The organism is Streptomyces sp. NPDC046759 (genome assembly GCF_040645475.1).
Classification (GTDB): Bacteria; Actinomycetota; Actinomycetes; order Streptomycetales; family Streptomycetaceae; genus Streptomyces.
Genome location: NZ_JBEYYJ010000007.1, coordinates 114,858 through 171,580 on the forward strand (window position 1 = coordinate 114,858; position 56,723 = coordinate 171,580).

Consider the following 56,723-nt stretch of genomic DNA (forward strand, 5'->3'; position numbering starts at 1 on the left):
TCACGCGGCCATAGTCCACCGGCATCTCACGCAGCGGCTGGCCGGCTCCGGCATCTCGCGCAGCGGTCGGCCGGCTCCGGCATCTCACGGAGCGGCCGGCCGGCCCGCAGTCCCCGGAGCTCCGTCGCGCCCCCGTGGATCGCGCTCCCCGGGATCGGCCGTCCCGCCCCTGGAAGGAGTCTGCCGCGGCGTTGAGGCGGACTCCTTCCGGGAGCGGGGTCTCCCGTGCTCTCAGCCCGAGCGGCGCAGGGCCTCCGACAGGCGGGCCGCCGCGTCGATGACCGCCTGGGCGTGCATGCGGCCCGGGTGGCGCGTCAGGCGCTCGATGGGGCCGGAGACCGACACGGCGGCCACCACGCGGTTGGAGGGGCCGCGCACCGGCGCGGAGACGGACGCGACGCCCGGCTCGCGCTCGCCGATGGACTGGGCCCAGCCGCGCCGCCGTACGCCCGACAGGGCCGTCGCCGTGAAGCGGGCGCCCTGCAGGCCGCGGTGCAAGCGCTCGGGCTCCTCCCAGGCGAGCAGGATCTGCGCCGAGGAACCGGCCTTCATCGTGAGGGTGGAACCGACGGGGACGGTGTCCCGAAGGCCGGACAGCCGTTCCGCCGCCGCCACGCAGATCCGCATGTCACCCTGGCGCCGGTAGAGCTGCGCACTCTCACCGGTGACGTCCCGGAGGTGGGTCAGCACCGGGCCGGCCGTCGCCAGCAGGCGGTCCTCGCCCGCGGCCGCGGCCAGCTCCGCGAGGCGCGGGCCGAGGATGAAACGGCCCTGCATGTCGCGTGCCACCATGCGGTGGTGTTCCAAGGCCACGGCCAGGCGGTGAGCCGTGGGTCGTGCCAGTCCGGTCGCGCCGACCAGACCCGCGAGGGTGGCCGGACCGGACTCCAGAGCGCTCAGGACGAGGGCCGCCTTGTCCAGAACGCCGACGCCGCTACTGTTGTCCATGCAACGATACTCGCGTCTCACTCTGTGAAACGCAAGTTCAATTTTCCGTGGAACGCGCCACCCTGGAATCACACAGCGGCCCGCAGACCAAGGGGCCCGGTGGTGGACGCCCGGAATCACGACACCTGGGGCGCGGGCGTCTCCTCCTCAAGATCTCTAGTTGGGTCGGTGCACGCTTGCCGGCCGGAGGGAAAGCGATGGGTAGGACACTCGCGGAGAAGGTCTGGGACGACCACGTCGTCCGGCGCGCCGAGGGCGAGCCCGACCTCCTCTACATCGATCTGCACCTGCTGCACGAGGTGACCAGCCCGCAGGCCTTCGACGGGCTGCGCAAGAACGGCCGGACGGTGCGCCGCCTCGACCTCACCATCGCGACCGAGGACCACAACACCCCGACCCTCGACATCGACAAGCCCATCGCCGACCCGGTCTCCCGCGCCCAGCTGGAGACGCTGCGCAAGAACTGCGCCGAGTTCGGGGTGCGGCTGCACCCGCTGGGCGACGTCGAGCAGGGCGTCGTGCACGTCGTCGGCCCGCAGCTGGGCCTGACCCAGCCCGGTACGACCGTGGTCTGCGGTGACTCCCACACCTCCACGCACGGTGCCTTCGGTGCGCTGGCGTTCGGCATCGGCACCTCCCAGGTGGAGCACGTGCTGGCCACCCAGACGCTGCCGCTGGCCCGCCCGAAGACCATGGCGATCACGGTCGACGGCGAACTGCCCGAGGGCGTCACGGCCAAGGACCTGATCCTGGCGATCATCGCCAGGATCGGTACGGGCGGCGGCCAGGGCTACATCCTGGAGTACCGCGGCTCCGCCATCGAGAAGCTCTCGATGGAGGCCCGGATGACCATCTGCAACATGTCGATCGAGGCCGGCGCCCGGGCCGGCATGATCGCCCCCGACGAGACCACCTTCGCGTACCTCGAGGGCCGCCCGCACGCCCCCGAGGGCGCCGACTGGGACGCGGCCGTCGAGTACTGGAAGACGCTGCGCACCGACGACGACGCCGAGTTCGACGCCGAGGTCGTGATCAACGCCGCCGAACTGTCGCCGTTCGTCACGTGGGGCACCAACCCCGGCCAGGGCGCGCCGCTTTCGGCCGCCGTCCCCGACCCGGCTTCGTACGAAGACGCTTCGGAGCGCCTCGCCGCCGAAAAGGCCCTGGAGTACATGGGGTTGGAGGCCGGCCAGCCGCTGCGCTCCATCAACGTGGACACCGTCTTCGTAGGCTCCTGCACCAACGGCCGCATCGAGGACCTGCGGGCCGCGGCGGACATCCTGCGGGACCGCAAAGTCGCCGACGGCGTACGGATGCTGGTCGTCCCGGGCTCGGCGCGCGTGGGCCTGCAGGCCGTCTCCGAGGGCCTGGACGTGGTCTTCAAGGAGGCCGGCGCCGAATGGCGGCACGCGGGCTGCTCGATGTGCCTCGGCATGAACCCCGACCAGCTGGCGCCGGGCGAGCGCTCCGCCTCCACCTCCAACCGCAACTTCGAGGGCCGGCAGGGCAAGGGCGGCCGGACGCACCTGGTGTCGCCGCAGGTCGCGGCGGCCACCGCGGTCCTGGGCCACCTGGCCTCGCCCGCCGACCTGTCCGACGCCGCAACCCGCACGCCCGCTGGAGTCTGATCAGTCATGGAAGCATTCACCACGCACACCGGCCGGGCCGTCCCGCTGCGCCGCTCCAACGTGGACACCGACCAGATCATCCCTGCTCACTGGCTCAAGAAGGTGACCCGGGACGGCTTCGAGGACGGGCTGTTCGAGGCCTGGCGCAAGGACCCGGAGTTCGTGCTCAACCGCCCGGAGCGCCAGGGCGCGACCGTCCTGGTCGCCGGCCCCGACTTCGGCACCGGCTCCTCCCGCGAGCACGCCGTCTGGGCGCTGCAGAACTACGGCTTCAAGGCCGTGATCTCCTCCCGCTTCGCCGACATCTTCCGGGGCAACTCGCTGAAGAACGGCCTGCTCACGGTCGTCCTGGACCAGAAGATCGTGGACGCGCTGTGGGACCTCACCGAACAGGACCCCACTGCTGAGGTCACTGTGGACCTTGAGGCTCGTGAGGTGCGTGCGGCGGGCATCACCGCCTCCTTCGAGCTGGACGAGAACTCCCGCTGGCGGCTGCTGAACGGCCTGGACGACATCTCCATCACGCTGCAGAACGAGGCCGACGTCGCCGCGTACGAGGCCAAGCGGCCGTCCTACAAGCCGCGGACCCTCCAGAGCTGACCCGGACCCCCTGAACGGGGCGGGTTTCGGCCACGCCAACATCCCCTCTGTACCCCCGATCGCCACGATCGGGGGTACAGCCGTGTCTGCACCCGAACGGCCCCGTGAGCTCGCCACTCCCGCCTCAACTTCCCACGTTACGCAGGCTGTTGCCGGGGTACGTGAGTGCTGGGATCGCGTCCTCCGCAAGTGCCTGGAAGGCCATTTGAGGCGGCAGTTGCCCCCTGCGCAGGCGACAACTCGCCCTAGATGGCACAATCTGTGCATGGAACACGACGGCCAACTCCAGCTCTATGCGGCGGTCGCGAACCAGCTCAAGGAAGCGCACGCAAGGGTGCGCGCACTGCAAGTCCCGGAGGGCGTACGGATGGCGCTGACCCGGAAGCTGCTGGTCATTACGGCCGCGGCCAAGCACGATCTCGCCGCTGCGGCAAGGCGGCTCGAGCGGTTCAACGCGGACCTCGACGAGGGCCGGATCCCCGGCGAGGACCACTGAACAGCCCGAGACCACCGAATCCGTTGCGGCACAAGGGTGATAAGCCCGTTTCGTGTTTGATTTGCGGTATATATCTGCCTAACGTGCGAAAAAGCTTGAACACTTTCGTTCTGGCGATGTCTCCGAAGGGGAAGACGTGAACAAGGCGCAGCTCGTAGAAGCGATTGCCGACAAGTTGGGTGGCCGCCAGCAGGCCGCCGACGCTGTCGATCATGTCCTGGACGCCATCGTCCGCGCGGTCGTCGCGGGCGAGCGGGTCTCGGTCACGGGCTTCGGGTCCTTCGAGAAGGTGGACCGCCCCGCCCGCTACGCCCGCAACCCCCAGACGGGCGAGCGGGTTCGGGTCAAGAAGACCTCCGTGCCGCGCTTCCGCGCCGGTCAGGGCTTCAAGGACCTGGTGAGCGGCTCGAAGAAGCTGCCGCGCGGCGGCGAGGTCTCGGTCAAGAAGGCGCCGAAGGGCAGCCTGTCCGGCCCGCCGCCCACGATCGCCAAGGCCGCCGGCAAGAAGGCCGCCGCCAAGAAGGCGGCGGGCGCGGCGAAGACCACCGCGAAGAAGACGACGGCCAAGAAGACCACGGCCGCCGCCAAGAAGACCACGGCGAAGAAGGCGCCCGCCAAGAAGACCACGGCGACCGCCAAGACCACCGCGGCGAAGAAGACCACCGCCAAGAAGGCGACGGCCAAGAAGGCCCCGGCGAAGAAGGTCACCGCGAAGAAGGCCCCGGCCAAGAAGTCGACGGCTCGCAAGACCACCGCCAAGAAGGCCACCGCTCGCAAGGCGACGTCGTAAGGACGCCGAGGCTCCCACGCGCCGGGCCGGACTCCCCCAGGGAGCCCGGCCCGCGGCGTGTGTAAGGGCAGTTACAGGGTTTGAAGGGTTACGAGCGTGATGCGCAGGGCGTCTCCCTGCCCCTCGGTCTCGATCCGCACGCGCTGACCCGGCCGCAGCAGCCGGAGGCCTCCGGCGGTGAAGGCGGCGTCGTCGAAGGGGACCGGGGTGCCGTCGTCGAGGAGCACCTGCCCACTGCGCGTTTCCGGGTCGTAGGTGTATGCCGTGGCCTGCATGACGGTCAGCCTAATGTCCGCTGTCACGGAGCGCGCCGCGGGGCCGGAGGCCGGCTGCGGGCTGGGGACCCGGGGGTGGCCGGTCGCGCGGTTCCCCTCGCCCCTTCAAGGGGTTTGCGCAGCCGCACCCTCCGGCGGGCGACGCCCCGGCCCCGCCCGGCCCCCCGCACCGGGCCCCCTGCGCACCGGGCCCCTCACGGCTCCGGGATCAGCAACCCGGCCGACACCGCAGCCGTGTACGGGCCCACGCCCAGCGCCAGCGCCGCCCGCAGATCGTCGCCGGTGTCGACGTCCTGCCGTACCGAATCGACGTCCGTCAGCAGGAGTTCCGCCGCCCCCGAGGAGCGATGCCGGCAGCGGGAATCCACTCCGAACTCCGGCCGCAATTCCGTGCCCGGTCCCGCGGCCAGCAACGTCGTGCCCAGTTCGGCCGCGTCCGCGAGAAACGCCCGCGAAAACTCCCCGGCCGCACCCAGGACGACGGCCAGCTCCGCGGGCCGCAACGCCGGGAGATCGGCGTTCAGAGCCGCGACCGGGGTGTGCGGGCGCATGTCCCGTACGACGTCCGTCCCGTGCGCCAGAGCGGCGTTCAGGCCCTTCGCCGGGGCGTCCGGGACGATCCGGGCGCCCAGTGCCGCCAGCTCACGCGCCGCCAGCCCGTCGTCCGTGACGACCGCCACATCCGACACGGCGGGACACGCCAGCGCGGCGGACACCGTGTCCTGCGCGAACGCCAGGGCCAGCCCGGGCCGCACGCCGTCCGCTGCGGTGCCCGAGAGCCTGCTCTTGGCCCGGGACAGGGGCTTCAGGGGGATGACCAAGGTCCACTGCACCGGCGTACCGTCCCTCTCTCGTCACGAGCATTGTCCCCGCGCCACCCGGCACCGACGGTGGCGGGGCGTACCGTGTTCTCGACAGACCGGCGGCTCGGAGCGACACTTGTGCGGCCCCCGCCAGGTGACAGCCCTAGAGGAAGGTGTCCTCGTGCCCCGCCGCAGAATCGGCTTCTGGTACCGCTTCGCCGCGGTGATCTGCAAACCGCCGCTGGTGATTCTGATCAAGCGGGACTGGCGCGGAATGGAGCACATTCCGGCCGAGGACGGATTTATCACCGTGGTGAACCACAATTCCCACGTGGACCCCTTCGCCTACGCGCACTATCAGTACAACACCGGCCGGGTTCCGCGATTCCTGGCGAAGAGCGGACTTTTCAAGAAGGGATTCGTCGGCGCCGCCATGCGCGGCACCGGGCAGATCCCCGTCTACCGGGAGTCCACGGACGCGCTCAGCGCCTTCCGCGCCGCGATCGACGCCGTGGAGCGCGGCGAGTGCGTCGCCTTCTACCCCGAGGGCACCCTCACCCGCGACCCGGACGGCTGGCCCATGACCGGCAAGACCGGCGCCGCCCGCGTCGCCCTGCAGACCCGGTGCCCGGTCATCCCGATCGCCCAGTGGGGCGCCAACGAACTGCTGCCGCCGTACGCCAGGAAGCCGGACCTCTTCCCGCGCAAGACCCATCACGTGCTCGCCGGCCCGCCCGTGGACCTGTCGCGCTTCTACGGCAAGGAGATGACCCCGGAGCTGCTCAAGGAGGCCACCGAGGTCATCATGGCGGCGATCACCCGCCAGCTCGAGGAGATCCGCGGCGAGAAGGCGCCCGAGACGCCCTACGACCCGCGCCGTGAGCGGATCGAACAGCGGCGCCGGACCCAGGCGCAGAGCAAGGGCAAGGAACCGGAGGGGCAGAGCAAGTGAGCAAGTCGGTCAAGGCGGCGGTCATGGGCACCGGCTCGTGGGGCACCGCCTTCGGCATGGTGCTCGCCGACGCGGGCTGCGAAGTGACCCTGTGGGCCCGCCGCCCCGAGCTGGCCGAGGCCGTCAACTCCACCCGCACCAACCCCGACTACCTGCCGGGAGTCGAACTCCCGGAGAACCTCGCGGCCACTTCGGACCCGGCCGAGGCCCTGCGGGACGCGGACTTCACCGTCCTCGCCGTCCCCTCCCAGACCCTGCGCGCCAACCTCGCCGAGTGGATTCCGCTGCTCGCCCGGCACACCGTGCTCGTCTCCCTGATGAAGGGCGTCGAACTCGGCTCCGCCATGCGGATGAGCGAGGTCATCGAGGACGTCGCCAAGGTCGGCCCGGACCGCATCGCCGTCGTCACCGGGCCCAACCTGGCCCGCGAGATCGCCGCCCGCATGCCCGCCGCGGCCGTCGTCGCCTGCACCGACGAGGCCGTCGCCCAGCGCCTGCAGGCCGCCTGCCACACGCCCTACTTCCGGCCGTACACCAACACCGACGTCGTCGGCTGCGAACTGGGCGGCGCGGTCAAGAACGTCATCGGCCTCGCGGTCGGCATCGCCGACGGCATGGGCCTGGGCGACAACGCCAAGGGCTCGCTGATCACCCGGGGGCTCGCCGAGACCACCCGGCTCGGCATGGCGCTCGGCGCCGACCCGCTGACCTTCTCCGGACTCGCGGGCCTCGGCGACCTGGTGGCCACCTGCTCCTCGCCGCTGTCGCGCAACCACACCTTCGGCACCAACCTGGGCAAGGGCATGACGCTTCAGGAGACCATCGCGGTCACCCGGCAGACCGCCGAGGGCGTCAAGTCCTGTGAGTCGGTTGCGGATCTGGCCCGCCGGCACGGGGTGGAGATGCCCATCGCCGAGACGGTCGTGGACATCGTGCACGAGGGCAAGCCGCCGGTGGTCGCCCTCAAGGAGCTGATGTCCCGCAGCGCCAAGCCCGAGCGGCGCTGAACGCTCCTGCCGCGCGACGCTGCGCGACCGTTGGAGGGACGCTGAGTCACGGCGTCCGGACGGGCGCTGACTCGGGCAATACCAGCGGGTACTCTCAACGCGATATGAGCACCGAGAACCTTCCCCAGAGCCCCGAGTCGCCCTCGCGCAAGCCGCGCGTGGCCATCGTGTTCGGCGGACGCAGCTCCGAACACGGGATCTCCATGGTCACCGCGGGCGCGGTCCTGAGCGCCATCGACCGGACCAAGTACGACGTGCTGCCGATCGGCATCACGCGGGAGGGCCGTTGGGTGCTCACCGCCGACGAGCCGGAGCGGATGGCCATCACCGACCGGCGCACCCCCGAGGTCGAGGACCTCGCGGAGTCGCACGAGGGCGGCGTGGTGCTCCCCGTCGACCCCGCCAACCGCGAGGTCGTCTACAGCGAGCCCGGCTCGGTGCCCAAGGCGCTCGGCGAGGTCGACGTGGTCTTCCCGGTGCTCCACGGCCCGTACGGCGAGGACGGCACCCTCCAGGGCCTCCTGGAGCTGTCCGGGGTGCCGTACGTGGGCGCCGGCGTGCTCGCCTCGGCCGTCGGCCAGGACAAGGAGTACATGAAGCGGATCTTCACCTCCTTCGGGCTGAAGGTCGGCCCGTACGTGGTGATCCGGCCGCGCGAGTGGGCGCAGGACGAGTCCGCCGCCCGCAAGAAGATCGTCGACTTCGCGGGCGAGCACGGCTGGCCGCTGTTCGTGAAGCCCGCGCGTGCGGGTTCGTCGATCGGCATCACCAAGGTCGACGACCTGTCCGGCCTGGACGAGGCGATCGCCACCGCCCAGGCGCACGACCCGAAGATCCTGGTCGAGGCCGCCGTCCGGGGCCGTGAGATCGAGTGCGGGGTGCTGGAGTTCGAGGACGGGCCGCGCGCCTCCGTGCCGGCCGAGATCCCGCCGCCGGACGCACACGCGTACTACGACTTCGAGGCCAAGTACATCGACTCCACGCCCGGTGTCGTCCCGGCGCCGCTCACCGAGGAGCAGACCGCCGAGGTCCAGCGGCTCGCGGTGCAGGCGTTCGAGGCGGTCTCCTGCGAGGGCCTGGTCCGCGCGGACTTCTTCCTCACCGAGGAGGGCGAGTTCGTGATCAACGAGGTCAACACCCTGCCCGGCTTCACGCCGATCTCGATGTACCCGCAGATGTGGCAGGCCGGCGGCGTCAGCTACCCCGAGCTGATCGACCGCCTGGTGCAGGCCGCACTGCGCCGTTCGACCGGGCTCCGCTGAGCCGCGCGCCCGTCTCCCGGGCGCCCCTCTCCCGCACTTTCATCGCATGGAGGCGATCCCCTCGGGGATCGCCTTCTTGACGGAGGGCGCGAGATCCGTGAGCACCGCCGTGCCCTCCTCCTGCGCGGACATTCCCTTGGGCAGGCCGATCTGCACATAGGCCACGCGCCCGGCGGTGGTGAACCGCCAGGTGCCGTCGCCCTGCTTCTCCATCAGCCAGTCGACGCCGTTGACCCCGCCCGCGACGGCGTCCGGGTCGTCGCCCCTGGCCACCTTGGGGTCGATCATCTTCGGCGGCCGTACGACACCGCAGCGCAGTATGATCGCCGGGTTTCCCCAGCCCGCCGTGTAGGCGGACCGGGGCTCGGGGTCGTTGCGGCCACGCCCGTCGAGCTTCCGCGGCAGCGCCCGGTGCAGATCCCGGCACACCTTCGCCGATCTCGCGTCGGGGCTGGGAACCGCCACCGTGGCGCTGTCGTCTGCCGAGGAGCAGCCCGCGACCGCGATCAGCAGGGCGGGCGCGAGCAGGCCGAGGGGCCGGTGACGGAAGATGTTCACCGGGCAAGGGTAGACGGGGGCTACAGATGCACGACCGGACAGGTCAGGGTGCGCGTGATGCCGTCCACTTGCTGGACCTTGGCGACCACCATGCGGCCGAGGTCGTCGACCGTGTCGGCCTGGGCGCGCACGATGACGTCGTACGGTCCCGTCACGTCCTCGGCCTGGATCACTCCAGGGATCTTGGTGATCGTCTCGGCGACGGTCGACGCTTTGCCGACCTCCGTCTGGATCAGGATGTACGCCTGTACCACGGAACCTCCAGGGCGGCCACGAGGATCATGTGGGGAAAAGGAACGCCACGGTATCGCGTCGCCGCTCCCCGCGGGGAGACCTGCGGGAACCGGGCTTGCGCGCCAGGGTGCAGGCACGACGGAAGTTGACGGTCGCGTCGACCGTCCCGACGGTCACCCGGACCGTATCGACAGTCACCTAGACGGTATCGGGGACACTGATGACGCGCGACTGGGCACGACTAGGGAGAGAAGGGGAGCAAGGGAAATGAAGGGCACTGTTGGTGAGCTCGGGGAGTTCGGGCTCATCAGGGAGCTCACCTCCCGTCTCACCACCACTCCGGCGGTCCGGATCGGCCCCGGCGACGACGCCGCGGTGGTCGCCGCGCCCGACCGGCGGGTGGTGGCGAGCACCGACATCCTGCTGGAGGGGCGGCACTTCCGCCGCGACTGGTCCACGGCGTACGACGTCGGCCGCAAGGCCGCCGCGCAGAACCTCGCGGACATCGCCGCGATGGGCGCCGTGCCGACCGCTCTGCTGCTCGGTCTGGTCGTCCCCGCGGAACTCCCGGTGACCTGGCCGAGCGAGCTCATGGACGGGCTGCGCGACGAGTGCCAGGTCGCGGGCGCCTCCGTGGTCGGCGGGGACGTCGTGCGCGGTGACACCATCATGGTGTCGATCACCGCGCTCGGCGATCTGCGCAACCAGGAGCCCGTCACGCGCGCCGGTGCCCAGCCCGGTGACCTGGTGGCCGTCACGGGCTGGCTGGGCTGGTCCGCGGCCGGTTACGCGGTCCTGTCACGCGGCTTCCGCTCCCCGCGCGCCTTCGTGGAGGCCCACCGGCGCCCCGAGCCGCCGTACCACGCGGGTCCGGCCGCCGCCGCCCTGGGCGCGACCGCGATGTGCGACGTGAGCGACGGTCTGATCGCCGACCTCGGGCACATCGCCGAGGCGAGCAAGGTCCGCATCGACGTCCGTTCCGGCGCGATCGACATCCCCTCGCAGATGAACGACATCGGTCAGGCCGTCGGCGTCGACCCGCTGCAGTGGGTGCTGACCGGGGGAGAGGACCACGCGATCGTCGCGACCTTCCCGCCGGACACCAAGCTCCCGGCCCGCTGGAAGGTCATCGGCGAGGTCCTCAACCCCTCCGCGCTGCCCCAGGTGACCGTCGACGGGGCGCCCTGGACCAGCAAGGGCGGCTGGGACCACTTCGGGGACATCGAGTCATGAGCCTGCCCAGGGTGCTGACGGTGGCCGGCTCGGACTCCGGCGGCGGCGCCGGCGTCCAGGCCGACCTGAAGACCATGCTCGCGCTCGGCGTGCACGGGATGAGCGTGATCACGGCGGTGACCGCGCAGAACTCGCTGGGCGTCCAGGGCGCCTGGGAACTGCCCGTGGAGGCGGTCCGGGCCCAGTACCGCAGCGTCGTCGACGACATCGGTGTCCAGGCCGTGAAGACGGGCATGCTGGCCTCCGCGGAACTGGTCGGGACGGTCGCCGAGTTGATCTCCGGCACGGACGCGCCGGCCGTGGTGGACCCCGTGGGCGTCTCCAAGCACGGCGACCCGCTGCTGGCCGCCTCGGCACTGGACTCCGTACGGACGAAGCTGCTGCCGGTGGCCGCCGTGGCCACCCCGAATCTCGACGAGGTGGCCCAACTCACGGGGGTGCGGGTCCACTCCGAGGAGGATCTGCGCCGGGCCGCGGACGCCGTGCTGGAGTTCGGGCCGCGGTGGGTGCTGATCAAGGGCGGCCATCTGGCCGGGGCCGCGGACGCCGTGGACCTGCTGACCGACGGCTCGGCGGAGCACTGGCTGCGGGCCCCGCGTCACGACAACCGGCACACCCACGGCACGGGCTGCACGCTGGCCTCCGCGATCGCGTCGGGGCTGGCGAAGGGGCTGGGCGTGCCGGAGGCGGTCCAGGAGGCCAAGGCGTACGTCACGGGCGCGATCGCCGCCGGTTTCGTGCTGGGCGCGGGCATCGGCCCCGTGGATCACGGGTGGCGCTTCCGCGCCTGATGCGCCTCGGGGTCTCGGGTTCTGGGGTACGGCAAAAAGCCGGCCCACCCTGAGGTGGACCGGCTCAGTGCAGCGAACCAGCAGTGGCCGCGCGCTCAGCTGTTGGCGTCAGCGCGAGACCTTGCCGGCCTTGATGCACGAGGTGCAAGCGTTCACGCGCTTCGGCGTCCCGCCGACCACGGTACGCACACGCTGGATGTTCGGGTTCCAGCGGCGGGACGTACGGCGGTGCGAAAACGAGATGTTGTTGCCGAAGCCCGGCCCCTTGCCGCAGACGTCGCAGTTGGCAGCCACGGGTCACTCCAAAGACTTCAGATGCACTTACGGTTGATCCCGGCAGGCCGGGATCGAGGTCCTAAGACCTGAGATCTTGAGTGGCGTTGCCAGGGGGAATGGCCCGATCAGGATCGGGCAACCGGAGCAGCATACAACGGCTGCGCCCGTTCAACGAAATTACCATGGCAGCTCAGGGCCCCGCTCCGGCCCTCTTCCGGCGGACACCGCCACGGGGTCTACGCTGCGTCCCACGTACGGCCGGCTCAGGGAGGCGCAGGTGGCGCAGGTGCCGCAGACATTCTTCGATGCTCTCGCGGTGCGCACCTGGTGCGGTCTGGCGCTCGGAGCGCTGGGACGCGCACGGGAGGAGATCGACGCGATCAACGTCTATCCCGTGGCCGACGGCGACACCGGTACGAACCTCTACCTCACCCTGGAATCGGCGGCGACGGCCGTGGAGGCGGTGTTCGCCGGGTACGAGACGGGCGCGGAGAAGCCCTCTCTGGCGGACGCGGTGCACGCGATGGCCCACGGGGCCCTCATCGGCGCCCGCGGCAACTCCGGGACGATCCTGGCGCAGCTGGTGCGGGGCATGTCGCAGGTGCTGGCCGGCACCGGCGGTGAGACGCCCCACACGGACGGCGCGGGGCTGCGGCTGGCGCTGCGGCGGGCCGCCGACTCCGCCCGGCAGGCCGTCGCCCACCCGGTCGAGGGCACGGTGCTGACGGTCGCCTCGGCCGCCGCCGAGGCCGCCGAGGAGACCGAGGGCGACTGCGGGACGGTCGCGCGGGCCGCCTACGAGGGCGCGCGGACGGCCCTGGCGGCCACTCCGGGCCAGCTGCCCGCGCTCGGCAGGGCCGGGGTCGTCGACGCCGGCGGACGGGGCCTGGTGACGGTGCTGGGGGCGCTGGTGGAGGTGTTCACCGGGGAGGCGGTGCGGGAGACGCCCGCGGCACGGGAGGCTCCGGCGCCGCGGGAGGCCTCACAGGCCGCTCCCGGCGTCCACGCGCGCGTGGAGGACATGTGGGGCGCCGACCTCTGCGCCGACCCGGCCGACACCGGCGGGCCCGCCTACGAGGTGATCTACCTCCTGGAGGCCGGCGACGCGGCCGTGGCCCGGCTCCGGGAACGTCTCGACGCCCTCGGCGACTCCCTGGTCGTGGTCGGCGGCGACGGGCTGTGGAACGTCCACGTGCACGTCGACGACGCGGGCGCCGCCGTGGAGGCGGGCGTGGAGGCAGGGCGGCCGTACCGGATCCGGATCACCCACTTCGGGCTCGGGGACGTGCACACCGGCGGCGAGCGGCCCCCGCGCGAGCGCGCCCAGCGCGCCGTCGTCGCCGTCGTACCGGGCGAGGGCCTGGCCGGGCTGTACACCGAGGCGGGCGCCACGACCGTCCTCGCGCGCCCCGGGGAGCCGCCCGCCAGCGGCGAGCTGGTGCAGGCCGTACGGCGGGCCCACGCGCGCGAGGTCGTGCTGCTCCCCAACGACGCCGAGCTGCGTCACCCGGCCGCCGCGGCCGCCGAGCAGGCCCGCACCCAGGGCATCCGGGTGGCCCTGATCCCGACCCGCTCGGCGGTCCAGGGCATCGCCGCGCTGGCCGTGCACGAGCCGCAGCGCCGGTTCGACGAGGACGTGGTCCAGATGACCGCGGCGGCGGGCGCCACCCGGTACGCCGAGGTCGTCGTCGCCGAACGGCAGTCCTGGACGACGGCCGGCATCTGCCAGGCCGGGGACGTGCTCGGGCTGATCGACGGCGACGTGGCGGTGATCGGCAGCGATGTCACCGCCACCGCCGCGACCGTTCTGGACCGCATGCTCCAGGCCGGCGGCGAGCTGGTCACCCTCGTCGTCGGCGACGACGCCCCGCAGGCCGTCGCCGAGCACCTGGAGGCCCGTGTGCGGGAGTCCTACCTCGCCGTGGACACGGTGGTGTACCGCGGCGGCCGGCAGGGGACCCTGCTGCTCATCGGCGTGGAGTGACGAGCCGGCCGGGGGAGCGAGCGGCGGCGCCCGGGCGGCGGTGAGCGGGCCGGCCCGGGCTCAGGACCGCGGCTCGTCGAGCAGCTCGGCCGCCTCCGCCCGCCGGGCCCGTGCGGTCCCGTCCTCGTCGCCGGCATCCGCGTAGGCCGCGAGGACGGCACGCGCGCGTGCCGCCGCCCGAGCGGGCCGGCCCAGGCCGGCCTCCAGCCGGCCCGCGGCCAGTTCGGCGCCGGTGCGGTCGTGCAGCCCGTCCGCGCCCAGCGAGCCGAACAGCGCGGCCGCCCGGTCCATCTGGACCAGCGCCGCCTCGAACGCCGCCCGGAACGCGCCGTCCCCGTCCTCCCCGGCTTCCCCGGCTTCCCCGTCCTCCCCGGCTTCTTCAGCCTCCCCGGCTTCTTCAGCCTCCCCGGCTTCTTCGGCCGCCGATCGTGCCAGCAGGTCCCCGAACTGGCGGTGCGTGTGTGCGAGTTCCTCCCCGAGCTGTGCCCGGAGAACCGGGTCGGCCACTGCCTCCAGTGCCCGCTCGCACTCCCGCACCGCCTCCGCCATCAGCTCCCGGGCGCCCTCCGCCCCGCCCTCCCCGCGCAGCTCCAGCCAGCCGCGGGCGCGCAGCGAGCGCACCAGGAAGGCCGGGTTGCCCAGCGCGCGCCACAGGTCGCCGGCGCGCCTGTAGGCCTGGTCAGCCTCCTGCAGCAGGCCGGCCCGGCTCAGGGACTCGGCGGCGAGATGGGCGAGCGTGGCATGGTCCTCCTGCTCGGGCCAGCGCCGGGCGATCTCGGCCGCCCCCAGCCGGCGCTCGGCGGCCGCCCGGTGGTCGCCCAGCTCGCTCAGACAGTCGCCGAGCCACCACTGCGTCTGTACGACGGCCCCGTCGCCGTGCGTCCCGGCGGACAGGTCGGCCAGCGCCGACTCCAGCACCTCGGCGGCCTCGGCGAACCGCCCCTGCCGCAGCAGGAGCCCGCCCAGCTGCTGCCGCGCCCAGGCGCCCAGGGTGGCGCCCTCACCCGCCTCGTCGGCCCGGTGCGCGGCCTCCAAGGCGTGCTCGGTGGCCTCGGCGACCTCACCACGGCCGCCGAGGACCTCCGCGAGCTGCAGATGCAGCTGGGCCCGCCCGACCGGCTCCACGTACGGCCCGCCGTGCTCCAGGGCGGACCGCAGCGCCCGCTCGGCCCCCGCCGGGTCACCGGTCTGCTGGGCCAGCGCCGCGACCTGCACCTCGTACTCCACGGCGAACCACGGCAGCCCCGCGCCCACGTAGTCGGCGGCCGCCCGCCGGAGGAGCTCCGCGGCCCGGCCCGCGTCCCCGCGCAGCCCGGCCAGCTCGGCGAGCATCGCCCGCGCCTCCGCGGCCCGGGCGGCCAGCCGCACGTCGTCCGTGCCCCGCCCGGCGACCAGCGCCAGCACCTCACGCACGGCCTGCTCGGTCCGAGTGAACGTCTCCGGGGCGACCGTCTCCCCAGATCCCTCGTGCAGTCGCCGCATCAGGATCCGCGCCCGGCTCATCACCACCGACGCCGCCTGCCGTACGCCGGTGGCCTCCTCGGCATAGAGGGCGAGCGCTTCGTCGTACAGGCCGGTGACCGTCTCCAGGGCCGCGGCGACCTCGCCCGCCAGGGCGCGGACGTACGCGCCACGCGCGCGTGCCGCCAGGGCCTCGCCGGGATCGCCCGCCTCCGCGTACAGCGCCGCCGCCCGCTCGAACAGCTCGATGCCCTCGGGGCCGCGGGCCATCGCCTCGTGGTCGGCGATCTCGGCGCGGTCGCGCGGCTCCAGCTCGGTGTCCTGGGCGGCCCGCGCGACCGCCGCCCAGGCCTCCAGGGCGTACGGCTGCAGCGTCTCCGAGAGCCGCCGCGCCTCGGCGAGCAGGGCCGCCAGGTCCGGCGCGTCCTCGTGCGCGCGCGGCGCCGGGGGCGCGGCCGCCTGGACCGACGGCGTGCGGACCGTACGCACGCCCAGCGGGAGGCGGTCCACCAGTGGCCGCTGGGCCATACGCGCGCGTGCCCGGTCGCCGACGTGCGACGTGCCGTTGCGCAGGTCGAACCGCTCGGCCAGGCCCAGCGCCTCGGCTCGCGCGTGGGCCGCGAGTTCCCCGGCCGTCCAGGCACGCCCGGCCGGTCCCGGCACCCGCTGCCCGGCGAGCCCCAGCTCGGCCAGCCGGTCCATCAGCAGCGCCACCACGGCCATGAAGTCCAGCCGGCTGCGCGGATGCCCGGTGTCGGTGAAGTACGCCGGCCGCTCGGCGAGCAGCTCCAGGGCGCGCGCCTCGTTGCCGGTCAGCACGCAGAACTCCACATGGTCGGCGTACGCGCCGCGCATGCTCTCCATGGGCCGCACCAGCCGGAAGCCGCGCAGATGGTTCGCTCGGGCCGCGTCGAGCCGGCCCAGCCGCAGCAGCGGCGCCAGCGAGGAGGCCAGCACGGTGTGCGGTTCGTGCGCGCAGGCGAACTCACCCTCCAGCACCGGCCGCCAGAGGCCGATCGCCTCCTCGTCCCGGCCGCGTTCGACCTGCCAGGTGCCCTGCACGTGCAGTTCGCACGCGGGGCAGTCGGCCATCTGGTCCCGGTCCGCCGCCAGCCACGCGGCGTACGCCCGCTCCGCACGCGTGACGTCACCGATGTGCGCGGCCACGCTGAACTCGGCGCTCCGCACGGCGCGCTGGGAGTATCCGGCGAGCCGGTAGCGGTGCTCCATCTCGCCGAGCCACTTCTCGACCGAGGCGAGCGGGATGTGCGGCTGGTCCAGCATGCCCGCCGACATCCACTTGAACACCCAGTGCAGCGAGTGCGCCTCGTACTCGTCGAAGTCCTCGGGCCGTTCGTCCCACATGCGCAGCAGCCGCGCGAACGGGACGAACATCTTGTCCTTCTCGGAGCTGTAGTTGTAGACCTTCAGCTGGTGCCCGAGCGCCTCGACGACCGCCAGCGGGATGCCGAGGCCCTCCGCCTCGGCCAGCAGCTGCTCCGCGCGCGCGTTGCGGGCCGGGCCCTCCGGCTCCTCGGAGTTCTCCGCCATCGCCCGGCGCAGCGCGTGGAAGTCCGTGATCCCGCTCATCGTCCGTCACGCTCCCCGTGGGTCGCCCACTCCAGCAGGCCGATGAACGCCCGGTTCAGCAGCGCCGAGTCCGCCGGTCTGAGCGGGCGCTGCGCCATCAGCAGGGCCTGCCCGTACAGCGACTCGGTGGCGGTGCCGATCAGTTCCGGGTCCCTCAGTGAACCGATGCGCCGCACCAGCGGGTTGAGATGGTTGAGCACCAGACGCGCGCGTGGGGCGCTGCCGCGCAGCGAGCCCAGGATCCCCGCCCAGAGGTCGTCGGACTGCTCCTCGGCCGCCGCCCGCGCCTGCTCGTGCCGGGCCGCCCGGTCGTCCAGGTGCAGCGCGGGCACCGACAGCGGGTGGAAAGCCCGGAGCACGACATCGCAGCCCAGGGGGTCGAGTTTCGCGCGCGCGGCCGCCAGGAAGCCGGACAGGCCCAGCTCCTCGCCCGGGTCGACGGCGTCCAGGTGCGCGGTGACGGTGTCGGCGTCCAGCTCGGCGACCACCGTCCCCGGCCGCACCGACGGCAGGGCCTCGACCAGGTCGCTGTCGTACGTGTAGCCGCCGTTGACCACGCCGACACCCTGCGCGGAGGCGATCGGCGCGACCTGCCGGTACTCCTCGACGGTCCGCGTGAAGTGCACCACCGGGTGCCGCTGCGCGAACTCCTCAAGGGACAGCTGCCCGTCGGTCGTCTCGAACGGCAGCCAGGGCAGCATCGTGCGCAGCATGTCGCGGTCGTGCCGGGCCAGGGACTTCACTCCCAGGTGGTGCACGGCGAGGAAGGCCGTCAGCCGCTCCGGATCACCGGCGGCGAGCCCCGTGAGCCACGAGCGGATCCGCTCGCCGAGCGCCTCCCGCACGGCGGCCAGCGTCTCGTCCTCGTACAGCGACTCCCGGGAGGCCGTCGGCCGCAGGCTGTCCGTGTCCAGCACACAGCGCACGAAGAACGCCCAGTCGGGGAGCAGCTGTTCGGCCCGCTCGGTGAGCAGCATGCCCTTCAGATGCACCCGGTGGGTCGCCCGCTGGGCGGGGCTCACGGCCGACGGCAGCACGTACGCCACCCCGCGGATCCCGGCCAGCGGCACGTTCAGCTCGATCGAGTCCAGCGGCGCGAACCCGAACAGCTCGTGACAGTGCCGGGCCAGCGCCACCCTTCTGCTCGACGGGCTCGGATACGGCCGGTCCCAGGGCGCGGGCAGATCCGTGACCGGCTCCTCGCCGACCCGGACGTCGTAGGGCAGCAGCGCGCCGAAGTCCCGGGCCAGGGCCAGGACCCGCTCGGGCGCCAGCCACTCGGCCGCCCCGGGACGCGCGGTCAGGTGGACGGTCGTACCGGGCTCGGGCCGTGCGGAGTCGGGCAGGGTCCGCACGGTGTACGAGCCGTCGTCGCGCGCCGTCCACTCCACCGGTGGCGCGCCGGGCGTACGGGCGCTGCGGCTGACCACCCGGATCCGCTCGGCGACCACGAAGCAGGCGAGCAGCCCGATGCCGAACTGGCCGAGGAAGTCGGAGCGGGCCTCCTGCAGCCCCTCGGCCCGTTTGGAGCTGCGCCCGATGGTGGCCAGCAGGTCGTGCACGTCGGCCTCGGTGAGCCCGATCCCGCTGTCCTCCACGCGCAGGCCGCCGTCCGCCGGGTGCAGCCGGACCAGTGCGGGGGCGCCCGGCTCGGCCGCGCGCCGCGCGGTGACGGCGTCCACCGCGTTCTGCAGCAGCTCGCGCAGGTAGACCTTGGGGCTGGAGTAGAGGTGATGGGAGAGCAGGTCCACCAGACCGCGCAGGTCGACCTGAAACATGTGAGGTGGGTGAGGTGGTCGTGATGCCTGGGATGACTGTGAGGTCTGGGAGTCCATCGTCACTGCGCCGGAGGGGGAGAGCGTGCGGCGCGGGGTCGGGCGGTCCCGGCGGGGCGGTGACCGCGAAGGATGGCCGGAGCGCGTCATCCTAGAGCCGAAAAGGCCCACCTGACCAGGGGTTTCCGGATTCGTCCGGCAGGGCGTCGCGAATCCGCAGGGCAACGCCCCGGGCGAATCCGCAGGGCAGCGCTACGGCATTGTCGGTGCCGTGGTGTGCAATGGATCTCGTGCCCGCACTGGAAGAACCACTGAAACAGCCACTGAAGTCAGTGCTCGGCCCCGCCACCGCGAAGGTGATGGCCGAGCACCTCGGCCTGCACACCGTCGGCGACCTCCTCCACCACTACCCCCGCAGATACGAGGAGCGCGGTCAGCTCACCCACCTCGCCGACCTCCCCATGGACGAGCACGTCACGGTGGTCGCCCAGGTCGCCGACGCCCGCCTGCACACGTTCGCCTCCGCCAGGGCCCCGCGGGGAAAGGGCCAGCGCCTGGAGGTCACGATCACCGACGGCAGCGGCCGGCTGCAGCTGGTCTTCTTCGGCAACGGCGTCCACAAGCCCCACAAGGAACTGCTGCCGGGCACCCGCGCGATGTTCGCCGGCAAGGTCTCGCTCTTCAACCGCCGTCTCCAACTCGCCCACCCCGCCTACGAGTTGCTGCGCGGCGACAGCGAGGAGACGGTGGAGAGCTGGGCCGGCGCGCTGATCCCCCTCTACCCGGCCACGGCCAAGCTGGAGTCCTGGAAGATCGGCAAGGCGGTCCAGACGGTGCTGCCCACGGCCCGGGAAGCCCTCGACCCGCTCCCGCCCTCCCTGCGCGAGGGCCGCGGCCTGCTGCCGCTCCCCGAGGCCCTCCTGAAGATCCACCGGCCGCACAGCAAGGCGGACATCGCCGACGCCCGCGCCCGCCTGAAGTGGGACGAGGCCTTCGTCCTCCAGGTCGCGCTCGCCCGCCGCCGCCACGCGGACGCCCAGCTCCCGGCCGTCCCCCGCACACCCCGCCCCGACGGCCTCGTCACGGCCTTCGACGACCGCCTGCCCTTCACCCTCACCGAGGGCCAGCAGAAGGTCTCCCGGGAGATCTTCGACGACATCGCCACGGACCACCCGATGCACCGCCTCCTCCAGGGGGAGGTCGGCTCCGGGAAGACCCTGGTGGCGCTGCGCGCCATGCTCGCCGTGGTCGACGCGGGCGGCCAGGCGGCCATGCTCGCGCCCACCGAGGTCCTCGCCCAGCAGCACCACCGCTCGATCACCGAGATGATGGGCGAGCTGGCCAGTTGGGGGCTGTGGCGCGATGCGCCTCCGCAGAAGGGCGGCGGCGGGCGACGGGACGGAGGCACCGAGCACGCCACCAAGGTCGTCCTGCTCACCGGCTCCATGGGCGCCGCCGCCCGCCGCCAGGCCCTGCTCGACCTGGTCACCGGCGAGGCCGGCATCGTCATCGGCACACACGCCCTGATCGAGGACAAGGTCCAGTTCCACGACCTCGGCCTGGTCGTCGTCGACGAGCAGCACCGCTTCGGCGTCGAACAGCGCGACGCCCTGCGCGGCAAGGGCCGGCAGCCCCCCCACCTCCTCGTCATGACGGCCACCCCGATCCCGCGCACGGTCGCCATGACGGTCTTCGGCGACCTGGAGACCTCCGTCCTCGACCAGCTCCCGGCCGGCCGCTCCCCGATCGCGAGCCATGTGGTCCCGGCCGCCGACAAGCCCCACTTCCTCACCCGCGCCTGGGAGCGGGTCCGCGAGGAGGTGGCGAACGGTCACCAGGCGTACGTCGTGTGCCCCCGGATCGGGGACGACATCGACGAGGCGGCCGACCCGAAGAAGGCCGGCGGGAAGAAGTCCCCCGAGGACGAGGCGGAGAAGCGCCCGCCGCTCGCGGTCCTGGACGTGGCCGACCAGCTGGCCGGGGGCCCCCTGCACGGTCTGAAGGTCGAGGTCCTGCACGGCCGTATGCACCCCGACGACAAGGACGCGGTGATGCGCCGCTTCGCGGCCGGCGAGACCGACGTCCTGGTCGCCACCACGGTCATCGAGGTCGGCGTGAACGTCCCCAACGCCACGGCGATGGTCATCATGGACGCCGACCGCTTCGGTGTCTCCCAGCTCCACCAGCTGCGCGGCCGCGTCGGCCGTGGCTCGGCCCCCGGCCTGTGCCTCCTGGTCACCGAGATGCCCGAGGCGAGCGCGGCCCGCCAGCGCCTGAACGCGGTCGCCTCCACCCTCGACGGCTTCGAACTCTCCCGCATCGACCTCGAACAGCGCCGTGAGGGCGACGTCCTCGGCCAGGCCCAGTCCGGCGTCCGTTCCTCCTTGCGCGTCCTCGCGGTCATCGAGGACGAGGAGGTCATCGCGGAGGCGAGGGAGGAGGCGACGGCGGTGGTGACCGCGGATCCCGAGCTGCGGGACCTTCCGGGCCTGCGGACAGCACTGGACGCCCTGCTGGACGAGGAGAGGGAGCAGTACCTGGAGAAGGGGTGAGGCGGCAGCGTTCCCGAGGGGCGCGGGGCCGTACGGACCATGCGGCTACCGCCGTGCGGGCGCGACCAGCCACAATGAACGCAAAGCCGCCCACGGAGAAGGACCCCACATGACCCGCGTGATCGCCGGCCGGGCCGGCGGACGGCGCCTCTCGGTACCCCCCGGCACCGGAACCCGGCCCACCTCGGACCGTGCGCGCGAGGGCCTCTTCTCCACCTGGCAGTCACTGTTGGGCGGCCCCCTCGACGGCGAACGGGTCCTCGACCTCTACGCCGGCTCGGGAGCCGTGGGACTCGAGGCCCTCTCCCGCGGCGCGAGCCACACCCTCCTCGTCGAGGCCGACGCCCGCGCGGCGAGGACCGTCCGCGAGAACGTGAGGAACCTGGGCCTGCCCGGCGCCGAGGTCAGAGCGGGCAAAGCGGAACAGATCATCAAGGCGCCGGCCCCGCAGGAGCCGTACGACCTCGTCTTCCTCGACCCCCCGTACGCCGTCACGGACGACGATCTTCGCGAGATTCTGCTCACACTCCACTCGGAAGGCTGGCTCGCTGAGCAAGCGCTCGTCACCGTGGAGCGCAGCACCAGAGGCGGTGAATTCCGGTGGCCGGACGGCTTCGAGGCCATCCGGTCCCGCCGCTACGGCGAGGGAACGTTTTGGTACGGTCGCGCCGCCTCTACGTGCGAAGACGCACGATGACCGGACCGGAGAGCGAGGGATCACAAGTGCGCCGCGCCGTCTGTCCCGGGTCGTTCGACCCGATCACCAACGGACATCTCGACATCATCGCCCGAGCCTCCCGTCTGTACGACGAGGTCTACGTCGCGGTGATGATCAACAAGTCCAAGAAGGGCCTGTTCGAGATCGAGGAGCGGATCGAGCTGATCCGCGAGGTCACCGCCGACTACGCCAACGTCCGGGTCGAGGCGTTCCACGGCCTCCTCGTCGACTTCTGCAAGCAGCGTGACATCCCCGCCATCGTCAAGGGCCTGCGTGCCGTCAGCGATTTCGACTACGAACTGCAGATGGCCCAGATGAACATCGGGCTCACCGGCGTCGAAACGCTCTTCGTGCCCACCAACCCCACCTACAGCTTCCTGTCCTCCTCGCTGGTCAAGGAGGTCGCCGCATGGGGCGGAGACGTCTCCCACCTGGTGCCGGCACCCGTGCTGGAGGCCCTGAACGAGCGCCTGCGCAAGGACTGATGGGACTACAGTCGTCCCGTCCGTCTCCATCCCGGCTGTAGAGAGTGGCGAGCACAGGTGGACGTGCAGAAGAAGCTCGACGAGATCGTCTCCACGGTCTCCGGCGCCCGGTCCATGCCCATGTCGGCCTCGTGCGTGGTCAACCGCGCCGAGCTGCTCGCGCTGCTCGAAGAGGTGCGCCAGGCTCTGCCCGGCTCCCTCGCGCAGGCGCAGGAGCTGATCGGTGACCGCGAGCAGATGGTCGAGCAGGCCCGCATGGAGGCCGAGCGGATCATCGGCAACGCCCACGCCGAGCGCGGCTCGCTGATCTCCGACACCGAGGTCGCCCGCCGCTCCCAGGCCGAGGCCGACCGGATCCTGGCCGAGGCCCGCAAGGAGGCCGAGGAGATCCGCGCCGAGGCCGACGACTACGTGGACTCCAAGCTCGCCAACTTCGAGGTCGTCCTCACCAAGACCCTCGGCTCGGTCGGCCGCGGCCGCGAGAAGCTGCTCGGCACCGGTCCCGGTCTGGACGAGAACGGCTACGAGGACGAGGACGCACCCGAGCGCAGCCACGACCCGGAGACCCTGCGCCACAACGCCGACCAGTACGTCGACGCCAAGCTGGGTGCCTTCGAGGCGGTCCTCGCCAAGACCCTGGAGGCCGTCGGCCGCGGCCGGCAGAAGCTGCACGGCCGGATCGCCACGGACGACCTCGGTGCCCTCGCCGACGACACCACGACCTTCCAGCACTCCAGCGACGCCGACTACCTCGCCGACCTCGCCGCGCTCGCCGAGCAGGACGCCCCCGCCGAGCGCGTGGACCGGTCCGCCCAGGCGAAGCCGCAGCAGCCGTCGTACGAGCCGCAGCCCGCGTATGCGTACGAGCAGCAGCAGCCGGACCCCTACGGGAGCTTCCCCCAGCAGCCCGACTACGGCCAGGACCCCTACGGCTACCAGCAGGCCGACCCCTACGCCGCCGCCTACCAGGGCTCCTACGACCCCCAGCAGGCCGCCTACGACCCGCACCAGGCCCAGCAGCACCAGCAGCACCAGCAGCAGGGCTACGCGCTGGACGAGACCAGCCTCTTCGACACCGGCATGATCAGCGCGGAGCAGCTGCGGGCCTACGAGCAGGGGCGCGGTCTGCAGTGACGTCCCGGATTGGGCCCTGAGCGAAAGGTCCAGTATCCTGGCTCTTCGGTCGCGTGTACGTCCGCGATCTCCGCTGCCCGGAACATCGTCGGGCGGCGGCCCTCCGAGCTCGAAGATCGAAAGCAGGAATGGCCTCCAACGCCCGCCTCGACCACCGCAACCCTCTCGTGTTCGACACGCACGAGCTGGGGCGGCGTCCTGGCGCGCTGCAGCGCCTGACCCGCACGATCGACGCTCCCGCGGATCTCGGCATCCAGGGGGTCATCGGAGTGCCGGAAGGCGCGCCGGTGGAGCTCGAACTCCGGCTCGAGTCGGTCATGGAAGGGGTGCTCGTCACAGGCACCGCCCGTGCACAGGCCGAGGGGGAGTGCGTAAGGTGTCTGGAGCCGGTCGGGCTGGAGCTCGAAGCGGACTTCCAGGAACTGTTCTCGTACCCTGACGCCGACGACCGGGGCCGCGTGATCGCGGAACCGGGCGACGACGCCGAGGACGACGAGGACAGGTTCTTCCTCGAGGACGGACTCTTCGACCTCGAGCCTGTGCTGCGCGATGCGGTGGTGCTCGCACTGCCGATGCAGCCGGTGTGCCAGGAAGACTGTCCGGGCCTGTGCTCCGAGTGCGGAGCGCGGCTCGCGGACGACCCGGACCACCAACACGACGCCGTCGACATCCGTTGGGCGGCTTTGCAGGGACTCGCCGGTTCACTCGAAGACGGCGAGAAGGACGAGATGAGCGGCGGCGCGCCTCAGTCAGCACGCGCCGACGAGAAGCAGGAGAAGTAGCCGTGGCTGTTCCGAAGCGGAAGATGTCGCGCAGCAACACGCGCCACCGCCGGTCGCAGTGGAAGGCTGCGGTCCCCACCCTGGTTGCGTGCGAGCGCTGCCACGAGCCCAAGCAGCAGCACATCGCGTGCCCGTCTTGCGGCACCTACAACAAGCGCCAGGTCCTCGAAGTCTGAGCGGGCTGGTGAGAGGCACTGTGTCCAGTCCCAAGAAGGCGGAAGACGCCAAGGCGGACGCACCCGCCAAGAAGAAGGCGGACAACCAGGCCTCGTCCCACACGCTTCTGGAAGGGCGGCTCGGCTACCAGGTCGAGTCCGCCCTTCTGGTGCGCGCGCTGACCCACCGTTCCTACGCGTACGAGAACGGCGGTCTGCCGACGAACGAGCGACTGGAGTTCCTCGGGGACTCCGTGCTCGGCCTCGTCGTCACGGACACGCTGTACCGCACCCACCCCGACCTGCCCGAAGGCCAGCTGGCCAAGCTGCGGGCCGCGGTGGTCAACTCGCGTGCGCTGGCGGAGGTCGGCCGTGGCCTCGACCTGGGCTCCTTCATCCGGCTCGGCCGCGGTGAAGAGGGCACGGGCGGCCGGGACAAGGCGTCCATCCTGGCCGACACCCTGGAAGCGGTGATCGGCGCGGTCTATCTCGATCAGGGCCTCGAGGCGGCGTCCGAGCTGGTGCACCGGCTCTTCGACCCGCTGATCGAGAAGTCCTCGAACCTCGGTGCCGGCCTGGACTGGAAGACCAGTCTCCAGGAGCTCACCGCGATCGAGGGGCTCGGCGTGCCCGAGTACCTGGTCACGGAGACCGGCCCCGACCACGAGAAGACCTTCACTGCTGCCGCCCGCGTCGGAGGCGTCTCGTACGGCACCGGCACCGGCCGCAGCAAGAAGGAGGCGGAGCAGCAGGCCGCCGAGTCCGCATGGCGGTCCATCCGGGCCGCGGCGGACGAGCGCGCCAAGGCGGCCAAGGAAGCCCAGGAGGCTGACGAGGAAGCCAAGGCGCTCGCTGCCAAGGACGGCGACCCGTCGTCCGCCTCCGCCTGACCCGCAGCAGAACCGAGCGCCCGCTTCCCCGTCCATGACGGAGCGGGCGCTCGGCTCGTCCACCGCTTCCGTACTCGTCCACCGCATCCGTACGGGGGGTCCTGATGCCCGAGTTGCCCGAGGTCGAGGTCGTCCGGCGCGGCCTGGCGCGCTGGGTCGCCCACCGCACCGTCGCCGAGGTCGAGGTGCTGCACCCGCGTGCCGTACGCCGGCACATCGCGGGCGCCGACGACTTCGCGCACCGGCTCAAGAGCCACCACATCGGCACGCCCAGCCGCCGCGGCAAGTACCTGTGGCTGCCGCTGGAGGAGACGAACCAGTCCGTGCTGGCCCACCTCGGCATGAGCGGTCAGCTGCTGGTGCAGCCGCACGAGGCGCCGGACGAGAAGCATCTGCGCATCCGGCTCCGGTTCGCCGACTCCCTGGGCACGGAGCTCCGTTTCGTCGACCAGCGCACCTTCGGCGGGCTGTCGTTGCACGACAACACCCCGGACGGCCTGCCCGACGTCATCGCGCACATCGCCCGTGACCCCCTGGATCCCCTGTTCGACGACGAGGCGTTCCACCGGGCGCTGCGCCGCAAGCGGACCACCGTCAAACGGGCCCTGCTGGACCAGTCGCTGATCAGCGGTGTCGGCAACATCTACGCGGACGAGGCGCTGTGGCGCGCCCGCATCCACTACGAGCGCCCGACTGCGAACCTCACCCGCCCGGTCACCACGGAACTGCTGCGGCACGTCCGGGACGTGATGAACGCGGCCCTCGCCGTCGGCGGCACCAGCTTCGACAGCCTGTACGTCAACGTCAACGGCGAGTCGGGCTACTTCGACCGGTCCCTGGACGCGTACGGGCGCGAGGGTCAGCCCTGCCGCCGCTGCGGCACCCCCATGCGCCGCCGGCCCTGGATGAACCGCTCCAGTTACTTCTGCCCCAGGTGTCAGAGGGCGCCGCGCGTCTCGTCGTAACGCACCCGGGCCGCCAGTACGTCGTCCATGGCGCCCTCCACGCAGTGGATGAGCGCCAGCAGCCGCTCGGCCACCTGACGGCCCAGGTCGGTCAGTTGGTAGTCCACGCGCGGCGGGTTGGTCGGCTGCGCCTCCCGGTGCACCAGGCCGTCGCGCTCCAGCGCGTGCAGCGTCTGGGACAGCATCTTCTCGCTGACGCCGTCGACGCGGCGGCGCAGCTCGTTGAAGCGCAGCGAGCCCTCGTACAGCGCGCCGAGCGTCAGTCCGCCCCAGCGGCCCGTGACGTGCTCCAGCGTGCCGCGTGACGGGCAGGCCTTGGCGAAGACGTCGTAGGCGAGGTCGTCGGAGTCCTGGGTGGTGGCGGTCATGGCGCAAGGGTACGCCCGCACAGCGCTACCCACCAGCTTGCACTTACTAGAAGTTAGTGCTTTCCTGAGGTTACTGCTTTCGAGCTGCCCATTCGAGGAGTTCCTGTGACCACCCCTGTCACCACCCCTGTCGTTTCCATCGCCTACCACTCCGGTTTCGGCCACACCGCCGTGCTCGCCGAGGCCGTCCGCGCCGGTGCCGCCGACGCGGGTGCCGAGGTGCACCTGATCAAGGTCGACGAGATCACCGACGAGCAGTGGGAGACGCTGGACCGCTCCGACGCGATCGTCTTCGGCTCGCCCACCTACATGGGCACCGCCTCCGGGGCCTTCCACGTCTTCGCCGAGGCGACCTCCAAGCGCTGGTTCGGCCAGGACTGGAAGGACAAGCTGGCCGCGGGCTTCACCAACTCCGCCTCCAAGAGCGGCGACAAGCTGCACACCCTGCAGTTCTTCCAGACCCTCGCCGCCCAGCACGGCATGCACTGGGTCAACCTCGGCCTGCTCCCCGGCTGGAACGCCAGCACCGCCTCGGAGAACGACCTCAACCGCCTCGGCTTCTTCGCCGGCGCCGCCGCCCAGAGCAACAACGACCAGGGCCCCGAGGGCGTCCACAAGGCCGACATCGCCACGGCCGAGCACCTGGGCCGCCGTGTCGCCGCGACGGCACGCGTGTTCACGCAGGGACGGGCGGCGGCCTAGAGCGGCGAGGGCGGACCGTCCGCCAAGACGTGGCCGGGTCCCGCTGAGCGGCTGGTCCAAGAAGAAAGTGGTGCCGCTCCAGCGGGGCAGGGTGTGCGCGAAGGCGAGCGTCTCCTTGTTGTAGCGGTCCGGATCGCTCATGTGGAGGCGGTGTCCGGCGCCGTCGATCACGACGAGCCTCGCGTCGGGGAGCAGGGCGGGGGTCCCGCGCCCGGTCTGCGGGCATCCTGCCCGGACGCGGGTCGATGTGTGGAAGAGTCGGACGCCGTTGCCCCAGCAGGCCGCACGAGGTCCGCCCGTGTGGTCGAGGATCAGGAGCCGTGCATGTCCGATGAGATCACGCTGCGCCCCGTGACCGCCGACGATCTCGACCTGTTCGAGCGCGAGTTCAACGGGCCGGAGGGGACCGGCCCGTACCAGTGGTTCGGCTTCGGCTCACCGGCCGGCCTGCGCCGGCAGTTCGCGGAGACCGGCCTGCTCGGCCCCGACGTGGGCGTGCTCTGCGTCGCGGAGGCGAGCCGGACGGTGGGCCGGGTCGAGTGGTTCGCCGGCACCTGGGGGCGGCCCGCCACTTCCACCTGCTGGACCCTGGCGATCGGCCTGGTGCCGGCCGCGCGCGGCCGCGGCATAGGCACTCGGGCCCAGCGACTGCTGGCCGAGTACCTCTTCGACCACACCAGGGCCGAACGGCTCCAGGCCTGGACGGACTGTGCCAACCTCGCCGAGCAGCGTGCGCTGGAGAAGGCGGGCTTCGTCAGGGAGGGCGTGCTGCGCTCAGCGCAGTGGCGCGGCGGCCGGTGGCACGATCAGGTGATCTTCTCCATGCTCCGCGCGGAGCGGTCCGGCGGCGAAGTCTGAGCCGGTCATGGACAAGATTCGCATGCCGAGGCCGGCCGTCGGCTCCACCCTGCGGACCTTCCCCCACTTGATGTTGATGCTGATGCCGTCCGGCGCGACCCGTACTCGGGCCGCCGTCGATGCGGCCCTCCGGGACGACTCGGCTGCCGATGACGGCCCCGAGGCGGCCCGAGGGGCCTCATAGGTCGCTGACCTGCGGGATTCTCAATACCCGAAGTCCTGTGTCCACCAAGGGCCGCCCGCACCGAAGTGGACGCCGACCCCGAGGGTCTTGAAGTCGCAGTTCAGTATGTTGGCGCGGTGGCCGGGGCTGTTCATCCAGGCCTCCATCACGGCCGCCGCGTCGGCCTGCCCGCGGGCTATGTTCTCGCCGCCCAGGTCGGTGATGCCCGCCGCCGAGGCCCGGTCCCAGGGCGTCTTGCCGTCCGGGTCGGTGTGGTCGAAGAAGCCCCGTGCCGCCATGTCGTCGCTGAAGGACTCGGCCAGCGTGGTCAGCGAGGAGTTCGCCGCCAGCGGGCTGCAGCCGACCTTCGCCCGCTCCTGGTTGACGAGCTTGAGCACCTCCGCCTCGGCCGCGTTCGCCGCCGACACCGACACCGGGGCGGAACTCGCCTTCGGTGTCTTGCTCGCCGTAGGCGACGGGGTGCTCTCGGGCTTGCCGGACGGGGGCGCCGTCGGCGTCGGCTCCTCGGTCGCCGTCTGCGACGGGGTCGGCGCGGGGGACGCCGGCGCGGAGGACGACGACGCCGACGCCGGTGCGGAGGACGCCGGCGCGGAGGACGACGACGCCGACGCCGGTGCGGCGGGGCTCGGCGACTGCGGGCGCGTGCTGTTCCGGCTGGTGCCGGCGGTGCCCTGGTGGATGTCGGCGCCGCCCGAGGTGCCACCCTGCTCGACGGCCGTGTTGCTGGGCGTGACCGCCGCCTGCACCTGCTCGCCGCCGGTGGTGTGCGTAACGCCGCCGAGCCGGTAGTTCTGCAGACCCGGCACCACGCCCGTGGCGACGGCGGCCGTACCGAGGGCGACGGCGGCGGACACCCCGAGCAGGCCCGTGCGCACCGGCCGCGGACCCGTCTTGCGGCGCCGGTGGCCGGGGGAGTGGCCGCCGCCCGGCGTGAAGCCACCGCCCCCGGCGCCGCCGGGGCCGTCGCCCTCCGCCGCGAACAGGTAGGCGTGCGCCCGGGCGGTCGCGTCGGCGTAGCCCAGCGGCTGCAGACCGGTCGACGGGGTGTGGGCGTCAGGGTTCAGATACGGGGCGATGCCCCGGGGTGTCCGCTCGCGGCGGACGAGCTCACCGCTCAGGTACGGCGCGATGTCGCGAGGCGGCTGTTCGCGGCGGACGAGCTCACCCGTGTACGAGTCCTGCGGGTCCACGCTCCCGGGAAGGGTGCGCTGCGTGTCCGTGACCCGCGTGGCGCGGCCCTTGGCGGCGCGGCCGGCGGCGGAGCGTCGGTGGCGGCCCATGTCCTTGCCCTCTCCCTCGTCTCGCGGTCGACCGGCACCGGTGCGTGACTCCCTCTGGCCAACCGGATTCACTCGATCGAGTGAGTTTCATATGAGATTCATCGGGTCGGGACGGTACCGCATGCCGCTGAAGGGTGATGTGTCCCGAACGACATCGGCCGGTTAGGTTGCACCCATGAGCGAGGATGTGCGACTGGTCGCCTGGGTGCGCGGACGTGTGCAAGGTGTGGGTTTCCGCTGGTTCACGCGGGCCAAGGCGCTGGAGATCGGCGGCCTGAGTGGTTTTGCTCTCAATTTGGCCGACGGTCGCGTCCAGGTGGTCGCGGAGGGCTCCCGGGAGGGCTGCGAGGGGCTCCTGGACTGGCTTCAGGGAGACGACACGCCCGGACATGTGGACGGCGTCACGGAGATCTGGGACACACCCCGCGGTGGCTACGACGGCTTCGCCATCCGCTGAGCCGATCCTGTAAAGGGGCGCAGGCAGGCGCACGGGGAGCTGCCGGGGGCACATGCGCACAGCAGAAACGACCTGGTGGTTGCCAAGAACGGCCGGGCATGGCAGGCTCCGCTGATACAGCTGATCGCCACGCCCTGAGGGCCCCGGATGACTCGCAGCGCCGCCGCTTCTCCGGCCGCGCGCCCCGGCTCGCCCGCCAATACGGGGCGTGATCGTGTTGACCGTCAAACTTTTTGGTGAGACGCTGAAAGCCCCGCGCACCTTAGCTGTTTGGCATGGAGCAACAGCAGAGCAACACCCGGATGTGCCAAGCACCGCGGGTGCAATCCCTCACGACCCACACCGCATCGGTCGGTCACTCATTGTGGAGGACCATCCATCATGGCAAAGGCGCTTCTCGGTTACGTCGGCGGCTCCGACCCTCGACTCCTCGCCGAGATGCGACGGCTGCAGCAGCGCGTTCAGGACCTGGAGTCCGAGCTCGTACGGATCCAGGCGGAGAACGAAGCGCTGACGGCTGCCGCCTCTCAGGACAGGATCATGGAGAGCATCGACGCACACCAGGCGGAGCCTGCGCTCACCTGATCACTGCATCGCTCCACGACAGCAGTCGCAGTGATGGGGCTGCCGTATCAACCGCTCAGTTGATCCCGACGACCGCAACCCGGCCGTCAGAGTCGCAAGGGACGCTTCGGCGTCCCTTCCTTCTTTGCCCCGCGCATCCTTTCACTGTCTTTAACGTACGGTGTGCCCTGCATGTTCAACGGCGAAACCGCGCGGTTGCGAGGGTTCATGCAGTGAGATAGCGGTGCCGGGTAGAGTCCGGCGGCGTGCACCTCAAGGCCCTGACCCTCCGCGGGTTCAAGTCGTTCGCCTCGGCGACCACACTCCGGTTCGAGCCGGGCATCACGTGTGTCGTAGGCCCGAACGGCTCGGGCAAGTCCAACGTCGTGGACGCGCTCAGCTGGGTCATGGGCGAACAGGGCGCCAAGTCGCTGCGCGGCGGCAAGATGGAGGACGTCATCTTCGCCGGCACCACCGGCCGCCCTCCGCTCGGCCGCGCCGAGGTGTCCCTGACCATCGACAACTCCGACGGCGCCCTGCCCATCGAGTACGCCGAGGTCACCATCACGCGGATCATGTTCCGCAACGGCGGCAGCGAGTACCAGATCAACGGCGACACCTGCCGTCTGCTGGACATCCAGGAGCTGCTGAGCGACTCCGGCATCGGCCGGGAGATGCACGTCATCGTCGGCCAGGGGCAGCTCGACTCCGTCCTGCACGCGGATCCCATGGGCCGCCGCGCCTTCATCGAAGAGGCCGCGGGTGTGCTCAAGCACCGCAAGCGCAAGGAGAAGGCCCTGCGCAAGCTGGACGCGATGCAGGCCAACCTCGCGCGCGTGCAGGACCTCACCGACGAACTCCGCCGCCAGCTCAAGCCGCTCGGGCGGCAGGCGGCGGTCGCCCGCCGGGCCGCCGTGATCCAGGCCGACCTGCGCGACGCCCGCCTGCGGCTGCTGGCCGACGACCTCGTACGACTGCGCGAGGCGCTCAGCGCCGAGATCGCCGACGAGGCGGCCCTGAAGGAGCGCAAGGAGATCGCCGAGCAGGAGCTGAAGAAGGCCCTGTACCGCGAGGGCCTGCTGGAGGACGAGGTACGGCAGCTCACGCCCCGCCTCCAGCGTGCCCAGCAGACCTGGTACGAGCTGTCCCAGCTGGCCGAACGCGTCCGCGGCACCGTCTCGCTGGCCGACGCCCGGGTGAAGAGCGCCACCTCCGCGTCCCCCGAGGAGCGGCGCGGCCGCGACCCCGAGGACCTGGAGCGGGAGGCGGCCCGTGTCCGTGAGCAGGAGGCCGAGCTGGAGGCGGCCCTTGAGGCGGCCCAGCACGCCCTCGACGACACCGTCGCCCACCGCGCCGAACTGGAACGGGAACTGGCCGTCGAGGAACGCCGGCTGAAGGACGTGGCCCGAGCCATCGCCGACCGGCGCGAGGGCCTGGCCCGCCTGTCCGGGCAGGTCAACGCGGCCCGCTCGCGCGCGGCCTCGGCGCAGGCCGAGATCGACCGCCTGGCCGCGGCCCGGGACGAGGCCCACGAGCGCGCGGTACGTGCCCAGGAGGAGTACGAGGCCCTGAAGGCCGAGGTGGACGGCCTCGACGCCGGCGACGCGGATCTCGCCGAGCAGCATGAGGCGGCCAAGCGGCAGCTCGCCGAGGCCGAGGCGGCCCTGAGCACGGCCCGGGAGGCGGCCACCGCGGCCGAACGTGACCGCGCCGCGACCCGGGCCCGCCACGAGGCCCTGGCTCTGGGCCTCCGCCGCAAGGACGGCACCGGAACACTCCTCGCCGCACGGGACCGGCTCACCGGGGTCCTGGGCCCGGCGGCGGAACTGCTGACGGTCACGCCGGGCTACGAGATCCCGCTGGCCGCCGCCTTCGGCGCGGCGGCGGACGCGATCGCCGTGTCGACCCCCGCGGCGGCAGCCGAGGCGATCAGACTCCTGCGCACACAGGACGGCGGCCGGGCGGCCCTGATCCTTGCGGGGGCGCCTGAGCCGCCGGCGCAGGGCGACGCGCCCCACGGGGGCGCGGGGCAGCATGACCATGCGGCTCCGCCTCGGGGCGCGACCGGCCTGGGAGGACCCGCGGACGCCGGACCGTCCGGCACCGCCGTCCCGGCGCCGCGCTTCGCCGCTGAATTCGTCCGCGGCCCCGCCGACCTCACGACCTCCGTCCACCGTCTTCTGCAGGGAATCGCGGTCGTCGGCACCCTGGAGGAAGCCGAGGCCCTGGTCCAGGCCCACCCGGAGCTGACCGCCGTCACCGCCGAAGGCGATCTGCTCGGCGCCCATTTCGCGCACGGCGGGTCGGCCGGCGCGCCGAGTCTGCTGGAGGTGCAGGCCTCCGTCGACGAGGCCGCGGCCGAGCTGGCCGAGCTGGCGGTGCGGTGTGCGCAGCTGGCCCAGGAGCAGCGGGCGGCGGCGGAACGGCGCTCCGAGGCCGCCATGCTGGTGGAGGACGTCGGCGAGCGGCGCCGGGCCGCCGACCGGGAGAAGTCGGCCGTCGCCCAGCAGCTCGGCCGGCTCGCCGGACAGGCGCGGGGTGCGGCCGGGGAGGCCGAGCGGTCGGCCGCGGCCGCCGCGCGAGCGCAGGAGGCGCTGGAGAAGGCCGTGCAGGAGGCCGAGGAACTGGCCGAGCGGCTGGCGGTCGCCGAGGAGATGCCCGTCGAGGAGGAGCCGGACACCTCGGTGCGGGACCGGCTCGCCGCCGACGGCGCCAACGCCCGGCAGACCGAGATGGAGGCCCGCCTCCAGGTCCGTACCCACGAGGAACGGGTCAAGGGACTCGCCGGGCGGGCCGACTCACTCGACCGGGCCGCCCGTGCCGAACGCGAGGCACGCGCGCGTGCCGAGCAGCGCCGCGCCCGGCTGCGGCACGAGGCGGCCGTGGCGGAGGCCGTCGCCTCCGGTGCCCGGCAGCTGCTCGCGCACATCGAGGTGTCGCTCGCCCGTGCCGAGCGGGAGCGCACCGCCGCCGAGGCCGCGAAGGCGCAGCGTGAGCAGGAGCTGACCGCCGCGCGCACCGCCGGACGCGAACTGAAGGCCGAACTCGACAAGTTGACGGATTCGGTGCACCGCGGCGAGGTACTCGGTGCCGAGAAGCGGCTGCGCATAGAGCAGCTGGAGACCAAGGCGCTGGAGGAGCTGGGTGTCGAGCCGGAGGGGCTGGTGGCCGAGTACGGCCCGCAGCAGCCCGTGCCGCCCTCGCCCCCCGCCGACGGCGAGGTGCTGCCGGATGACCCGGAGCATCCCCGCAATCAGCCCCGGCCCTTCGTGCGGGCCGAGCAGGAGAAGCGGCTCAAGGCGGCCGAGCGGGCGTACCAGCAGCTCGGCAAGGTCAACCCGCTGGCGCTGGAGGAGTTCGCGGCGCTGGAGGAGCGGCACAAGTTCCTCAGCGAGCAGCTGGAGGACCTGAAGAAGACCCGTGCCGACCTGCTTCAGGTGGTGAAGGAGGTCGACGAGCGCGTCGAGCAGGTGTTCACGGAGGCCTACCGGGACACCGCCCGTGAGTTCGAGGGCGTCTTCAGCCGGCTCTTCCCGGGCGGCGAGGGGCGGCTTCTGCTCACCGACCCCGACAACATGCTCACCACGGGCGTGGACGTCGAGGCGCGCCCGCCGGGCAAGAAGGTCAAGCGGCTCTCCCTGCTCTCCGGCGGCGAGCGCTCGCTGACGGCGGTCGCGCTGCTGGTGTCGATCTTCAAGGCCCGCCCGAGCCCGTTCTACGTCATGGACGAGGTCGAGGCGGCCCTGGACGACACCAACCTCCAGCGGCTGATCCGGATCATGCAAGAGCTGCAGGAGGCCTCGCAGCTGATCGTGATCACGCACCAGAAGCGCACGATGGAGGTCGCCGACGCGCTCTACGGCGTGTCGATGCAGGGCGACGGCGTCTCCAAGGTCATTTCCCAGCGCCTCCGTTAGCGGGGACCCTCGTCAAGATCGGCCTACTCTGTGTTCAAGAAGTGAACGCGGAGTGTCCATGGACATCGTTAAATTCACAGCCGTTGAAGTATTGACTTCGAAACTTGAAGGCATAGTCTCTGCAACGTTGCTTTTACCTTCAGGTCTCACCTGGAAGGGCTCGCCCCCCACGCGGCAGCGTTGCCGCGCCCGAGGAGATTCAACGTGACCAGCACAGCGCAGGCACCTCAGTCAGGAGTCAGGACGGCTCATCCCGAACATCTCGGGCACGTCATCTTCATCGCGGCGGCCGCCGCCATGGGCGGTTTCCTCTTCGGCTACGACAGCTCCGTGATCAACGGCGCGGTCGAGGCCATCCGCACCAAGTACGACATCGGCTCCGCGGCCCTCGCCCAGGTCATCGCCGTCGCCCTGATCGGCTGTGCCGTCGGCGCCGCCACGGCCGGCCGCATAGCCGACCGCATCGGCCGCATCCGCTGCATGCAGATCGCCGCCGTCCTCTTCACCGTCAGCGCCGTCGGCTCCGCGCTGCCCTTCGCGCTGTGGGACCTCGCCCTCTGGCGCATCGTCGGCGGCTTCGCCATCGGCATGGCCTCCGTCATCGGCCCGGCCTACATCGCCGAGGTCGCCCCGCCCGCCTACCGCGGCCGGCTCGGCTCCTTCCAGCAGGCCGCGATCGTCGTCGGCATCGCCATCTCCCAGCTGGTCAACTGGGGTCTGCTCAACGCCGCCGGGGGCAACCAGCGCGGTCACCTGATGGGCCTGGAGGCCTGGCAGGTCATGCTCGGCGTGATGGTCGTCCCGGCCGTCCTCTACGGCATGCTCTCCTTCGCGATCCCCGAGTCCCCGCGCTTCCTGCTCTCCGTCGGCAAGCGTGAGCGTGCCAAGGAGATCCTCGCCGAGGTCGAGGGGCGTGACGTCGACATGGACGCCCGCGTCGCCGAGATCGAGCACGCGATGAAGAGCGAGCACAAGTCCACCTTCAAGGACCTGCTCGGCGGCGGCTTCTTCTTCAAGCCGATCGTCTGGATCGGCATCGGCCTGTCGGTGTTCCAGCAGTTCGTCGGCATCAACGTCGCGTTCTACTACTCCTCGACGCTGTGGCAGTCGGTCGGCGTCGACCCGACGGACTCGTTCTTCTACTCCTTCACGACCTCGATCATCAACATCATCGGCACCGTGATCGCGATGATCTTCGTGGACCGCGTCGGCCGCAAGCCGCTCGCCCTCATCGGCTCCGTCGGCATGGCCGTCGGTCTCGCGCTGGAGGCCTGGGCGTTCAGCTACCACCTGGTCGACGGCAAGCTGCCGAGCACCCAGGGCTGGGTCGCCCTGATCGCCGCCCACGTGTTCGTCCTCTTCTTCGCCCTGTCGTGGGGCGTGGTGGTCTGGGTCTTCCTCGGCGAGATGTTCCCGAACAAGATCCGCGCCGCCGCGCTGGGCGTCGCCGCCTCCGCGCAGTGGATCGCCAACTGGGCCATCACGGCGAGCTTCCCGTCGCTGGCCGACTGGAACCTGTCCGGCACGTACATCATCTACACCGCCTTCGCGGCGCTCTCCATCCCGTTCGTCCTGAAGTTCGTCAAGGAGACGAAGGGCAAGACACTGGAGGAGATGGGCTGACCCGGACAGCCCCCGAGACCGAGGAGAACGGGCCCAAGACCCCGCTGCCCCTCTCCTCGCACCACCCGCCGCCCCCGCACCGGCCACTGCCCGGTCCGGGGGCGGCGGTGTCACGAGGCGCACTCACCGGATCAGGACCCCGCCCCCGATCTCCAGCGCCTTGCGACAGCTCTCCTCGATGATCCGCAACCGGAGCTCGATCCGGTGCCCGGGACGCCCGGTGCCCCGGGCGACGTCGTCCAGGCGCGCACGCAGCAGGGCCTCGCTCCGCAGGCCGGTCACCTCGGCGGCCTCGACGCAGAGATCGTCCTCGGCCGGCTTCGGCAGGAGACGGGCGCCCAGCGAGCGCACCGTCTGCGACCCCCACACCGCCGTACGCCACGACTCGAAACCGCCCGATTGGTACACGTCGTCCGGCACGTCCAGGACGCGTACCGCTCCGCCCGGCTCGCGGACGAACACCTCCACCAGAGGACTCATGGCGGCAGTGGACCAGCCACGGACCGGGCCGCGCCACCGGACAGCGCCGTGGCTCAGCCCGCCACCGCCGGCACCACGCGTTCCGCGAACAGTCTGAGGCTCCGCCACCCCTCCTCCACCGGCATCCCGCCCACCAGCGGATGCAGCACCAGGCTCTCCAGGCCCTGGGCCACGCACTCCTGCGGTGTGAGGACCCGGTAGACACCCTCCGCGCGCAGTTCCCCCACCGTCGTGGCGGCCGACGTCACCGCCGAGCGCATCCGGCCCGACTGCCAGGACGCGTAGGTCCGCGCCTCGTGCAGGAAATGCTCGCCGTACGCCGCCCAGGCCCGGTCGGGGTCCTCGGCGATGTGGAGCAGCGGGGTCTCGGCGGCCGGCATCATCACCCAGCCCTCGGTGCCGTACTCGGCGAGCCTCTCCTTGTAGTACGCCTCCAGCTCCGGCAGGTGCGCGCTCGGGAAGAAGGGCAGGCCGAGACGGGCGGCCCGGCGGGCGGCGGCCTTGGAGGAACCGCCGACCAGGAGAAGGGGGTGCGGATCGGTGTAGGGACGCGGAGTGAGCCGCACCGTACGGCCGCGGTGGGTGAACCGCTCACCGGACCATGCCTTCAGCAGGGTCTGCAGCAGCTCGTCCTGGATCCGGCCCCGGCGCTCGAAGTCCACGCCGAACAGGGCGTACTCCTCGGGCCGGTAGCCGATCCCGGCCACCGTGACCAGCCGCCCGCCGCTCAGCAGGTCCAGTACGGCGATGTCCTCGGCCAGCCGCAGCGGGTCGTGCAGCGGGCCGATCACCGCCGACACCGTCACGGCGATGTTCCGGGTGGCGCCGAACACCGCGCCCGCGAAGGCGAACGGCGACGGCAGCCAGTTGTTCTCCGCGCCGTGGTGCTCCTCGGTCTGCACGGTGCTGATCCCGTGCGCGTCCGCGTACGCGGCCATCTCCAGGGCGGCCCGGTAGCGGGCGGAGAGGACGGCGGGGCCGGCGCCGGGAGCGACGAGGTTGAAACGGACGACCGTGACGGGCATGGGAAGTCCCCCTCCGGTGCGATGCGGTGGAGGGGGACGGTAGCTGACGAAGCATCAGATGGCTATGGGGGAGCGGGAGGTGGAGCCGCGGGATGACCGACGCCATACCCACCGGTCCGCGGGCGGAGGCCGGCCGGGGCCGGGCCGCGCTCCGGCTCGACCCGGACTACCTGCGGTGGCCGGGCCGGCCACCGCTGCTGCCTCGACGACGCCGACCAGGGCGCCCGGGACCGCTGCGGCCACCTCCGTTGCCGGGCGGGTGCCGCTCTGCACGGGAGCGGCCTGCCCGGCTGAGGCCGCCCGTCACACGGAGGCGGTCGCGCGCTCCTCGGCCGGCTCGGTGACCCCGGCCGGCTTCGTCACCGCCGGCTTCGTCACCGCCGGCTTCGGCAGCGCCAGGTACAGCGCGCCCGAGATCACGATCGTGGCGACCCAGCCGAGGCCGTACTCGCCGATGACGTTGTTCTTGGCGAGCGGGCCGGTGAACCAGTCCGAGGCCGTGAACATCAGGCCCGAGACCAGGCCGATCGCCCAGGAGGCCACGGCCGCGGGGGAGAAGCCGCCCTTGTACCAGTAGGCGCTGGTGCGGGACGTGTCCGACATGGCCTCGCCGTCGTACTCGGTGCGCCGGAGCATGTCCGCGCCGAAGACGCCGACCCAGGCGGAGAAGGCGACCGCGAGCAGCGACAGGAAGGCGATGAACGAGCCCATGAAGCTCGTGGCCACCAGCATCAGCACCCCGCCGAAGATCAGCGAGATCACGGCGTTCACGGAGACCGCCCAGTGCCGCGGCACCTTGAAGCCGAGGGTCTGCGCGGTGAAGCCCGCCGAGTACATCGACATCGAGTTGATCAGCAGCATGCCGATCAGCGCGATGAACAGGTAGGGCACCGCGATCCAGGTCGGCAGGATCTGGCCGAGGAAGGACACCGGGTCGGTCGCCGAGGCAAGGTCAGGCGTGGAGACCGCCATCACGGCGCCCATGAGGACCATGGGGAGGACGACGACTCCGGCGCCGCCGACCGCCGTCCCGACGATCGCCTTCGACGAGGCCGTGCGCGGCAGATAGCGGGTGAAGTCCGGCGCGGTCGGGATCCAGCTGACACCGCCGGCCGCGATCATGCCCACACCGGTGATCACGGCGGCCGTCGAGCCGGCGCCGTGGTGCATCACCTCGGACCAGTCCGTCCTCACGGCCAGGTACACCAGGACCAGTACCGAGAAGACGCCGAAGAAATAGGTCGCGTACTTGTTGCACTTCTGCACGGCGTTGATGCCGAGCCCGGAGATCGCGAAGGTCGCCACGACGAACACCAGCAGCATCGCCATGTCCAGCACGCTGTTGGCCTTGAGGCCGAACAGGATGTCCAGGATGGTGAGCATCGCGTACGCGCCGGTCACCGCGTTGATCGTCTCCCAGCCCCAGCGGGCGACCCAGATCAGCGAGCCGGGCAGCAGGTTGCCCCGCTGGCCGAAGACCGCGCGCGACAGCGCCATGCCCGGGGCGCCGCCGCGCTTGCCGGCGATGCCGATCAGACCGACCAGGCCGTACGACACGACCGGCGCCGCCACCGCGACGACGAGCGCCTGCCAGATGTTCAGGTGGTAGGCCACGACCAGGCTCGCGCCCATCGTCAGCAGCAGCACGCTGATGTTGGCGCCGACCCAGGTGGGGAACAGCTCACGGGTCCTGGCGGTGCGCTCGTGATCCGGGACCTGCTCGATGCCTCGGGTCTCGAGAGCGCCTTCGGTCTCGACGGTTTTGCTCATGAAAAAGGGGCCAGACGTGGGGGGACGGGGGACGGTCCGGACTCTACGCGCGTCAACGGAAGCCCCGCCATCGTACTTTGATCCGAGTCCTTGTATTAAGCGGCGTTTGTCTCTCGGGGGAAGCCACAAACACACGCCCGCCGCAGCCCATGGCTGATACTGGACGCGTTATGGAAACCGTCATCCTTGCTGTAGTCATCGCCGTGGTCGTGCTCGGCGCGCTCGGCGGGCTGATCGTGGGCAGCCGGCGCCGCAAGCCGTTGCCTCCGCCGCCCCCCAAGACGCCCGACATCACCGCGCCACCGGCCGAGCCGCACGTCGGCGACGAGGCCGAGACGCCGCGCGACGAACCGCGCCGGACGATCGAGGAGGTGGATCTCCCGGGCGGCCCCGCGCCGGTCGCCGTCGAGGAGCCCCCTGCCGTTGTCGAGGCTCCCGAGATCGAGATCCCGGAGCCCACCGCGGGGCGGCTGGTCCGCCTGCGCGCCCGCCTGTCCCGCTCCCAGAACGCCCTGGGCAAGGGCCTGCTCACGCTGCTCTCGCGCGAGCATCTGGACGAGGAGACCTGGGAGGAGGTCGAGGACACTCTGCTCACCGCCGACGTCGGCGTGCAGCCCACCCAGGAGCTGGTCGAGAGCCTGCGCGAGCGGGTGAGGGTGCTCGGCACCCGCACCCCCGTGGAGCTGCGCGGCCTGCTGCGCGAAGAGCTGCTCAAGATCATCGGCACGGATCTCGACCGCACCGTCAAGACCGAGCCCGAGGACCGCAAGCCCGGCATCGTGATGGTCGTCGGCGTCAACGGCACCGGCAAGACCACCACCACCGGAAAGCTCGCCCGTGTGCTCGTCGCCGACGGCCGCAGCGTCGTCCTGGGGGCCGCGGACACCTTCCGTGCCGCCGCCGCCGACCAGCTGCAGACCTGGGGCGAGCGCGTCGGCGCCTACACCGTGCGCGGGCCCGAGGCCGGTGACCCCGCCTCCGTCGCCTTCGACGCGGTCAAGGAAGGCAAGGAGATGGGGGTCGACGTCGTCCTCATCGACACCGCCGGCCGCCTGCACACCAAGACCGGCCTCATGGACGAGCTGGGCAAGGTCAAGCGGGTCGTGGAGAAGCACGCGCCGCTCGACGAGGTGCTGCTCGTCCTGGACGCCACCACCGGCCAGAACGGCCTGGTGCAGGCCCGCGTCTTCGCGGAGGTCGTCGACATCACCGGCATCGTGCTGACCAAGCTGGACGGTACGGCCAAGGGCGGCATCGTCGTCGCGGTCCAGCGCGAGCTGGGTGTGCCGGTCAAGCTGGTCGGACTCGGCGAGGGCGCGGACGACCTCGCGCCGTTCGAGCCGGAGGCGTTCGTGGACGCGCTCATCGGTGACTGAGGGCTGGAGATCCACGACCCGCCGGGTCTGCGAGAAGCGCCCGTTCCCCAGGTGCAGCCGGGGACGGGCGCTTCGCCTTTCCGGCGCACCTACGCCCGCGACCGGTGCGCCACGTACGCCAGCGTGCCCAGCAGCAGGCGCGCCGCCGGGAGCCGGGTCGCCGAGTCCAGCGCGGGCGGGCGCAGCCAGCGCACCGGGCCCAGGCCGCCCCGGTCCGAGGGCGGCGCCGTGATGTACGCACCGGGGCCGAGGCCGCGCAGGTCCAGGGCCGAGGGATCGTCCCAGCCCATGCGGTAGAGCAGCCGGGGGAGCTCGGCGGCGGCGCCGGGCGCGACGAGGAAGTGGGCGCGGCCGTCCGGGGTCACGGTCACCGGACCGAGGGGAAGGCCCATCCGCTCAAGGCGGGCCAGCGCGTGGCGGCCGGCGGCCTCGGAGACCTCGACGACGTCGAACGCCCGGCCCACCGGAAGCATCATCGCGGCACCCGGGAACTCCGACCAGGCCTTGCTCACCTCGTCGAGGGTGGCCCCGGCCGGCACCCGGGGCGCGAAGTCCAGCGGGTGCGCGCCCGGCGCCGGGCAGTCGCCGCGACCGCAGGAGCAGGAGCCCGCCGCGGCCCGCGCTCCCGGCACCACGTCCCAGCCCCACAGCCCGGTGAACTCGCCGACGGCGGTGCACTCCGACGAACGGCCGCGCCGACGCGTACCGGAGCGAATCTCGCGAATGCCGCCGATCGTGAAGCCCATGCCCCCTCCAACGGGTCCGGCGCGCCGGTGGTTACGACACGGAACGAGACGGAAGCGGAACGTAACGCTACGGCTCCGCCTCCCCTCGCCGACGCAAGAGCATGGCGGCGCTCTGAAGCGCACCGGGTGGCGCATCGGGGCATTCGCGCCCCCGCGTGCTTCACTCCGCCCACTTCCAGCCGTCCTATGTCAAGTGAATCGCGTGCGGGAGACCGTGAGTTCATTCGAAGGGGTGGCGAATGGTGGCGTTTCCGGGATTCCCGTGGCTGAGCGGGTGATCGTAGGATTACTGTGAGTGCGCGAGTCCGGTCGGCATATGCATGGATGGGTATGCCGGAGGCGAGTCGTCAGCTCGTTCGAAGGCTGAGAACCGGCGGACAGAGGCCGTATTTACCGGCATTCTGATAGGGCTTGGCGCACTCGACGACAAGTGGTCTCAGGGATGGGGGCGTTCCAGTGAGCGGCAACGGCGGTAGTGAGGCGAACGCCGACAAGCGCTCCAACGAGCTGCTCGGCTCGTGGTTCGTGCGCAGCGGCTGGTCCAAGGGTGAGCTCGCCCGCCAAGTGAACCGCCGGGCACGCCAGTTGGGCGCCCACCACATCTCCACGGACACCTCGCGCGTGCGCCGCTGGCTGGACGGGGAGAATCCGCGCGAGCCGATCCCCCGCATCCTCTCGGAGCTGTTCTCCGAGCGCTTCGGCTGTGTCGTCTCCATCGAGGACCTCGGCCTGCGCGCCGCCCGTCAGTCACCCTCCGCGTCCGGCGTCGACCTGCCCTGGACGGCCCCGCAGACGGTCGCCCTGCTCGGTGAGTTCTCGCGCAGCGACCTGATGCTCGCCCGGCGCGGCTTCCTCGGCACCTCCCTGGCGCTGTCCGCCGGCCCGTCCCTCATCGAGCCCATGCAGCGCTGGCTCGTCCCGAGCCCCGCCTCCCCGGCCCCCGCCGAACCCGACCCGGTCGACTCGCGCAGGCCCGGCCGGCTGTCCAAACCCGAACTGGACCTGCTGGAGTCCACCACGCGGATGTTCCGGCAGTGGGACGCCCAGTGCGGCGGCGGTCTGCGCCGCAAGGCGGTCGTCGGCCAGTTGCACGAGGTCACCGACCTGCTCCAGGAGCCCCAGCCCGAGGCCACCACCCGCAAGCTCTTCAAAGTCGCCGCCGAACTCGCCGAACTGGCGGGCTGGATGAGTTACGACGTCGGTCTCCAGCCCACCGCGCAGAAGTACTTCGTCCTGGCCCTGCACGCGGCGAAGGAGGCCGGCGACAAGCCGCTCGGCTCGTACATCCTCTCCAGCATGAGCCGCCAGATGATCCACCTCGGCCGGCCCGAGGACGCCCTGGAACTGATCCACCTCGCCCAGTACGGCAGCCGGGACTGCGCGAGCCCGCGCACCCAGTCGATGCTGTATGCGATGGAGGCCCGCGCCTACGCCAACATGGGCCAGCCCGGCAAGACCAAGCGCGCGGTCCGCATGGCCGAGGACACCTTCGCCGAGGCCGACGAGTGGGACGAGCCGGACCCGGACTGGATCCGCTTCTTCTCCGAGGCCGAGCTGTACGGCGAGAACTCCCACTCCTTCCGCGACCTCGCCTACGTCGCCGGACGCAGCCCCACCTACGCCTCCCTCGCCGAGCCGCTCATGCAGCGGGCCGTGGAGCTGTTCGCCGAGGATCCCGAGCACCAGCGGTCGTACGCGCTCAACCTGATCGGCATGGCCACCGTGCACCTCCTCGAGCGCGAGCCGGAGCAGAGCACCAGGTATGCCTCCCAGGCGATGGAAATCGCCAGGAAGGTCCGGTCCGAGCGTGTGAACACTCGTATCCGAAAGACGGTCGACACGGCGGTACGGGACTACGGCGACCTCGCGGTCGTCCTACACCTCACCGACCAGCTCGCCGTCGACCTGCCGGAAACCGCCGAGGCGGTCTGACACCCGGCTCTCAGCCCCGGCCGCGGCCGGTCCTCCCGAACTGCCCGACTCGGCTCCCCCACGCCAGGTCATCGGAGAGGCCCGCCGCGGCCGGACTCACGATGGTTGCGTCACGCCGACGACCCTCACGGCCGAGATCCGGCAGTTCATGGACGCGTAACACGCCAGGCGCCTTCGTCACCCCGGCGAAACAACGAGGGGCTTCCACCGAAACCGCGCTGCGCCAGTCTCATGGCGCATAACCGGCCGCCCCCACAACCCGCCGGACCGCTCAGGCACCGCCCGCACGGGGCCGTACCAACCGACGAGGAGACGCCGATGGCACCAGCCATCATGCTTGCGGCGGACGCACCCAAGCTGTCGTCCGCCAATACAGGCTTCATGCTCATTGCTTCCGCCCTGGTACTGATCATGACACCGGGTCTCGCCTTCTTCTACGGGGGCATGGTCCGGGTCAAGAGCACCCTGAACATGCTGATGATGAGCTTCATCAGCATGGGCATCGTCACCCTGCTGTGGGTGCTCTACGGCTTCTCGCTCGCCTTCGGCACGCACAACGGCCTGATCGGCTGGGACTCCGACTGGTTCGGTCTGCGCAAGATCGGCCTGACGGAGCTCTGGCCCGGCTACACCATCCCGATCTTCGTGTTCATGGTCTTCCAGATGATGTTCGCGATCATCACACCGGCACTGATAAGCGGCGCCCTCGCCGACCGCGTGAAGTTCTCGGCCTGGTCGCTGTTCATCGCCCTGTGGCTCACGATCGTCTACGTCCCGGTCGCCCACTGGGTCTGGGGCGCCGACGGCTGGGCCTACAAGCTCGGTGTGATCGACTTCGCGGGCGGCACGGCGGTCCACATCAACGCGGGCGCGGCGGCCCTCGGTGTCATCCTCGTCATCGGCAAGCGCGTCGGCTTCAAGAAGGACCCGATGCGCCCGCACAGCCTCCCGCTGGTCATGCTCGGCGCCGGGCTGCTCTGGTTCGGCTGGTTCGGCTTCAACGCGGGCTCCTGGCTCGGCAACGACGACGGCGTGGGCGCGCTGATGTTCGTCAACACGCAGGTCGCGACGGCCGCCGCCATGCTGGCCTGGCTCGCCTACGAGAAGATCCGGCACGGCGCGTTCACCACGCTGGGCGCCGCCTCCGGCGCGGTCGCCGGTCTGGTCGCGATCACCCCGTCCGGCGGTGCGGTCTCCCCGCTCGGCGCGATCGCGGTCGGCGCCATCGCCGGTGTCGCCTGCGCCGCGGCCGTGGGTCTCAAGTTCAGGTTCGGCTACGACGACTCCCTCGACGTCGTCGGCGTCCACATGGTCGGCGGCATCATCGGCTCCCTGCTGATCGGCTTCTTCGCCACCGGCAAGGGCCAGTCCACCGCGACCGGTGTCTTCTACGGACCCCACACCTTCACCCAGCTGTGGAAGCAGTGCGCCGGCGTCGGCGCGGTCCTCGCCTACTCCCTGATCGTCTCCGCGGTCCTCGCCTTCCTGCTCGACAAGACGATCGGGATGCGGGTCACCGAGGACGAGGAGATCTCCGGCATCGACCAGGCCGAGCACGCCGAGACCGCCTACGACTTCAGCGGTGCCGGCGGCGGTGTCATCGGCTCCACCGCCCACGCCCCGGCCCTGGCCGCCACGCAGACCAAGAAGGTGGACGCATGAAGCTCATCACCGCCGTCGTCAAGCCGCACCGGCTGGACGAGATCAAGGAGGCGCTTCAGGCGTTCGGCGTCCACGGCCTGACGGTCACCGAGGCCAGCGGTTACGGTCGTCAGCGGGGCCACACCGAGGTCTACCGCGGTGCCGAGTACACCGTCGACCTGGTCCCCAAGATCCGCATCGAGGTGCTCGCGGAGGACGACGACGCCGAGCAGCTCATCGAGGTCGTCGTCAAGGCGGCCCGGACCGGCAAGATCGGTGACGGCAAGGTCTGGTCCCTGCCGGTCGAGACGGCCGTACGGGTCCGCACCGGCGAGCGCGGTCCGGACGCGCTCTGACCTCAACGTCGGGAAACGGGAGTCGCCGGGTGACGGGAGCGGACGTGGGCACGCAAGCAGAGGACTCGGGACCCGTCGGCTACGCGGCGGCCCGGCTGCGCCTCCTCACCGAGGGGGCGCGGTCCGGGCCGCCGCGCCGTGCCGCCCTCGCGGAACTGACCGACGACTGGCTCGCCGCGCTGTTCACGGCGGCGGGACAGGGAGCGCCGGGGGTCTCCCTGGTCGCCGTCGGCGGTTACGGCCGCGGGGAGCTGTCCCCGCGCAGTGACCTCGACCTCGTGCTGCTGCACGACGGCTCCGATCCCGGCGCGGTCGCCGCCCTGGCCGACCGCCTCTGGTATCCCGTCTGGGATCTCGGCCTCGCCCTCGACCACTCGGTACGCACTCCCACGGAGGCCAGGAAGACGGCCGGGGAGGATCTGAAAGCCCACCTCGGCCTGCTGGACGCCCGCCATCTCGCAGGTGACCTCGGTCTCACCACGGGACTGCGGACGGCCGTCCTCGCCGACTGGCGCAACCAGGCCCCCAGACGCCTCCCCGAACTGCAGGAGCTCTGCGCCGAGCGTGCCGCACGCCAGGGCGAGCTGCAGTACCTGCTGGAGCCCGACCTCAAGGAGGCCCGCGGCGGACTGAGGGACGCCACCGCCCTGCGCGCCGTCGCCGCCTCCTGGCTCGCCGACGCCCCGCGCGAGGGCCTCGCGGACGCGCGCCGGCGCCTGCTCGACGCACGGGACGCGCTGCACCTGGCGACGGGCCGCGCCACCGACCGGCTCGCGCTCCAGGAGCAGGACCAGGTGGCGGCCGAACTGGGGCTGCTGGACGCCGACACCCTGCTGCGGCAGGTCTACGAGGCGGCGCGGGTCGTCTCCTACGCCAGCGACGTCACCTGGCGCGAAGTGGGGCGCGTGCTGCGCTCGCGCGCCGTCCGTCCCCGCCTGCGCGCCATGCTGGGCGGCGGCAAGCCCGTCACCGAGCGCTCGCCGCTCGCCGAGGGCGTGGTGGAGCAGGACGGCGAGGTGGTGCTCGCCCGTGCCGCGCGCCCCGAGCGCGATCCCGTGCTGCCCTTGCGGGCCGCGGCCGCCGCCGCCCAGGCCGGCCTCCCGCTCTCCCTGCACGCCGTACGGCGCATGGCCGCCACCACACGCCCCCTGCCCACGCCCTGGCCCGCCGAGGCCCGCGAACAGCTGGTGACCCTGCTCGGCTCCGGCCGCCCCACCGTCGAGGTCTGGGAGGCGCTGGAGGCGGAGGGCGTGATCAGCCGACTGCTGCCGGACTGGGAGCGGGTCCGCTGCCGCCCGCAGCGCAACGCCGTCCACATCTGGACGGTCGACCGGCATCTGATCGAGACGGCCGTCCGCGCCTCCGAACTGACCCGCCGCGTCAGCCGCCCCGACCTGCTCCTGGTCGCCGCCCTGCTGCACGACATCGGCAAGGGCTGGCCCGGCGACCACTCGGTGGCCGGCGAGATCATCGCCAAGGACGTGGCCACGCGGATCGGCTTCGACCGGTCGGACGTGGCGGTACTGTCCCTGCTGGTCCGCCACCACCTGCTGCTCATCGAGACGGCCACCCGCCGCGATCTCGACGACCCGGCCACGGTCCGCTCGGTCGCCGAGGCCGTCGGCACCCAGAGCACCCTGGAGCTGCTGCACGCCCTCACCGAGGCCGACGCACTCGCCACCGGACCCGCGGCCTGGTCCTCCTGGCGCGGCTCCCTCGTCGCCGACCTGGTCCGGCGGGTCTCCGCCGTGCTCGCCGGGAACGCGCCCGAGGAGCCGGAGCCCGCCGCGCCCACCGCCGAGCAGGAGCGGCTGGCGATCGAGGCGGTCCGCACCGGCGGCCCGGTCCTCGCGCTGCGCGCCCAGACCGAACCGGTCGCCGAGGAGGAGCCCGCCGGGGCGCCCGAGCCCCTCGGCGTCGAGCTGCTCATCGCCGTACCCGACCAGCCCGCCGTCCTCCCCGCCGTCGCCGGCGTCCTCGCCGTCCACCGCCTCACGGTCCGTACGGCGGAACTGCGCAGCCTGCGCCTGCCCGACGACGTCGAGGACGGTTCGGTGCTGCTGCTCAACTGGCGGGTGGCCGCCGAGTACGGCTCCCTGCCGCAGGCCACCCGGCTGCGCGCCGACCTCGTGCGCGCCCTGGACGGCACCCTGGACATCGCCGGCCGCCTCGCCGAACGGGACGCCGCCTACCCGCGCCGGCGGGGCTGGGCCGCCCCGCCACCGCGGGTCACGGTGGCCTCCGCGGCCTCCCACCACGCCACGGTGATCGAGGTACGCGCCCAGGACGCCCCGGGCCTGCTGCACCGGATCGGCATGGCCCTGGAGAAGGCCGGAGTGCGGGTGCGCAGCATGCACGTCAGCACGCTGGGCTCCAACGCGGTGGACGCCTTCTACGTCACCACCGGCACGGGCCTGCCGCTGCCGGCGCAGGACGCCGCGTCGACGGCCCGGGTGCTGGAGGAGACCCTGCGCGGATGAGCCGGGGGACGACCCTGCCCCGCTGACGTCGGGGCCGGGATACCCTGGAGGGCGCACATCAAGACCGTCACCGACCCCGAGGACCGCGAGCGCCGTGTTCGACACTCTCTCCGATCGCCTGTCAGCGACTTTCAAGAACCTGCGCGGCAAGGGACGGCTCTCCGAGGCGGACATCGACGCCACCGCACGTGAGATCCGCATCGCGCTCCTCGAGGCGGACGTCGCCCTGCCGGTCGTCCGCACGTTCATCAAGAACGTCAAGGAGCGCGCGCTCGGCGCCGAGGTCTCCCGGGCGCTGAACCCCGCCCAGCAGGTCCTGAAGATCGTCAACGACGAGCTCGTGACCATCCTCGGCGGCGAGACCCGGCGCCTGCGCTTCGCCAAGCAGCCGCCCACCGTGATCATGCTGGCCGGTCTGCAGGGTGCCGGTAAGACCACCCTCGCGGGCAAGCTCGGCCGCTGGCTGAAGGAGCAGGGCCACTCGCCGCTGCTGGTCGCCGCCGACCTCCAGCGCCCGAACGCAGTGAACCAGCTGAGCGTCGTCGCCGACCGTGCAGGTGTCGCGGTGTTCGCCCCGGAGCCGGGCAACGGCGTCGGCGACCCGGTGAAGGTCGCCAAGGACTCCATCGAGTTCGCGAAGTCCAAGGTGCACGACATCGTGATCGTGGACACCGCCGGCCGCCTCGGCATCGACGCCGAGATGATGCAGCAGGCCGCGGACATCCGGGACGCGGTCTCCCCGGACGAGATCCTGTTCGTCGTCGACGCGATGATCGGTCAGGACGCCGTCAACACCGCCGAGGCCTTCCGCGACGGCGTCGGCTTCGACGGCGTGGTGCTCTCCAAGCTCGACGGCGACGCCCGCGGTGGTGCGGCCCTGTCGATCCGGCAGATCACCGGCAAGCCGATCATGTTCGCGTCGAACGGCGAGAAGCTGGACGACTTCGACGCCTTCCACCCGGACCGGATGGCCTCCCGCATCCTCGACATGGGTGACCTGCTCACCCTGATCGAGCAGGCGGAGAAGACCTTCAGCCAGGAAGAGGCCGCCAAGATGGCCTCGAAGCTGGCGTCCAAGAAGGGCCAGGACTTCACCCTGGACGACTTCCTGGCCCAGATGGAGCAGGTCAGGAAGATGGGCAGCATCAGCAAGCTGCTCGGCATGCTCCCGGGCATGGGCCAGATCAAGGACCAGATCCAGAACATCGACGAGCGGGACGTCGACCGCACCGCCGCGATCATCAAGTCGATGACCCCGGGCGAGCGCCAGGACCCGACGATCATCAACGGCTCCCGCCGCGCCCGTATCGCGAAGGGTTCCGGTGTCGAGGTCAGCGCGGTGAAGAACCTGGTCGAGCGGTTCTTCGACGCCCGCAAGATGATGTCCCGCATGGCCCAGGGCGGCGGTATGCCGGGCATGCCGGGGATCCCGGGCATGGGCGGCGGCCCCGGCCGGCAGAAGAAGCAGCAGAAGAAGGCCAAGGGCAAGCAGCGCTCCGGCAACCCGATGAAGCGCAGGCAGCAGGAGCTGGAGGAGGCCGCCCGCCGGGCCGCCGCGGCCGAGGGCGGCAACGCCTTCGGACTGCCGCAGCAGGGCGGTCAGGACTTCGAGCTGCCGGACGAGTTCAAGAAGTTCATGGGCTGAGTCCCGTTCGTACGTCCCTGAGGGCGCCCCTCCGCCGAGGGGCGCCCTCTGCGCGTGGGCGGCCCACTGTATGTGCTGCAGCGCATGCCAAGGTCCGCCATATGCCGTAACGTCCAGATATGAGCGATGCGGCGCCACCACGCAAAACCCCTGACCAGCCGTGGCGCACCGAAGGCACCCCCGACGAGTCGCCCCGGCGGCCCGGCGGCGGAAGGATCCGCGGCGGAAAGTGGTGGGGCCTGCTCGTCACCGCGGTGATCGTCTTTCTGCTGGCCTATCTCGGCCTGAACTATCTCGGCCAGGGCAACGAACCGACGATCTCGTACACGGAGTTCAGCAGACAGGTCGCCGACGGCAACGTCGCCAAGATCTACTCCAAGGGTGACGCGATCCAGGGCCAGCTCAGGAGCGCGCGGGCCAACCCCGAGGGCCACGGCTCCTACACCCGGTTCAGGACACAGCGCCCGGCCTTCGCCAACGACAACCTGTGGCAGCACCTGAACAGCCACGGCGTCACGGTCACCGCACGGCCGGTGGTGCAGCAGCGCAGCCTGGTGTCCAACGTGCTGATCTCCCTGATCCCGATCGCGGTCCTGGTCGTGGTGTGGATCTACTTCACCCGGCGGCTCGGCGGGGCGCTGCCCGGCGCGGGCGGACTGTTCGGCCGCCGGGCGCCGCCCAAGCCGGTCGGGCTGCGGCCGGGCTCCGAGCGCACCACCTTCGCGGACGTGGCCGGCATCGACGAGGTCAAGGGCGAGCTGGACGACGTCGTCGACTTCCTGGAACACCCCGACGTCTACCGCCGGATGGGCGCGAAGCTGCCCCGGGGTGTGCTGCTCGCCGGTCCGCCCGGCACCGGGAAGACGCTGCTCGCACGCGCCGTCGCGGGTGAGGCCGGCGTGCCGTTCTTCTCCGCATCGGCGTCCGAGTTCATCGAGATGATCGTCGGTGTCGGCGCCTCCCGCGTCCGTGAACTGTTCGCCGAGGCCCGTAAGGTGGCGCCCTCGATCATCTTCATCGACGAGATCGACACCATCGGCCGGGCGCGCGCCGGGGGTGCCTCGATGAGCGGGCACGACGAGCGCGAGCAGACGCTGAACCAGATCCTCACGGAGATGGACGGCTTCTCGGGCTCGGAGGGCGTGATCGTCATCGCCGCGACCAACCGCGCGGACATCCTGGATCCCGCTCTGACCCGTCCCGGCCGCTTCGACCGGGTGGTCAACGTGGCCCCGCCGGACCGCGGCGGCCGTGAGGCGATCCTGCGGATCCACACCCGGGAGATACCGCTCGCGCCCGACGTCGACCTGACCCAGCTGGCCCGCGTCACCCCGGGCATGACGGGCGCCGACCTGGCCAACCTCGCCAACGAGGCCGCTCTGCTCGCGGTCAAGCGCAAGCAGGAGCAGGTGACCGGGCCGGACCTGTCCGAGGCGCTGGAAAAGGTCCAGCTGGGCGCCGAGCGCACCCTCGTGATGCCCGAGGAGGACCGCCGGCGCACCGCGTACCACGAGAGCGGCCATGCCCTGCTGGGCATGCTGCAGCCCGGCGCCGACCCCGTCCGCAAGATCACCATCGTGCCGCGCGGCCGGGCGCTCGGCGTGACCATGTCCACCCCCGAGGTCGAGCGGTACGCCCACTCGGAGGAGTACCTGCGCGGTCGCATCATCGGCGCGCTGGGCGGGATGGCGGCGGAGGAGGTCGTCTACGGAGTGGTCACCACGGGCGCGGAGAACGACCTCGAACAGGTCACCAACATCGCGCGCGGGATGGTGGGCCGCTGGGGCATGAGCGAGCGGGTGGGCCGCCTGTCCGCCCTCCCGAGCGATGCCCAGCAGGCGTACGGGCTCTCCGCCGCCCCGCAGACCCTCGACGTGATCGACGCCGAGATGCGGCGGATCGTGGACGAGTGCTACGAGGAGGCGTGCCGCAAGCTCCGCGACCAGCGCAGCCGGCTGGACGCCCTGGCGCAGGCCCTGCTGGAGCACGAGACGCTGGAGGAGGCGGACGCGTACCGGATCGCGGGGATCCCGCGCCTGGCCAAGGACGCCGAAGAGGTGTAGGCGGCGTCCGGCTGCTCAGGGCACACGGGCGACGAGGTACCGGAAGACGTTCGGCATCCACACGGTCCCGTCCGGGCGCCGGTACGGGTGCAGGGCCTCCGTCAGCTCCTTGTCGACCTGCTTGGCGTCCGTCGCCGCGATCGCCGCGTCGAACAGGCCGGTCGACAGCAGCCCCCGTAGGGCGCTCTCGACGTCGGCGTATCCGAACGGGCAGGCCACCCGTCCAGAGCCGTCCGGCTTCAGCCCCGCGCGCTGGGCGACCTCCTCCAGGTCGTCCCGCCGGGCGGGCCGCCAGCTGCGCGCGCTGCGCAGGGGATCGGCCAGCTTCGTCGCCACCCGCAGCACCGAGGAGGTGGCACAGCGCTCCGGCGGACCCCAGCCGGCCAGGACCACGGCGGCGCCGCGCACGGCCAGCGGCAGCGCGTCCTCCAGCAGCTCGCCGAGCCCCTCGGAGTCGCCCGCGAGGCAGCCGATCGGCTCGAAGACGGTCACCAGGCTGTACGCGGCCGTCTCCGCGCCGGACACGTCGGCGGGTGGGCCGGCGACGAGCTCCACCGCCGCACGCGCGCGCGTGCCGCTGCTGCTGCCGGACGCGGCGTCCGGGAGCAGGCGGGCGCGGGCGAGGGCGAGCCGCTCGGGGGATGCCGCGTCGACACCGGTGACCGCGGCACCTCTGCCGGCCGCCAGCAGCAGCGCGAGCCCGGAGCCGCAGCGCAGGCCCAGCAGCCGGGTGGCAGGGCCCACTTCGAGTCGTTCGTGGACGGCTTCGTAGAGCGGCACCAGCATCCGCTCCTGGATCTCGGACCAGTCACGCGCGCGTGCGCACAGGTCCGCGCGGGGTGCGGGACCCGCGTGAGACATGTGCTGTCGCACGAGCGTAGGTGTCATAGGTAAGCGCCCCAATCCGCCGACGGTTCGCCGCTGTGCCCGGTTGCGTGGCCCCCGTGCCGTGCGCGCGCACTCTCCACGTATGCCAGGTAACTCCCGGCTCGCGGCCCCGTCCAGGGGTCGTGGGGCCCGGCTTGGGGTGTGGGTGCGGGTGTGGCGAGATTTCACGTCCTGGCAATCCGGATGGCCGTACGGTGTCCGCTCCGGGGAAACGAGCCGGTGCCGGGCGGGTGGACAGCGCGCAGTAACGCCACGCGCGTCACGGACGCTGACCGGGGTGTGGCCTCATGACGAGAGCGGCCGAAACGTCTCTTGCGCATTCGCCGACCACTCTCGTAGCAGGCACTACATGCCGGGTCGTACGGCGGCCTACGCACCAGCTTGGTAGGAGCTGTGAAGCTTCTCCGCAGATCAGCGCACCCGCCCTCGTCCGGACGCATCAGCGGCAACTGACGGGTAAGTGCAAATTATTTGGGATGACCCGGAATAGGAACACATTCGAGCTCCCGCTCGTTGTCATTACGTGAGCACGACACAGACACCACCTGTTCTCGCCGCAGAGCTGGCGCAGGCGTGGGCCGACATTCAGCGGTACCACCCCGAGCTGCCTGACCTCGCCGCGCCAGAGTCCCTGATCGGAGAGTCGTCGTCCGCATGCGGTCACGAGCTCTCCTTCGAACGACTGCTCCACGAGGCAGTCCACGGCATCGCCGCCGCCCGGGGGATCCGCGACACCTCCCGCGCCGGCCGCTATCACAACCGTCGTTTCCTCGCCATCGCCGAGGAGCTGGGCCTCGACCACCCCGAGGAGCCACATCCGAGCAGCGGTTTCTCCCTGGTCACGCTCAATCCCGAGGCCAAGCGGCGCTACCGCCCGACCATCGAGCGGCTGCAGCGGGCGCTGAAGGCCCACACGGCGGCCACCTCCTCGGACACCGCCCGCAGCTTCCGCGGTCCCGCCGCCCGACACGGCTCCTCCGGCGGCGGCGTCCGGGTCAAGGCCGTGTGCGACTGCGGCCGCAACGTCCGGGTGGTCCCCTCGGTCCTCGCCCAGGCCCCCATCGTCTGCGGCGGCTGCGGCAAGCCGTTCAGAATCCCGGAGGTCGCGGGAGCGGCGTGATCACGGGCCGCGAGTACCGGCATCTCGTGGGTGCCGGAGGCGGTCGGCCGGCAACTTCACAGCAGTGCAGCGCACCCGACGTGACCTCACCTCCACGCCGGGTGCCGCTGAAGAGCGCCCAGCCGCAGCTCACCGACCCTCGGCCAAGAGCGACCCGCCGGGTATGGCACAATGGCTAGCTGTACTCGACAGCCGCACAGGACCCCTCTCTCCTCCGGCTGACGCGTCCATCGGGCACTCGGGTACCGCAACCCCACGCGGCAGCTCGCCGTGCCCAACCACGTCAAATCCAGGAGAACCCACTCCCGTGGCAGTCAAGATCAAGCTGAAGCGTCTGGGCAAGATCCGTTCGCCTCACTACCGCATCGTCGTCGCCGACTCCCGGACCCGCCGTGACGGCCGGGCCATCGAGGAGATCGGCAAGTACCACCCGACCTACAACCCGTCGGTCATCGAGGTGGACGCCGAGCGCGTGGCGTACTGGCTGGGTGTCGGCGCGCAGCCGACCGAGCCCGTTCTCGCCATCCTGAAGAAGACCGGCGACTGGCAGAAGTTCAAGGGCGAGCCGGCTCCCGCGCCGCTGCTCGTCGCGGAGCCGAAGGCCGCGCGTCCGTCGTTCGAGGCTCTCGGCGGTGACGACGAGGGCAAGGGTGAGGCGATCACCCAGAAGAAGAAGGCTGAGAAGAAGGACGAGGCGGCTGCCGAGTCCGAGTCGACCGAGGCCTGAGCAGCATGCTCGAAGAGGCGCTTGAGCACCTCGTGAAGGGCATCGTCGACAACCCTGACGATGTGCAGGTCGCCTCGCGCAACCTGCGCCGCGGGCGCGTGCTCGAGGTCCGGGTCCACCCGGACGACCTCGGCAAGGTGATCGGCCGCAACGGCCGTACCGCGCGTGCCCTGCGCACCGTCGTGGGCGCCATCGGCGGTCGCGGTGTCCGCGTCGACCTCGTCGACGTGGACCACGTCCGCTGACGCTTCATCGCAACCGGCTCGGGCCGGGGAGGGCCACTGGGCCGTCCCCGGCCCGCAGTCGTAGGAGCGGCAGCTGGCGGGAGCACAGGAGATGACAGGAGAATTGGACACGTGCAGCTCGTAGTCGCACGGATCGGCCGTGCCCACGGCATCAAGGGCGAGGTCACCGTCGAGGTACGTACCGACGAGCCGGAACTCAGGCTCGCGCCCGGCGCCGTACTGGCCACGGATCCCGCCTCCGCGGGGCCGCTGACCATCGAGACGGGGCGCGTCCACAGCGGCCGCCTCCTGCTGCGCTTCGCGGGCGTCGCCGACCGAAACGCCGCCGAGGCCCTGCGCAACACCCTCCTGATCGCCGAGATCGACCCGGAGGAACTGCCCGAGGGCGAGGACGAGTACTACGACCACCAGCTCATCGACCTCGACGTGGTCACCGAGGACGGGGTGGAGGTCGGCCGGATCACCGAGATCTCGCACCTGCCCTTGCAGGACCTGTTCATCGTGGAGCGGCCCGACGGCAGCGAGGTGCTGATCCCCTTCGTGGAGGAGATCGTCACCGACATCGACCTCGAGGAGCAGAAGGCGGTCATCGCCCCGCCGCCGGGCCTGATCGACGACCGCGCCGAGATCGCCTCCTCCCGCGACTCGGAAGAAGAGTCGTGATGCGCCTCGACGTCGTCACGATCTTTCCCGAGTACCTGGAACCCCTGAACGTCTCCCTCGTGGGCAAGGCACGCGCGCGCGGGCAGCTGAACGTGCGCGTGCACGACCTGCGCGCATGGACGTACGACCGGCACAACACGGTCGACGACACGCCGTACGGCGGCGGCCCCGGCATGGTCATGAAGACCGAGCCCTGGGGCGACGCCCTGGACACGATCCTCGCCGACGGCTACGAGACCGGCGCCCAGGCCCCCGCACTGATCGTCCCCACGCCCAGCGGCCGCCCCTTCACCCAGGAACTGGCCGTGGAACTCTCCGAGCGCCCCTGGCTGATCTTCACGCCTGCCCGCTACGAGGGCATCGACCGGCGGGTCATGGACGAGTACGCCACGCGCATGCCCGTCCACGAGGTCTCCATCGGCGACTACGTGCTGGCCGGCGGTGAGGCCGCCGTCCTGGTCATCACGGAGGCCGTCGCGCGGCTGCTGCCCGGCGTCCTCGGCAACGCCGAGTCGCACCGCGACGACTCCTTCGCTCCCGGCGCGATGGCGAGCCTTCTGGAGGGGCCCGTCTACACCAAGCCGCCCGTCTGGCGCGGCCGGGACATCCCCGACGTGCTGCTCAGCGGCCACCACGGCAGGATCGCCCGCTGGCGGCGCGACGAGGCGCTGAGGCGTACGACCCTCAACCGCCCCGACCTGATCGAGCGTTGCGACCCCAAGGCCTTCGACAAGAAGGACCGGGAGATGCTCTCCATCCTGGGCTGGGAACCGGACCGGGAGGGACACCCGCACGGCCGATTTTGGCGGCGGGCCCGGGGCGTGGAAGAATAGACCGCTGTTGTGCGCTCGTCCGGCGTGCGCCCCTGCCACAGGGGGACACGACGCCCGCCACGACCCGCACACGGCTTCATGCAAACACCTAGTTGCCGTTGATGACCTGTGGCATCAACGAAGAAAGCAGACGAAATGTCTCACCTGCTCGACTCCGTCGACGCCGCGTCGCTGCGCAGCGACCTCCCGGCCTTCCGCCCGGGTGACACCGTCAACGTGCACGTCCGCGTCATCGAGGGCAACCGCTCCCGTGTGCAGCAGTTCAAGGGCGTTGTGATCCGCCGCCAGGGCTCCGGTGTCCGCGAGACCTTCACGGTCCGCAAGGTCTCGTTCTCCGTCGGCGTCGAGCGCACCTTCCCGGTGCACACCCCGATCGTCGAGAAGATCGAGCTCGTCACCCGTGGTGACGTGCGCCGCGCCAAGCTGTACTACCTCC

Annotated in this window: 52 protein-coding genes (1 of these 52 only partly in view); 37 read left to right on the forward strand and 15 right to left on the reverse strand. The window is 71.6% G+C overall.

From position 1 onward, the window contains the following. Positions 1–231: 231 nt before the first annotated feature. Positions 232–948, reverse strand: coding sequence for an IclR family transcriptional regulator NdgR (gene ndgR, locus ABZ919_RS12110; RefSeq protein ID WP_023546516.1), 717 nt, complete (start codon positions 946–948; stop codon positions 232–234). Positions 949–1,145: 197 nt separating this feature from the next. On the opposite strand from ndgR, the gene leuC reads away from it, so the two are divergent. The 4 genes from leuC to ABZ919_RS12130 all read left to right on the forward strand — a co-directional run bounded on the left by leuC (position 1,146) and on the right by ABZ919_RS12130 (position 4,462). Next, positions 1,146–2,576 (forward strand): 3-isopropylmalate dehydratase large subunit, encoded by a 1,431-nt coding sequence (leuC, locus tag ABZ919_RS12115; protein WP_361246025.1) that lies wholly within the window; start codon positions 1,146–1,148, stop codon positions 2,574–2,576. Between the two features lie 6 nt (positions 2,577–2,582). Next, the gene (leuD, locus tag ABZ919_RS12120) at positions 2,583–3,176 is read left to right on the forward strand and encodes a 3-isopropylmalate dehydratase small subunit (protein WP_361246028.1); all 594 of its coding nucleotides are present in this window, start codon (positions 2,583–2,585) and stop codon (positions 3,174–3,176) included. 265 nt (positions 3,177–3,441) lie between these two features. Then, the gene (locus tag ABZ919_RS12125; protein ID WP_361246031.1) at positions 3,442–3,672 is read left to right on the forward strand and encodes a hypothetical protein; all 231 of its coding nucleotides are present in this window, start codon (positions 3,442–3,444) and stop codon (positions 3,670–3,672) included. Positions 3,673–3,808: 136 nt separating this feature from the next. Continuing rightward, the gene (locus ABZ919_RS12130) at positions 3,809–4,462 is read left to right on the forward strand and encodes an HU family DNA-binding protein (RefSeq protein WP_361246033.1); all 654 of its coding nucleotides are present in this window, start codon (positions 3,809–3,811) and stop codon (positions 4,460–4,462) included. A 71-nt stretch (positions 4,463–4,533) separates the two neighbouring features. On the opposite strand, the gene ABZ919_RS12135 is transcribed toward ABZ919_RS12130, so the two are convergent. Next, complete coding sequence (locus tag ABZ919_RS12135; RefSeq protein WP_361246035.1) at positions 4,534–4,737, reverse strand: hypothetical protein; 204 nt, start codon at positions 4,735–4,737, stop codon at positions 4,534–4,536. A gap of 194 nt (positions 4,738–4,931) precedes the next feature. Next, positions 4,932–5,570 (reverse strand): 2-phospho-L-lactate guanylyltransferase, encoded by a 639-nt coding sequence (gene cofC, locus ABZ919_RS12140; RefSeq protein WP_361246038.1) that lies wholly within the window; start codon positions 5,568–5,570, stop codon positions 4,932–4,934. 151 nt (positions 5,571–5,721) lie between these two features. On the opposite strand from cofC, the gene ABZ919_RS12145 reads away from it, so the two are divergent. From ABZ919_RS12145 to ABZ919_RS12155, 3 genes are all read left to right on the forward strand, one after another. Next, positions 5,722–6,492 (forward strand): lysophospholipid acyltransferase family protein, encoded by a 771-nt coding sequence (locus ABZ919_RS12145; RefSeq protein ID WP_361246041.1) that lies wholly within the window; start codon positions 5,722–5,724, stop codon positions 6,490–6,492. Then, complete coding sequence (locus ABZ919_RS12150; RefSeq protein ID WP_361246044.1) at positions 6,489–7,499, forward strand: NAD(P)H-dependent glycerol-3-phosphate dehydrogenase; 1,011 nt, start codon at positions 6,489–6,491, stop codon at positions 7,497–7,499. Before ABZ919_RS12145 ends, ABZ919_RS12150 begins: the two co-directional genes overlap by 4 nt. A 104-nt stretch (positions 7,500–7,603) precedes the next feature. Further along, entirely contained in the window at positions 7,604–8,761 is a 1,158-nt protein-coding gene (locus tag ABZ919_RS12155; protein WP_361246046.1) for a D-alanine--D-alanine ligase family protein, read from the forward strand. Between the two features lie 39 nt (positions 8,762–8,800). Here ABZ919_RS12155 and ABZ919_RS12160 read toward each other — a convergent pair whose 3' ends face one another. Together ABZ919_RS12160 and ABZ919_RS12165 are read right to left on the reverse strand one after the other, a co-directional pair. Continuing rightward, the gene (locus tag ABZ919_RS12160; RefSeq protein WP_361246048.1) at positions 8,801–9,319 is read right to left on the reverse strand and encodes a DUF3515 domain-containing protein; all 519 of its coding nucleotides are present in this window, start codon (positions 9,317–9,319) and stop codon (positions 8,801–8,803) included. A 20-nt stretch (positions 9,320–9,339) separates the two neighbouring features. Continuing rightward, entirely contained in the window at positions 9,340–9,573 is a 234-nt protein-coding gene (locus ABZ919_RS12165) for an Lrp/AsnC ligand binding domain-containing protein (RefSeq protein ID WP_031138109.1), read from the reverse strand. A 247-nt stretch (positions 9,574–9,820) separates the two neighbouring features. On the opposite strand from ABZ919_RS12165, the gene ABZ919_RS12170 reads away from it, so the two are divergent. Then, positions 9,821–10,786 (forward strand): thiamine-phosphate kinase, encoded by a 966-nt coding sequence (locus ABZ919_RS12170; protein ID WP_361246050.1) that lies wholly within the window; start codon positions 9,821–9,823, stop codon positions 10,784–10,786. Next, the gene (gene thiD, locus ABZ919_RS12175) at positions 10,783–11,577 is read left to right on the forward strand and encodes a bifunctional hydroxymethylpyrimidine kinase/phosphomethylpyrimidine kinase (RefSeq protein WP_361246053.1); all 795 of its coding nucleotides are present in this window, start codon (positions 10,783–10,785) and stop codon (positions 11,575–11,577) included. Before ABZ919_RS12170 ends, thiD begins: the two co-directional genes overlap by 4 nt. A gap of 108 nt (positions 11,578–11,685) precedes the next feature. On the opposite strand, the gene rpmB is transcribed toward thiD, so the two are convergent. Further along, positions 11,686–11,871 (reverse strand): 50S ribosomal protein L28, encoded by a 186-nt coding sequence (rpmB, locus tag ABZ919_RS12180; RefSeq protein ID WP_009190838.1) that lies wholly within the window; start codon positions 11,869–11,871, stop codon positions 11,686–11,688. 259 nt (positions 11,872–12,130) lie between these two features. Here rpmB and ABZ919_RS12185 point away from each other — a divergent pair, with 259 nt between their 5' ends. Continuing rightward, complete coding sequence (locus ABZ919_RS12185) at positions 12,131–13,837, forward strand: DAK2 domain-containing protein (RefSeq protein WP_361246056.1); 1,707 nt, start codon at positions 12,131–12,133, stop codon at positions 13,835–13,837. A 60-nt stretch (positions 13,838–13,897) separates the two neighbouring features. On the opposite strand, the gene ABZ919_RS12190 is transcribed toward ABZ919_RS12185, so the two are convergent. Both ABZ919_RS12190 and ABZ919_RS12195 read right to left on the reverse strand, forming a co-directional pair. Next, positions 13,898–16,888 carry a tetratricopeptide repeat protein gene (locus tag ABZ919_RS12190; RefSeq protein WP_361246058.1) on the reverse strand — a complete coding sequence of 997 codons (2,991 nt, stop codon included), beginning with the start codon at positions 16,886–16,888 and terminating at the stop codon, positions 13,898–13,900. Continuing rightward, on the reverse strand, positions 16,885–18,723 hold the full coding sequence (locus ABZ919_RS12195) for an HSP90 family protein (RefSeq protein ID WP_361246061.1): 1,839 nt from the start codon (positions 18,721–18,723) through the stop codon (positions 16,885–16,887). The genes ABZ919_RS12190 and ABZ919_RS12195 overlap by 4 nt, the downstream gene beginning before the upstream one ends. 221 nt (positions 18,724–18,944) lie before the next feature. On the opposite strand from ABZ919_RS12195, the gene recG reads away from it, so the two are divergent. The 8 genes from recG (at position 18,945) to mutM (ending at position 26,344) form a co-directional block, all read left to right on the forward strand. Beyond that, positions 18,945–21,215, forward strand: a complete 2,271-nt coding sequence (gene recG, locus ABZ919_RS12200; RefSeq protein WP_361246064.1) for an ATP-dependent DNA helicase RecG — start codon at positions 18,945–18,947, stop codon at positions 21,213–21,215. A 109-nt stretch (positions 21,216–21,324) separates the two neighbouring features. Beyond that, on the forward strand, positions 21,325–21,912 hold the full coding sequence (gene rsmD, locus ABZ919_RS12205; RefSeq protein ID WP_361246067.1) for a 16S rRNA (guanine(966)-N(2))-methyltransferase RsmD: 588 nt from the start codon (positions 21,325–21,327) through the stop codon (positions 21,910–21,912). Between the two features lie 26 nt (positions 21,913–21,938). Beyond that, the gene (gene coaD / locus ABZ919_RS12210; protein ID WP_361246424.1) at positions 21,939–22,418 is read left to right on the forward strand and encodes a pantetheine-phosphate adenylyltransferase; all 480 of its coding nucleotides are present in this window, start codon (positions 21,939–21,941) and stop codon (positions 22,416–22,418) included. Positions 22,419–22,475: 57 nt separating this feature from the next. Further along, on the forward strand, positions 22,476–23,552 hold the full coding sequence (locus ABZ919_RS12215) for a cell division initiation protein (protein ID WP_361246070.1): 1,077 nt from the start codon (positions 22,476–22,478) through the stop codon (positions 23,550–23,552). Between the two features lie 128 nt (positions 23,553–23,680). After that, entirely contained in the window at positions 23,681–24,334 is a 654-nt protein-coding gene (locus ABZ919_RS12220) for a YceD family protein (RefSeq protein ID WP_361246073.1), read from the forward strand. A gap of 2 nt (positions 24,335–24,336) precedes the next feature. Then, positions 24,337–24,510 (forward strand): 50S ribosomal protein L32, encoded by a 174-nt coding sequence (rpmF, locus tag ABZ919_RS12225; RefSeq protein WP_003951102.1) that lies wholly within the window; start codon positions 24,337–24,339, stop codon positions 24,508–24,510. An 8-nt stretch (positions 24,511–24,518) separates the two neighbouring features. After that, a complete protein-coding gene (rnc, locus tag ABZ919_RS12230; protein ID WP_361246076.1) occupies positions 24,519–25,379 on the forward strand; it encodes a ribonuclease III in 861 nt (286 codons plus the stop codon). Between the two features lie 104 nt (positions 25,380–25,483). Next, the gene (gene mutM, locus ABZ919_RS12235; protein ID WP_361246079.1) at positions 25,484–26,344 is read left to right on the forward strand and encodes a bifunctional DNA-formamidopyrimidine glycosylase/DNA-(apurinic or apyrimidinic site) lyase; all 861 of its coding nucleotides are present in this window, start codon (positions 25,484–25,486) and stop codon (positions 26,342–26,344) included. On the opposite strand, the gene ABZ919_RS12240 is transcribed toward mutM, so the two are convergent. Then, positions 26,317–26,712 (reverse strand): helix-turn-helix domain-containing protein, encoded by a 396-nt coding sequence (locus ABZ919_RS12240; RefSeq protein WP_361246082.1) that lies wholly within the window; start codon positions 26,710–26,712, stop codon positions 26,317–26,319. The genes mutM and ABZ919_RS12240 overlap by 28 nt on opposite strands. Positions 26,713–26,817: 105 nt before the next feature. Between ABZ919_RS12240 and ABZ919_RS12245 the strand changes: the two genes are divergently transcribed. Further along, entirely contained in the window at positions 26,818–27,414 is a 597-nt protein-coding gene (locus ABZ919_RS12245; RefSeq protein WP_361246084.1) for a flavodoxin family protein, read from the forward strand. Positions 27,415–27,738: 324 nt separating this feature from the next. Beyond that, positions 27,739–28,272: a GNAT family protein gene (locus ABZ919_RS12250; protein ID WP_361246086.1), complete on the forward strand. Its 534-nt coding sequence runs from the start codon at positions 27,739–27,741 to the stop codon at positions 28,270–28,272. Between the two features lie 204 nt (positions 28,273–28,476). Here the strand turns inward: ABZ919_RS12250 and ABZ919_RS12255 are convergent, their stop codons facing one another. After that, positions 28,477–29,736 carry a CAP domain-containing protein gene (locus tag ABZ919_RS12255; RefSeq protein WP_361246089.1) on the reverse strand — a complete coding sequence of 420 codons (1,260 nt, stop codon included), beginning with the start codon at positions 29,734–29,736 and terminating at the stop codon, positions 28,477–28,479. Between the two features lie 175 nt (positions 29,737–29,911). On the opposite strand from ABZ919_RS12255, the gene ABZ919_RS12260 reads away from it, so the two are divergent. The 4 genes from ABZ919_RS12260 to ABZ919_RS12275 all read left to right on the forward strand — a co-directional run bounded on the left by ABZ919_RS12260 (position 29,912) and on the right by ABZ919_RS12275 (position 36,297). Next, positions 29,912–30,193 (forward strand): acylphosphatase, encoded by a 282-nt coding sequence (locus ABZ919_RS12260; protein WP_069778503.1) that lies wholly within the window; start codon positions 29,912–29,914, stop codon positions 30,191–30,193. Between the two features lie 381 nt (positions 30,194–30,574). Continuing rightward, the gene (locus tag ABZ919_RS12265; protein ID WP_014675251.1) at positions 30,575–30,778 is read left to right on the forward strand and encodes a hypothetical protein; all 204 of its coding nucleotides are present in this window, start codon (positions 30,575–30,577) and stop codon (positions 30,776–30,778) included. A gap of 245 nt (positions 30,779–31,023) precedes the next feature. Then, the gene (locus tag ABZ919_RS12270; protein WP_361246092.1) at positions 31,024–34,674 is read left to right on the forward strand and encodes an AAA family ATPase; all 3,651 of its coding nucleotides are present in this window, start codon (positions 31,024–31,026) and stop codon (positions 34,672–34,674) included. A gap of 204 nt (positions 34,675–34,878) precedes the next feature. Further along, positions 34,879–36,297: a sugar porter family MFS transporter gene (locus ABZ919_RS12275; protein WP_361246095.1), complete on the forward strand. Its 1,419-nt coding sequence runs from the start codon at positions 34,879–34,881 to the stop codon at positions 36,295–36,297. Between the two features lie 123 nt (positions 36,298–36,420). Here ABZ919_RS12275 and ABZ919_RS12280 read toward each other — a convergent pair whose 3' ends face one another. The 3 genes from ABZ919_RS12280 to ABZ919_RS12290 all read right to left on the reverse strand — a co-directional run bounded on the left by ABZ919_RS12280 (position 36,421) and on the right by ABZ919_RS12290 (position 39,572). After that, on the reverse strand, positions 36,421–36,777 hold the full coding sequence (locus ABZ919_RS12280) for a hypothetical protein (protein ID WP_361246098.1): 357 nt from the start codon (positions 36,775–36,777) through the stop codon (positions 36,421–36,423). A gap of 53 nt (positions 36,778–36,830) precedes the next feature. Then, the gene (locus ABZ919_RS12285) at positions 36,831–37,802 is read right to left on the reverse strand and encodes an LLM class flavin-dependent oxidoreductase (RefSeq protein ID WP_361246101.1); all 972 of its coding nucleotides are present in this window, start codon (positions 37,800–37,802) and stop codon (positions 36,831–36,833) included. Between the two features lie 303 nt (positions 37,803–38,105). Next, entirely contained in the window at positions 38,106–39,572 is a 1,467-nt protein-coding gene (locus ABZ919_RS12290) for a cytosine permease (protein WP_361246104.1), read from the reverse strand. A 170-nt stretch (positions 39,573–39,742) separates the two neighbouring features. Here ABZ919_RS12290 and ftsY point away from each other — a divergent pair, with 170 nt between their 5' ends. After that, positions 39,743–40,948 (forward strand): signal recognition particle-docking protein FtsY, encoded by a 1,206-nt coding sequence (ftsY, locus tag ABZ919_RS12295; RefSeq protein ID WP_361246106.1) that lies wholly within the window; start codon positions 39,743–39,745, stop codon positions 40,946–40,948. Between the two features lie 89 nt (positions 40,949–41,037). Here ftsY and ABZ919_RS12300 read toward each other — a convergent pair whose 3' ends face one another. After that, positions 41,038–41,694: a bifunctional DNA primase/polymerase gene (locus ABZ919_RS12300; protein WP_361246107.1), complete on the reverse strand. Its 657-nt coding sequence runs from the start codon at positions 41,692–41,694 to the stop codon at positions 41,038–41,040. A gap of 456 nt (positions 41,695–42,150) precedes the next feature. Here ABZ919_RS12300 and ABZ919_RS12305 point away from each other — a divergent pair, with 456 nt between their 5' ends. The 6 genes from ABZ919_RS12305 to ftsH all read left to right on the forward strand — a co-directional run bounded on the left by ABZ919_RS12305 (position 42,151) and on the right by ftsH (position 51,811). Continuing rightward, on the forward strand, positions 42,151–43,626 hold the full coding sequence (locus ABZ919_RS12305) for a hypothetical protein (RefSeq protein ID WP_361246110.1): 1,476 nt from the start codon (positions 42,151–42,153) through the stop codon (positions 43,624–43,626). Between the two features lie 318 nt (positions 43,627–43,944). Continuing rightward, the gene (locus ABZ919_RS12310) at positions 43,945–45,288 is read left to right on the forward strand and encodes an ammonium transporter (protein WP_361246113.1); all 1,344 of its coding nucleotides are present in this window, start codon (positions 43,945–43,947) and stop codon (positions 45,286–45,288) included. Continuing rightward, on the forward strand, positions 45,285–45,623 hold the full coding sequence (locus tag ABZ919_RS12315) for a P-II family nitrogen regulator (protein WP_039656487.1): 339 nt from the start codon (positions 45,285–45,287) through the stop codon (positions 45,621–45,623). Before ABZ919_RS12310 ends, ABZ919_RS12315 begins: the two co-directional genes overlap by 4 nt. A gap of 29 nt (positions 45,624–45,652) precedes the next feature. Continuing rightward, a complete protein-coding gene (locus tag ABZ919_RS12320; protein WP_361246115.1) occupies positions 45,653–48,103 on the forward strand; it encodes a [protein-PII] uridylyltransferase in 2,451 nt (816 codons plus the stop codon). A gap of 94 nt (positions 48,104–48,197) precedes the next feature. After that, positions 48,198–49,748 carry a signal recognition particle protein gene (gene ffh / locus ABZ919_RS12325; RefSeq protein WP_361246117.1) on the forward strand — a complete coding sequence of 517 codons (1,551 nt, stop codon included), beginning with the start codon at positions 48,198–48,200 and terminating at the stop codon, positions 49,746–49,748. Between the two features lie 119 nt (positions 49,749–49,867). After that, a complete protein-coding gene (gene ftsH, locus ABZ919_RS12330; protein WP_361246119.1) occupies positions 49,868–51,811 on the forward strand; it encodes an ATP-dependent zinc metalloprotease FtsH in 1,944 nt (647 codons plus the stop codon). 15 nt (positions 51,812–51,826) lie between these two features. Here ftsH and ABZ919_RS12335 read toward each other — a convergent pair whose 3' ends face one another. Further along, positions 51,827–52,699 (reverse strand): SAM-dependent methyltransferase, encoded by an 873-nt coding sequence (locus ABZ919_RS12335; RefSeq protein WP_361246122.1) that lies wholly within the window; start codon positions 52,697–52,699, stop codon positions 51,827–51,829. A 523-nt stretch (positions 52,700–53,222) separates the two neighbouring features. Between ABZ919_RS12335 and ABZ919_RS12340 the strand changes: the two genes are divergently transcribed. The 6 genes from ABZ919_RS12340 to rplS form a co-directional block, all read left to right on the forward strand. Next, positions 53,223–53,819, forward strand: coding sequence for a hypothetical protein (locus ABZ919_RS12340; protein ID WP_361246125.1), 597 nt, complete (start codon positions 53,223–53,225; stop codon positions 53,817–53,819). Positions 53,820–54,126: 307 nt separating this feature from the next. After that, a complete protein-coding gene (gene rpsP / locus ABZ919_RS12345; protein WP_171152431.1) occupies positions 54,127–54,546 on the forward strand; it encodes a 30S ribosomal protein S16 in 420 nt (139 codons plus the stop codon). Positions 54,547–54,551: 5 nt separating this feature from the next. Beyond that, positions 54,552–54,791, forward strand: coding sequence for an RNA-binding protein (locus tag ABZ919_RS12350; RefSeq protein WP_003973401.1), 240 nt, complete (start codon positions 54,552–54,554; stop codon positions 54,789–54,791). 111 nt (positions 54,792–54,902) lie between these two features. After that, complete coding sequence (gene rimM / locus ABZ919_RS12355) at positions 54,903–55,454, forward strand: ribosome maturation factor RimM (RefSeq protein ID WP_361246128.1); 552 nt, start codon at positions 54,903–54,905, stop codon at positions 55,452–55,454. Beyond that, complete coding sequence (gene trmD, locus ABZ919_RS12360) at positions 55,454–56,287, forward strand: tRNA (guanosine(37)-N1)-methyltransferase TrmD (RefSeq protein ID WP_361246131.1); 834 nt, start codon at positions 55,454–55,456, stop codon at positions 56,285–56,287. Before rimM ends, trmD begins: the two co-directional genes overlap by 1 nt. 135 nt (positions 56,288–56,422) lie before the next feature. Then, positions 56,423–56,723, forward strand: the 5' portion of a protein-coding gene (gene rplS / locus ABZ919_RS12365) for a 50S ribosomal protein L19 (RefSeq protein ID WP_361246133.1). It continues 50 nt past the right edge of the window; only the first 301 of its 351 coding nucleotides appear in the window; its start codon is at positions 56,423–56,425; the stop codon falls past the right edge of the window.

What these genes read in the sequence shown, in the direction of transcription:
- ndgR (WP_023546516.1), bottom strand. Translation starts at nt 948, where the DNA reads ATGGACAACAGTAGCGGCGTCGGCGTTCTGGACAAGGCGGCCCTCGTC.
- ABZ919_RS12250 (WP_361246086.1), top strand. Translation starts at nt 27,739, where the DNA reads ATGTCCGATGAGATCACGCTGCGCCCCGTGACCGCCGACGATCTCGAC.
- ABZ919_RS12285 (WP_361246101.1), bottom strand. Translation starts at nt 37,802, where the DNA reads ATGCCCGTCACGGTCGTCCGTTTCAACCTCGTCGCTCCCGGCGCCGGC.
- leuD (WP_361246028.1), top strand. Translation starts at nt 2,583, where the DNA reads ATGGAAGCATTCACCACGCACACCGGCCGGGCCGTCCCGCTGCGCCGC.
- ABZ919_RS12155 (WP_361246046.1), top strand. Translation starts at nt 7,604, where the DNA reads ATGAGCACCGAGAACCTTCCCCAGAGCCCCGAGTCGCCCTCGCGCAAG.
- rsmD (WP_361246067.1), top strand. Translation starts at nt 21,325, where the DNA reads ATGACCCGCGTGATCGCCGGCCGGGCCGGCGGACGGCGCCTCTCGGTA.
- thiD (WP_361246053.1), top strand. Translation starts at nt 10,783, where the DNA reads ATGAGCCTGCCCAGGGTGCTGACGGTGGCCGGCTCGGACTCCGGCGGC.
- ABZ919_RS12260 (WP_069778503.1), top strand. Translation starts at nt 29,912, where the DNA reads ATGAGCGAGGATGTGCGACTGGTCGCCTGGGTGCGCGGACGTGTGCAA.
- ABZ919_RS12350 (WP_003973401.1), top strand. Translation starts at nt 54,552, where the DNA reads ATGCTCGAAGAGGCGCTTGAGCACCTCGTGAAGGGCATCGTCGACAAC.
- ABZ919_RS12300 (WP_361246107.1), bottom strand. Translation starts at nt 41,694, where the DNA reads ATGGGCTTCACGATCGGCGGCATTCGCGAGATTCGCTCCGGTACGCGT.
- ABZ919_RS12170 (WP_361246050.1), top strand. Translation starts at nt 9,821, where the DNA reads ATGAAGGGCACTGTTGGTGAGCTCGGGGAGTTCGGGCTCATCAGGGAG.
- ABZ919_RS12240 (WP_361246082.1), bottom strand. Translation starts at nt 26,712, where the DNA reads ATGACCGCCACCACCCAGGACTCCGACGACCTCGCCTACGACGTCTTC.
- ABZ919_RS12310 (WP_361246113.1), top strand. Translation starts at nt 43,945, where the DNA reads ATGGCACCAGCCATCATGCTTGCGGCGGACGCACCCAAGCTGTCGTCC.
- ABZ919_RS12280 (WP_361246098.1), bottom strand. Translation starts at nt 36,777, where the DNA reads ATGAGTCCTCTGGTGGAGGTGTTCGTCCGCGAGCCGGGCGGAGCGGTA.
- recG (WP_361246064.1), top strand. Translation starts at nt 18,945, where the DNA reads ATGGATCTCGTGCCCGCACTGGAAGAACCACTGAAACAGCCACTGAAG.
- ABZ919_RS12255 (WP_361246089.1), bottom strand. Translation starts at nt 29,736, where the DNA reads ATGGGCCGCCACCGACGCTCCGCCGCCGGCCGCGCCGCCAAGGGCCGC.
- ABZ919_RS12125 (WP_361246031.1), top strand. Translation starts at nt 3,442, where the DNA reads ATGGAACACGACGGCCAACTCCAGCTCTATGCGGCGGTCGCGAACCAG.
- ABZ919_RS12335 (WP_361246122.1), bottom strand. Translation starts at nt 52,699, where the DNA reads ATGACACCTACGCTCGTGCGACAGCACATGTCTCACGCGGGTCCCGCA.
- ftsY (WP_361246106.1), top strand. Translation starts at nt 39,743, where the DNA reads ATGGAAACCGTCATCCTTGCTGTAGTCATCGCCGTGGTCGTGCTCGGC.
- ABZ919_RS12220 (WP_361246073.1), top strand. Translation starts at nt 23,681, where the DNA reads ATGGCCTCCAACGCCCGCCTCGACCACCGCAACCCTCTCGTGTTCGAC.
- ftsH (WP_361246119.1), top strand. Translation starts at nt 49,868, where the DNA reads ATGAGCGATGCGGCGCCACCACGCAAAACCCCTGACCAGCCGTGGCGC.
- ABZ919_RS12290 (WP_361246104.1), bottom strand. Translation starts at nt 39,572, where the DNA reads ATGAGCAAAACCGTCGAGACCGAAGGCGCTCTCGAGACCCGAGGCATC.
- ABZ919_RS12265 (WP_014675251.1), top strand. Translation starts at nt 30,575, where the DNA reads ATGGCAAAGGCGCTTCTCGGTTACGTCGGCGGCTCCGACCCTCGACTC.
- ABZ919_RS12190 (WP_361246058.1), bottom strand. Translation starts at nt 16,888, where the DNA reads ATGAGCGGGATCACGGACTTCCACGCGCTGCGCCGGGCGATGGCGGAG.
- trmD (WP_361246131.1), top strand. Translation starts at nt 55,454, where the DNA reads ATGCGCCTCGACGTCGTCACGATCTTTCCCGAGTACCTGGAACCCCTG.
- ABZ919_RS12195 (WP_361246061.1), bottom strand. Translation starts at nt 18,723, where the DNA reads ATGGACTCCCAGACCTCACAGTCATCCCAGGCATCACGACCACCTCAC.
- ABZ919_RS12135 (WP_361246035.1), bottom strand. Translation starts at nt 4,737, where the DNA reads ATGCAGGCCACGGCATACACCTACGACCCGGAAACGCGCAGTGGGCAG.
- mutM (WP_361246079.1), top strand. Translation starts at nt 25,484, where the DNA reads ATGCCCGAGTTGCCCGAGGTCGAGGTCGTCCGGCGCGGCCTGGCGCGC.
- ABZ919_RS12315 (WP_039656487.1), top strand. Translation starts at nt 45,285, where the DNA reads ATGAAGCTCATCACCGCCGTCGTCAAGCCGCACCGGCTGGACGAGATC.
- leuC (WP_361246025.1), top strand. Translation starts at nt 1,146, where the DNA reads ATGGGTAGGACACTCGCGGAGAAGGTCTGGGACGACCACGTCGTCCGG.